This window comes from Ruegeria sp. AF5 (assembly GCF_056541905.1).
In genome coordinates this window covers 1-57,671 of the sequence record NZ_JBQFYZ010000011.1, presented here as the reverse complement: position 1 = coordinate 57,671, position 57,671 = coordinate 1, and the positions used below count along the sequence as shown (strand labels likewise).

Annotated in this window: 53 protein-coding genes (1 of these 53 running past the window's edge); 40 read left to right on the top strand and 13 right to left on the bottom strand. The window is 59.4% G+C overall.

Translation table 11 applies throughout. The features are described from left to right. Positions 1-206 carry the beginning of a Crp/Fnr family transcriptional regulator gene (locus ACR0DS_RS15045; protein WP_267365173.1) on the bottom strand. It extends 487 nt beyond the left edge of the window, so only the first 206 of its 693 coding nucleotides appear in the window; it begins with the start codon at positions 204-206; its stop codon lies off the left edge, out of view. 185 nt (positions 207-391) lie between these two features. Between ACR0DS_RS15045 and hemA the strand changes: the two genes are divergently transcribed. Further along, entirely contained in the window at positions 392-1,615 is a 1,224-nt protein-coding gene (gene hemA / locus ACR0DS_RS15040) for a 5-aminolevulinate synthase (protein WP_480488712.1), read from the top strand. A gap of 53 nt (positions 1,616-1,668) precedes the next feature. Here the strand turns inward: hemA and ACR0DS_RS15035 are convergent, their stop codons facing one another. The 6 genes from ACR0DS_RS15035 to ACR0DS_RS15010 are packed head-to-tail and all read right to left on the bottom strand — an operon-like array spanning position 1,669 to position 7,087. Continuing rightward, positions 1,669-1,956 carry a cytochrome C oxidase subunit IV family protein gene (locus tag ACR0DS_RS15035; RefSeq protein WP_267365170.1) on the bottom strand — a complete coding sequence of 96 codons (288 nt, stop codon included), beginning with the start codon at positions 1,954-1,956 and terminating at the stop codon, positions 1,669-1,671. A 5-nt stretch (positions 1,957-1,961) separates the two neighbouring features. Continuing rightward, positions 1,962-2,510 carry a cytochrome c oxidase subunit 3 gene (locus ACR0DS_RS15030; RefSeq protein ID WP_480488714.1) on the bottom strand — a complete coding sequence of 183 codons (549 nt, stop codon included), beginning with the start codon at positions 2,508-2,510 and terminating at the stop codon, positions 1,962-1,964. Further along, positions 2,507-4,429 (bottom strand): nitric oxide reductase activation protein NorD, encoded by a 1,923-nt coding sequence (locus tag ACR0DS_RS15025; protein ID WP_480616782.1) that lies wholly within the window; start codon positions 4,427-4,429, stop codon positions 2,507-2,509. Before ACR0DS_RS15025 ends, ACR0DS_RS15030 begins: the two co-directional genes overlap by 4 nt. A gap of 9 nt (positions 4,430-4,438) precedes the next feature. Then, a complete protein-coding gene (locus tag ACR0DS_RS15020) occupies positions 4,439-5,248 on the bottom strand; it encodes an AAA family ATPase (RefSeq protein ID WP_480616780.1) in 810 nt (269 codons plus the stop codon). A gap of 5 nt (positions 5,249-5,253) precedes the next feature. After that, positions 5,254-6,621 (bottom strand): cbb3-type cytochrome c oxidase subunit I, encoded by a 1,368-nt coding sequence (locus tag ACR0DS_RS15015; protein WP_267365161.1) that lies wholly within the window; start codon positions 6,619-6,621, stop codon positions 5,254-5,256. Between the two features lie 16 nt (positions 6,622-6,637). Beyond that, the gene (locus ACR0DS_RS15010; protein ID WP_209597154.1) at positions 6,638-7,087 is read right to left on the bottom strand and encodes a c-type cytochrome; all 450 of its coding nucleotides are present in this window, start codon (positions 7,085-7,087) and stop codon (positions 6,638-6,640) included. A gap of 266 nt (positions 7,088-7,353) precedes the next feature. Between ACR0DS_RS15010 and ACR0DS_RS15005 the strand changes: the two genes are divergently transcribed. After that, positions 7,354-8,460 carry a Hint domain-containing protein gene (locus ACR0DS_RS15005; protein ID WP_480559904.1) on the top strand — a complete coding sequence of 369 codons (1,107 nt, stop codon included), beginning with the start codon at positions 7,354-7,356 and terminating at the stop codon, positions 8,458-8,460. 27 nt (positions 8,461-8,487) lie between these two features. Here ACR0DS_RS15005 and ACR0DS_RS15000 read toward each other — a convergent pair whose 3' ends face one another. Continuing rightward, positions 8,488-9,684 (bottom strand): NnrS family protein, encoded by a 1,197-nt coding sequence (locus ACR0DS_RS15000; RefSeq protein ID WP_480559906.1) that lies wholly within the window; start codon positions 9,682-9,684, stop codon positions 8,488-8,490. Between the two features lie 243 nt (positions 9,685-9,927). Here ACR0DS_RS15000 and ACR0DS_RS14995 point away from each other — a divergent pair, with 243 nt between their 5' ends. The 32 genes from ACR0DS_RS14995 (at position 9,928) to ACR0DS_RS14840 (ending at position 45,700) form a co-directional block, all read left to right on the top strand. Next, entirely contained in the window at positions 9,928-11,604 is a 1,677-nt protein-coding gene (locus ACR0DS_RS14995; RefSeq protein ID WP_480484314.1) for a cytochrome D1 domain-containing protein, read from the top strand. 124 nt (positions 11,605-11,728) lie between these two features. Continuing rightward, entirely contained in the window at positions 11,729-13,516 is a 1,788-nt protein-coding gene (locus ACR0DS_RS14990) for a NapC/NirT family cytochrome c (RefSeq protein WP_480539702.1), read from the top strand. A 54-nt stretch (positions 13,517-13,570) separates the two neighbouring features. After that, positions 13,571-13,972, top strand: a complete 402-nt coding sequence (locus ACR0DS_RS14985; RefSeq protein ID WP_480488725.1) for a cupredoxin domain-containing protein — start codon at positions 13,571-13,573, stop codon at positions 13,970-13,972. A gap of 201 nt (positions 13,973-14,173) precedes the next feature. Next, a complete protein-coding gene (gene cobA, locus ACR0DS_RS14980) occupies positions 14,174-14,935 on the top strand; it encodes a uroporphyrinogen-III C-methyltransferase (protein ID WP_480484311.1) in 762 nt (253 codons plus the stop codon). Positions 14,936-14,981: 46 nt separating this feature from the next. After that, entirely contained in the window at positions 14,982-15,311 is a 330-nt protein-coding gene (locus ACR0DS_RS14975; protein WP_480488726.1) for a c-type cytochrome, read from the top strand. Continuing rightward, a complete protein-coding gene (locus ACR0DS_RS14970) occupies positions 15,308-16,453 on the top strand; it encodes a cytochrome D1 domain-containing protein (protein ID WP_480559908.1) in 1,146 nt (381 codons plus the stop codon). The genes ACR0DS_RS14975 and ACR0DS_RS14970 overlap by 4 nt, the downstream gene beginning before the upstream one ends. Before the next feature lie 3 nt (positions 16,454-16,456). Continuing rightward, a complete protein-coding gene (ahbB, locus tag ACR0DS_RS14965) occupies positions 16,457-17,446 on the top strand; it encodes a siroheme decarboxylase subunit beta (RefSeq protein ID WP_480559910.1) in 990 nt (329 codons plus the stop codon). Continuing rightward, on the top strand, positions 17,443-17,892 hold the full coding sequence (locus tag ACR0DS_RS14960) for an Lrp/AsnC family transcriptional regulator (RefSeq protein WP_480559912.1): 450 nt from the start codon (positions 17,443-17,445) through the stop codon (positions 17,890-17,892). The genes ahbB (ACR0DS_RS14965) and ACR0DS_RS14960 overlap by 4 nt, the downstream gene beginning before the upstream one ends. Next, positions 17,889-18,371: a siroheme decarboxylase subunit beta gene (gene ahbB / locus ACR0DS_RS14955; RefSeq protein ID WP_480477383.1), complete on the top strand. Its 483-nt coding sequence runs from the start codon at positions 17,889-17,891 to the stop codon at positions 18,369-18,371. The genes ACR0DS_RS14960 and ahbB (ACR0DS_RS14955) overlap by 4 nt, the downstream gene beginning before the upstream one ends. Positions 18,372-18,375: 4 nt before the next feature. After that, entirely contained in the window at positions 18,376-19,590 is a 1,215-nt protein-coding gene (nirJ, locus tag ACR0DS_RS14950; RefSeq protein WP_480477385.1) for a heme d1 biosynthesis radical SAM protein NirJ, read from the top strand. A gap of 76 nt (positions 19,591-19,666) precedes the next feature. After that, a complete protein-coding gene (locus ACR0DS_RS14945; protein WP_480488733.1) occupies positions 19,667-21,190 on the top strand; it encodes a cytochrome D1 domain-containing protein in 1,524 nt (507 codons plus the stop codon). Next, positions 21,147-21,410 carry a hypothetical protein gene (locus ACR0DS_RS14940; protein WP_209507042.1) on the top strand — a complete coding sequence of 88 codons (264 nt, stop codon included), beginning with the start codon at positions 21,147-21,149 and terminating at the stop codon, positions 21,408-21,410. Before ACR0DS_RS14945 ends, ACR0DS_RS14940 begins: the two co-directional genes overlap by 44 nt. A 546-nt stretch (positions 21,411-21,956) precedes the next feature. Next, complete coding sequence (locus ACR0DS_RS14935) at positions 21,957-24,134, top strand: 4Fe-4S binding protein (protein ID WP_480559914.1); 2,178 nt, start codon at positions 21,957-21,959, stop codon at positions 24,132-24,134. A 14-nt stretch (positions 24,135-24,148) separates the two neighbouring features. After that, positions 24,149-26,056 (top strand): TAT-dependent nitrous-oxide reductase, encoded by a 1,908-nt coding sequence (gene nosZ, locus ACR0DS_RS14930; protein WP_480484303.1) that lies wholly within the window; start codon positions 24,149-24,151, stop codon positions 26,054-26,056. A 2-nt stretch (positions 26,057-26,058) separates the two neighbouring features. Then, positions 26,059-27,315 (top strand): nitrous oxide reductase family maturation protein NosD, encoded by a 1,257-nt coding sequence (locus tag ACR0DS_RS14925; protein WP_480539705.1) that lies wholly within the window; start codon positions 26,059-26,061, stop codon positions 27,313-27,315. Further along, the gene (locus tag ACR0DS_RS14920) at positions 27,305-28,198 is read left to right on the top strand and encodes an ABC transporter ATP-binding protein (protein ID WP_480559916.1); all 894 of its coding nucleotides are present in this window, start codon (positions 27,305-27,307) and stop codon (positions 28,196-28,198) included. Before ACR0DS_RS14925 ends, ACR0DS_RS14920 begins: the two co-directional genes overlap by 11 nt. Beyond that, positions 28,195-29,016, top strand: a complete 822-nt coding sequence (locus tag ACR0DS_RS14915) for an ABC transporter permease (protein ID WP_209507037.1) — start codon at positions 28,195-28,197, stop codon at positions 29,014-29,016. Before ACR0DS_RS14920 ends, ACR0DS_RS14915 begins: the two co-directional genes overlap by 4 nt. Then, the gene (locus tag ACR0DS_RS14910) at positions 29,013-29,528 is read left to right on the top strand and encodes a nitrous oxide reductase accessory protein NosL (protein ID WP_480484299.1); all 516 of its coding nucleotides are present in this window, start codon (positions 29,013-29,015) and stop codon (positions 29,526-29,528) included. Before ACR0DS_RS14915 ends, ACR0DS_RS14910 begins: the two co-directional genes overlap by 4 nt. Then, positions 29,525-30,418, top strand: a complete 894-nt coding sequence (locus ACR0DS_RS14905; RefSeq protein ID WP_480559918.1) for an FAD:protein FMN transferase — start codon at positions 29,525-29,527, stop codon at positions 30,416-30,418. Before ACR0DS_RS14910 ends, ACR0DS_RS14905 begins: the two co-directional genes overlap by 4 nt. A 130-nt stretch (positions 30,419-30,548) precedes the next feature. Beyond that, positions 30,549-31,064 carry a ferredoxin-type protein NapF gene (gene napF, locus ACR0DS_RS14900; protein WP_480494067.1) on the top strand — a complete coding sequence of 172 codons (516 nt, stop codon included), beginning with the start codon at positions 30,549-30,551 and terminating at the stop codon, positions 31,062-31,064. Next, entirely contained in the window at positions 31,061-31,354 is a 294-nt protein-coding gene (locus ACR0DS_RS14895) for a chaperone NapD (protein ID WP_480477405.1), read from the top strand. The genes napF and ACR0DS_RS14895 overlap by 4 nt, the downstream gene beginning before the upstream one ends. After that, positions 31,351-33,843 carry a nitrate reductase catalytic subunit NapA gene (gene napA / locus ACR0DS_RS14890; protein WP_480559920.1) on the top strand — a complete coding sequence of 831 codons (2,493 nt, stop codon included), beginning with the start codon at positions 31,351-31,353 and terminating at the stop codon, positions 33,841-33,843. Before ACR0DS_RS14895 ends, napA begins: the two co-directional genes overlap by 4 nt. 28 nt (positions 33,844-33,871) lie before the next feature. After that, positions 33,872-34,690, top strand: coding sequence for a ferredoxin-type protein NapG (gene napG, locus ACR0DS_RS14885; protein ID WP_480484295.1), 819 nt, complete (start codon positions 33,872-33,874; stop codon positions 34,688-34,690). Next, positions 34,687-35,604 carry a quinol dehydrogenase ferredoxin subunit NapH gene (napH, locus tag ACR0DS_RS14880; RefSeq protein WP_480488749.1) on the top strand — a complete coding sequence of 306 codons (918 nt, stop codon included), beginning with the start codon at positions 34,687-34,689 and terminating at the stop codon, positions 35,602-35,604. The genes napG and napH overlap by 4 nt, the downstream gene beginning before the upstream one ends. 12 nt (positions 35,605-35,616) lie before the next feature. Beyond that, positions 35,617-36,054 (top strand): nitrate reductase cytochrome c-type subunit, encoded by a 438-nt coding sequence (locus tag ACR0DS_RS14875; protein ID WP_209507029.1) that lies wholly within the window; start codon positions 35,617-35,619, stop codon positions 36,052-36,054. A 29-nt stretch (positions 36,055-36,083) separates the two neighbouring features. Beyond that, the gene (locus ACR0DS_RS14870; RefSeq protein ID WP_480477415.1) at positions 36,084-36,776 is read left to right on the top strand and encodes a NapC/NirT family cytochrome c; all 693 of its coding nucleotides are present in this window, start codon (positions 36,084-36,086) and stop codon (positions 36,774-36,776) included. Positions 36,777-36,789: 13 nt separating this feature from the next. Further along, positions 36,790-37,047: a hypothetical protein gene (locus tag ACR0DS_RS14865; RefSeq protein ID WP_480477417.1), complete on the top strand. Its 258-nt coding sequence runs from the start codon at positions 36,790-36,792 to the stop codon at positions 37,045-37,047. A gap of 485 nt (positions 37,048-37,532) precedes the next feature. Further along, positions 37,533-40,733, top strand: coding sequence for an adenylate/guanylate cyclase domain-containing protein (locus ACR0DS_RS14860; RefSeq protein ID WP_480559922.1), 3,201 nt, complete (start codon positions 37,533-37,535; stop codon positions 40,731-40,733). Positions 40,734-40,785: 52 nt separating this feature from the next. Continuing rightward, on the top strand, positions 40,786-41,670 hold the full coding sequence (locus tag ACR0DS_RS14855; protein ID WP_209507025.1) for an encapsulin: 885 nt from the start codon (positions 40,786-40,788) through the stop codon (positions 41,668-41,670). Between the two features lie 14 nt (positions 41,671-41,684). After that, positions 41,685-42,509, top strand: a complete 825-nt coding sequence (locus tag ACR0DS_RS14850) for a DUF3237 domain-containing protein (RefSeq protein WP_480559924.1) — start codon at positions 41,685-41,687, stop codon at positions 42,507-42,509. Beyond that, a complete protein-coding gene (locus ACR0DS_RS14845) occupies positions 42,502-44,625 on the top strand; it encodes a hydroxysqualene dehydroxylase (protein ID WP_480559926.1) in 2,124 nt (707 codons plus the stop codon). The genes ACR0DS_RS14850 and ACR0DS_RS14845 overlap by 8 nt, the downstream gene beginning before the upstream one ends. Positions 44,626-44,629: 4 nt before the next feature. Next, complete coding sequence (locus ACR0DS_RS14840; RefSeq protein WP_480559928.1) at positions 44,630-45,700, top strand: polyprenyl synthetase family protein; 1,071 nt, start codon at positions 44,630-44,632, stop codon at positions 45,698-45,700. Here the strand turns inward: ACR0DS_RS14840 and ACR0DS_RS14835 are convergent. From ACR0DS_RS14835 to ACR0DS_RS14820, 4 genes are all read right to left on the bottom strand, one after another. After that, positions 45,691-46,161, bottom strand: coding sequence for a hypothetical protein (locus tag ACR0DS_RS14835; RefSeq protein ID WP_480559930.1), 471 nt, complete (start codon positions 46,159-46,161; stop codon positions 45,691-45,693). The genes ACR0DS_RS14840 and ACR0DS_RS14835 overlap by 10 nt on opposite strands. A gap of 75 nt (positions 46,162-46,236) precedes the next feature. Beyond that, positions 46,237-47,016, bottom strand: coding sequence for a carnitinyl-CoA dehydratase (locus tag ACR0DS_RS14830; protein WP_209597100.1), 780 nt, complete (start codon positions 47,014-47,016; stop codon positions 46,237-46,239). Between the two features lie 3 nt (positions 47,017-47,019). After that, a complete protein-coding gene (locus ACR0DS_RS14825; protein WP_480559932.1) occupies positions 47,020-49,035 on the bottom strand; it encodes an acetate--CoA ligase family protein in 2,016 nt (671 codons plus the stop codon). A 2-nt stretch (positions 49,036-49,037) separates the two neighbouring features. After that, a complete protein-coding gene (locus ACR0DS_RS14820; protein ID WP_480484285.1) occupies positions 49,038-50,198 on the bottom strand; it encodes an acyl-CoA dehydrogenase family protein in 1,161 nt (386 codons plus the stop codon). Positions 50,199-50,278: 80 nt separating this feature from the next. Here ACR0DS_RS14820 and ACR0DS_RS14815 point away from each other — a divergent pair, with 80 nt between their 5' ends. Further along, on the top strand, positions 50,279-51,226 hold the full coding sequence (locus ACR0DS_RS14815) for a GlxA family transcriptional regulator (protein ID WP_480559934.1): 948 nt from the start codon (positions 50,279-50,281) through the stop codon (positions 51,224-51,226). Positions 51,227-51,293: 67 nt separating this feature from the next. On the opposite strand, the gene ACR0DS_RS14810 is transcribed toward ACR0DS_RS14815, so the two are convergent. Next, positions 51,294-51,896: a helix-turn-helix domain-containing protein gene (locus tag ACR0DS_RS14810; RefSeq protein WP_480484283.1), complete on the bottom strand. Its 603-nt coding sequence runs from the start codon at positions 51,894-51,896 to the stop codon at positions 51,294-51,296. A gap of 146 nt (positions 51,897-52,042) precedes the next feature. On the opposite strand from ACR0DS_RS14810, the gene glyA reads away from it, so the two are divergent. The 5 genes from glyA to ACR0DS_RS14785 all read left to right on the top strand — a co-directional run bounded on the left by glyA (position 52,043) and on the right by ACR0DS_RS14785 (position 57,552). Then, positions 52,043-53,296 carry a serine hydroxymethyltransferase gene (gene glyA / locus ACR0DS_RS14805; RefSeq protein ID WP_480559936.1) on the top strand — a complete coding sequence of 418 codons (1,254 nt, stop codon included), beginning with the start codon at positions 52,043-52,045 and terminating at the stop codon, positions 53,294-53,296. Positions 53,297-53,307: 11 nt separating this feature from the next. Beyond that, positions 53,308-54,690, top strand: a complete 1,383-nt coding sequence (gene lpdA / locus ACR0DS_RS14800; RefSeq protein ID WP_480559938.1) for a dihydrolipoyl dehydrogenase — start codon at positions 53,308-53,310, stop codon at positions 54,688-54,690. Between the two features lie 14 nt (positions 54,691-54,704). Then, positions 54,705-55,649: a lipoyl synthase gene (gene lipA / locus ACR0DS_RS14795; RefSeq protein WP_480559940.1), complete on the top strand. Its 945-nt coding sequence runs from the start codon at positions 54,705-54,707 to the stop codon at positions 55,647-55,649. Positions 55,650-55,674: 25 nt separating this feature from the next. After that, complete coding sequence (locus tag ACR0DS_RS14790) at positions 55,675-57,048, top strand: alanine/glycine:cation symporter family protein (protein WP_480488771.1); 1,374 nt, start codon at positions 55,675-55,677, stop codon at positions 57,046-57,048. An 81-nt stretch (positions 57,049-57,129) separates the two neighbouring features. Next, positions 57,130-57,552 carry a universal stress protein gene (locus tag ACR0DS_RS14785; RefSeq protein ID WP_480559942.1) on the top strand — a complete coding sequence of 141 codons (423 nt, stop codon included), beginning with the start codon at positions 57,130-57,132 and terminating at the stop codon, positions 57,550-57,552. The last annotated feature ends 119 nt before the right edge of the window (positions 57,553-57,671 follow it).

Sequence of the window (57,671 nt, the reverse complement as noted above, 5' to 3'; positions counted from 1 at the left end):
CCGGTCGGGGAAATGCGAAACAGCTTGACCCAACCAGCCAGTACAACATGTACGGCCTTGGCCTCTTCCTCTTGCAGAAAGATCGTCTCGCCCCGGTCGTATTGCCGCCAGACGGCCTGACGCAGCAGAGTATCGACATGTTGCTCTGGCAGGCTTCGCAAGAGCAGTGACTGCCGCGCAATTATCTTTTGTGCCTCGTGTGACAAGAAGGCAGCCCCTTATTCGTCCGCTCCGGGAACACCCCCGGATGATCAACCCCGAGATATGCTATGCCAAAGCCAGCGCGGGGGTGCCACCCTTTTCTCAGTCTCCAACTTGACTATTGTCATGTAAGGGCGGGCGCCTCTGGCATAGGTTCAACGAAATTTCAGTTATCCGGGGAGCACGCCAGATGGACTTCGAGCAATTTTTCAGCCAGAGCCTCGACACTTTGAAAGACGAAGGCAACTACCGGATTTTCATCGACCTGCAACGCCGTCGTGGCGCGTTTCCGAACGCGCGTCAAACCGACGGGCCGGTTCAGCGGGATGTGCGGATCTGGTGCTCAAATGACTATCTGGGCATGGGTCAGCACCCTTCGGTGATCTCTGCCATGCACGACGCACTGGACCGCTGCGGAGCAGGCGCTGGCGGTACGCGCAATATCTCGGGCACCACGCATGATCACGTTCTGCTTGAGGCTGAGCTGGCTGATCTGCATGGGAAAGAAGCCGCGTTGCTGTTCACCTCGGGATATGTGTCGAACTGGGCTGCTTTGGGGACATTGGCCGCGCGAATTCCCGGGCTGATCGTGTTTTCTGACGCGCTCAACCACGCCTCGATGATCGAAGGTATCCGGCATTCGCGTGCCCAGAAGGTGATTTGGAAACATAACGACTTGGCGGATTTGGACGCCAAATTGGCCGCAGCGGATCCCGACGCACCCAAGATGATCGCATTTGAATCGGTTTACTCCATGGATGGCGATATCGCTCCCATCAAGGAAATCTGCGATCTGGCTGACAAATACGGCGCGATGACCTATCTGGACGAGGTTCATGCCGTCGGCCTTTACGGCCCGCGCGGTGGCGGGATTGCTGAACGCGATGGATTGATGGATCGCCTGACTGTCATCGAAGGTACATTGGGCAAAGCGTTCGGCGTGGTTGGTGGGTATATCGCGGCCTCAGCCGCGCTGTGTGATTTTGTCCGCAGCTTTGCCAGTGGCTTCATCTTCACGACTGCCCTACCCCCATCGATTGCAGCCGGCGCTGCCGCATCGATCCGGCATTTGAAGCATTCAAGTGCAGAGCGTGACTTGCAAAAGACCCGCGTGGCGCAGGTACGCGCCCGATTGGATGCCGAGGGCATTCCGCATTTGCCCAACCCCAGCCATATCATCCCGGTGATGGTTGGCGACCCTGTGAAGTGTAAATTCATTTCGGACACCCTGCTTGAGGAGTTTGGCATCTACATTCAGCCGATCAACTATCCCACGGTTCCAAAAGGAACCGAGCGCCTGCGGATCACGCCGTCACCCGTTCATACGGATGAGGATATCGATCATCTGGTGGGCGCCCTGTCGGCGCTGTGGCAGCGCTGTCAGATCGCGCGGATGCCAATGGCCGCACAATAACCTAAGCGTCCCTTTGCTTGGTAACCTGCCGTCCCTTTTAGGGGCGGCTTTTTTCAGATCAGGTAAAGTGCGAAGATCACAGCAGAGAAGCCCGTCAGAACCAAGGTGAAGCCACGCAGCCAGCCCGGGCTTTCAGCCAGGTCCAGATATCGGGCCAGAATCACACGGGTTTTGATCAGGGCAAGGAGCAGGATACCGCCTGCAATGAGTGCGTCAGGCGTTTTCATCAGGGTCAAAAGCGTTGAAGCCAGACTGAGCGCCAAAAGCGCCAGCCACGCGCCGGTGAGTGAGTTCGGACGCCTCCGGCGGGAGTATTTAGCAAAAGATGAAGTTGCCGGCATATTGTTTATCCCAGAAGATAAATCACGGGAAACAGCACGATCCAAACCAGATCGACCATGTGCCAGAACTGTGCGCCCGCCTCGATGTTACGAGGATCATCGCGCCACGCGACCAGCAACAGGATACACACCCCGGCCAGAACATGCGCCGCGTGAAATCCTGTCAGCAGGTAGTAGAACATGAAAAACGGGTGGGTTTCATAGGTAATGCCCTGCCCCGCCTTTCCAGCATATTCCACGCTTTTGACAACCAGGAATGCGATCCCAAGTACGGCCGCCCCTGTCAGGGCAAGTCTGGCCTTGAACCGGAATGCTGCGCGGCGCCAGTTCAGGGCCTGCGCGGCCAGGTAGCCAGATGTGACCAGTATTGCAGTGTTAAAGGCTGCACCTGTTCGATAAAGATGCGATTGCGCCTCGGCAAAGCCTGCAGGGTCGGTCAGGCGAACGCCCATGAACGCGATCAGCCCCGCACCAAAAACCAGCAGCTCACTAATAATCAGAACCCACATCAGCAATTCGCCCGGAAGCTCGTCGATGAAGGAGGTTTCGCTCATGCACCGACCAATTGGCGATATATTTGCGGCAACGCCATGGTCAGGCGATGCGGATCTGGGATAACAGCGAAACCGCCCTGTCCGAACATGCGGGGGAACCAGCTTTTGCCGGTTTTATCGATGGTGACGCCAAAAACCGATTGCCCGGCGCGGCGTGCCTCACGCACGGCCATGCAGGTGTCTTCAATACCGTGACGCCCTTCGTAATGGTCAAGGTCATTGGGTTTGCCATCGGTGATCACCAGCAACAGGCGGCGTTTGCGGGTCTGACTTGCCAGATCCTTTGAACAGTGGCGGATCGCGGCCCCAAGCCGCGTGTAGTGACCGGGTCGCAGTGACGCGATACGTTGTTCAACTTTGGCGTCCATCGGCTCATCAAACCGTTTGCATCGCTGGATATATACGCGCTGACGTTTCAGCGAACTGAAGGCATGAATGGCGAAATCGTCACCGCAGGCGTTCAGGCCCCAGGCCAAAGCAGCCAGGGCTTCACGTTCAATGTCGATCACGGCGCGACCGGTTACGGCACTTTCAGTGGACCGGCTGACATCCAGCAGGATCGAGACTGCCAGATCGCGCGCCTCGGGGCGGGATTGTTGCCAAATGCGGTCGTTGCTTTCGCCACTGGCCATGCGGTCAGTTTCGGCGCGCACGGCGGCTTCGATATCCAACTGGTCACCGTCCAGATGGCCGCGTGTCATCACGCGTCCAGGGCGCAGCGCCTCGAACTGGCGTTTGACCGCGCGGATACGGCGGGCGGTGGCAGGGTCCTTGCCAAACGCGGCAGCATCGTCGCGGATATCCGCATCCGACAGCAGGACGTTGACGTGATCTGCTAGATATCGGCCCGAACGCACGTCCCATTCGGGATAAAGGATGCGACCGGACAGACGCTCCCGGTTCACATCCTCGGGTGCCAGATCAAGGTGCAGTTTCAGCCGCGTTGGCGGGGCTTTTGATATCTGACCCAGGCCAATCTCTTCCTGGTCATCGGCCGCTTTCTTGGCATTGTCGGGATCATCATCGTCGATGCGGCGGTTGATGTTCAGGAACTCGGCCCAGCTGAGGATGGCTTCGAACTTATGCAGAATGAAACTGTCGCTGCGCTCGGCCTGATCCGATTTGCGACGACGGGCGCGGTGGGTTTTCTCACCGGATTCCTCGGGCGGACCTTCAGTTTCGGGGTTTTCCACCTCGTTATGTTCGGAAAAGCCAACTGCGCGCAGTTCGGGCCACAGGGGAACCGGGCGCATAGGCTGATAGCCGCGAGGGGCGATCAGGTCCTCGTCCAGTGTCAGAAGCTGCTCGGCTTTCGCCGACAGCGGTTGAGGGTCACCCAACTTATGGCGGATCAGCTCTTCAACTGCGTCTTCAATCGGTGGCAGGTTGGGGATATCGCGCTGATGCAGCACGCCCTTGCAAAGTTCGGTGTAAAGCGGGCGCAGGCCGGGGGCGTCGTCCAGCGTCGTATCAACCATTCTCTGCGCAGCGATCAACGCGCGCAGGTCGGCGCGCAGCGGATCGTCTTCATCAATTCGCGTTCCCGCATGGGCAGCCGCAGCGGCCAGCCAGACATACAGCGCGCCATTGGCTTCGCGCGCAGGAAAAACCGCCAACCGGTCCGGCAAGCGCAAGACTTCGCCATCAAACGAAGCGCGCGGCATCAGCTCCACTTCGGTCGCCAGACGCCGACGCCAACTTAGGCGGTGATGTGAAACCTCGGGCGAGACCGGGCGCAATTCTACGCCCGGACCACCGCCCAGCCCTCGAAAGAGGACGGCCAGCCGCCCCGCGACCTCAGAGAGGTCGACCGCGGCTCCATCGTGCACCTGGGGTGCATCGAGGCGGCTGGCAAGGGTGTGCCACAGTTTCCCGATCGTTTCTTCGGGTTCCCATGGCTCAAAATCGATCTTGACCATCGGCCGGCCTCACCCAAAGACAGCCGTAACAAGATCGAGGAGCCCGCGTTTGATATCCTCGTCATCTGTCAGAGGTTCAATCATGGCCGCGAGGATGGCGCGGTCGGTGGACATGCCTTGTGCGATAAGTGTTGCGGCATAAACAACCAGTCGGGTGGAAACGCCTTCCTCAAGATCCTGACCCTTAAGCCCGCGCAGCTTACCCGCCAGCCGAACCAGCGGCTTGCAACGTTCCAGCGGCAGACCGCTTTCCTGTGCGACCACTTCGGCTTCCATCTGCGCGGATGGGAAATCAAACTCCAAAGAGATGAACCGCTGCCGGGTCGAGGGTTTCAGGGTTTTCAGGATATTCTGGTATCCGGGGTTGTACGACGCCACCAGCATGAAGCCAGGTGCGGCTTCAAGCTCTTCGCCAGTGCGGTCGATTGGCAGGATGCGCCGGTCATCGGTCAGCGGGTGCAGAACGACAGTCACATCCTTACGGGCCTCGACCACCTCGTCGAGGTAGCAGATCGCGCCTTCGCGCACTGCGCGGGTCAGGGGGCCATCGACCCAGACGGTTTCCCCGCCTTTCAGCAGATAACGGCCAATCAGGTCAGCAGCCGCCAGATCATCATGGCAGGCTACGGTATAAAGCGGGCGGCCAAGTTTTGCGGCCATGTGGGCCACAAAGCGGGTCTTGCCGCAGCCCGTCGGACCTTTCAGCAGAACTGGCAAGTCGTTGTTATAAGCCGCGGTGAACACATCGCATTCATCGCCTTGGGGCAGGTAGAAGGGGGCGTTTGCCGCCCCCTCATTCAGTTTCATGGAGCCGTCCATATCCATCACTCCGCAGGGGTTTCAGCCGCGCCGGGTTCAATGACTTCTTTCCGGGGAACCCAGATCGAGTAGATGAACAGCAGCGCACCAAGGACCACGACGATACCGGAACCTAGACGCATCCAGTAGAAGATTGCGATCTGGTCTTGTACGTCCATGAAGTAATCTCCGACCACGCGCTGCATGTGTGTCTGCACGGTGCCGCCGAAGGTCAGCACGAAGGTCATAAAGACCATACCGCTGGTCATCAACCAGAACGAGCCCATGTTCAGCACCTGATTGTAAGGATCACGATTCTTCAGGATCGGCATCGCGTAGCTGAAGATCGCAAGGTTGAGGCAGACATAGGCGCCGTAGAAGGCCAGGTGACCATGGGCCGCAGTGATTTGCGTACCGTGGGTATAATAGTTCACCCCGTGCAGCGTATGCAGAAAGCCCCAGACACCGGCACCGAAGAAGGCAAGCGTTGCACAACCCAGCGACCACAACAGAGCGGCTTTGTTGGGGTGGTCACGACGGCCTTTCCAGACCATGACGAAGGCAAAGGCCATCATCGCGAAGAACGGGATCACCTCGAGGCTTGAGAAGATCGACCCAATCCACTGCCAGTAACCGGGGGTGCCGATCCAATAGTAGTGGTGACCTGTTCCAAGAATTCCCGAGAATAGCGCAGCGGCCACGATGACATAAAGCCATTTCTCGACGATCTCTCGGTCCACACCGGTCAGCTTCAGCATCAGGTAGGCCAGGATCGACGCCATGATCAGTTCCCACACACCTTCGACCCACAGGTGGACAACATACCACCAGTATTGCTTGTCCAGGGACAGGTTGCCTGGGTTGTAGAAGGCAAACAGGAACAGCAGCGCCAGACCCCACAGGCCCAACAACAGGATATTGGTGATTGCGGTCTTCTTGCCCTTCAGAACGGTCATCGACACGTTGTAAAGGAACATCAGCGCGGCGACGACGATACCGGCCTTGACCCATTTGGGTTGCTCAAGGAACTCGCGCCCCTCTTTGCCCAGCAACCAGTTGCCTTCGAACAGGTTGAAGACATAAGTCAAAACCACGCCCAACGTACCGACCACAAGAATGATCAGCTGCAAATAGGCCAGCTTGGGCGAGTGGATTTCGCGCTCGGCCTCTTCCGGGATCAGGAAATAGGCCGCACCGAAAAAGCCCAGTATCAGCCAGACGATCAGCGCGTTGGTGTGCAGCATCCGCACGATGTTGAACGGCAGAAGCTCGCTCAGGAAGTTAGGGAATACATAGATGAAGCCGGCCAGCAGGCCGCCGATCACCTGTATCGCGAACAGCGCCATGGCTACCGCAAAGTAGGCATAGGCGATTTTTTGAGATTCGTATTTCATTGCTCCATTCCCCTTCTCAGCCAGCCTCGTTGGGCGGCCAGTCCTGAGCGTCGATGTTGTCCGTCCAGATCAGGAAGTTGGTCAGATCCCGGATCTCTTCGTCGCTGAGGTTGAATTGCGGCATCTGCCGACGACCGGGAATGCCGGTGGGTTGTGCCTCCATCCAGCCCTTGAGGGATTCAAAGGCCGATTCCGGGTCGTCCAACACGCCCCAACGTGTCATCACATTGCCGACCTCAGGGGCAAAGTACGCCCCTTCACCAAGGATCGTGTGGCAGTTGATACAGGCGTGTTTTTCCCAAACATGTTTGCCCCGAACCACACTTTCGTCGAGCTTCGCGGCATTTTCGGAATTGACGATATACAGGTGTGAATGGGCTGATAGAGCCAGAAAGATGAGGATGAAGAACAGTGACCCGCCATAGAAAATATTGCGAGCCATGCTCTTTGTCATGACTTCTCGCATCGCGCTCTCCTTTGCGCAGATTAGCTAGTGCAGGCAACATGACGTGCGGGTCACAGGGCTGCCTTAACGAAAGTCAAGACTTCTAAAGTATCCTCAGGAACGAGATCAGACATCCGCAAACAGCGAAAATAACGAAATGACCTTGGGATTGCCTTTAAATCTGAGGCAATTGTGAACACTTTCGCGTCGACTTTTTGACATGAAGGACCTATTCAACCACCTGAGAAAAAGGTGAAAAATTCCGTTTCAATGATTGATGGGTGAAAATGGCGAACTATTCCTATATCGGTTATACCCCTGGTGTAATCACGGTGAATACGATTGGGCCGGACACGGTTACGTTGGATGTCAATTTTGATCCCGACACGGATCGACGTTTGTTTAGTGTGACTGACGCAGCTGGTGGTTTTATTCAAAACGGAGGCGGAGCACCTGTTGTCGATACAGGGGATGTTTTCAACGGTGACCGCTTTGACGACGAAGACGGCGATGACCTGACGCAGACCGGTACTATCACCACCCTCGATGGTTCGACCACCTATTTGAGTGGCTCAATATACCTGGAAGAATCCTACATTCTGTCCAAACCAGGCGGAGGCACAATCACTGTATATCGCGTCGAAGTTGACGGCGTATTGGGCGGCTATATTACCTCTGAACCTCTTGTGCCCGGTACGACCTACTCGATGAACATCGTGAATGTCACGCCGACCAATGCGCCCGACACAACTGACCCTGCTGCCATTATTGACGTGCCGTGCTTTGCTGCCGGAACACTTATCATGACGCCAGAAGGTCCGATACCCATCGAGGATCTGAAGGTGGGTGACATGGTCGTCACTGCCGACAATGGACCGCAACACATACGTTGGATCGGGACGCGAAACCTATCGCATGAAGAGCTGGTGAAAAAACCCAAGCTGCTACCAATCCTCATCAAGGCCGGGGCCTTGGGGTGTGACTTGCCAAAACGCGACCTGCTTGTTTCGCCACAGCACCGCATACTGGTTCGATCCCGAATCGCCGTCAGAATGTTCGACGCAGAGGAAATCCTGGTCCCCGCTCGTATTCTTGTCGCCAGCCCTGGTATCAGCGTTGCAGATGACACCGTGTCAGTCACATATCTCCATCTTTTGTTCGACCGCCATGAAATCATCTACGCAGAAGGTGCCCCGTCAGAAAGCCTTTTTGTCGGCGCACAGGCTCTGTCCAGCGTTCCCCCAGAAGCAAGGGCGGAAATCTTCGACCTGTTTCCGGAACTAGAGACCCCAATGTACGTTCCTCAAGCTGTGCGGCACATACCTGAAAACGGAAGACGCGCTCGTGCGCTCGTGTCCCGCCATGTAAAGAACGAACGCCCCTTGATATTCTGAATAGTAATACGCGGTTAAGGTTCCGTGTCAGCCGTGCTTCGCTGCGCGCGGGCCTGTCAGCGCGGGCCACATGGCAAACAGGTACAACCCGATTGCGGCAATCCATAACCCGTCAGCCGTCAGCATGGCCGTCATATATCCACCTGCCAGCCCGGACCCCAACCAGCGGACCAAAGCCGCCGCCGCCATCAGCCCGTATCCGACCGCCATTGGCGACGGTGCAACAAGGGGCCGGCCGCTGTGGCCAAGGGCGGCGCGGCTCATGACGGCAAGGGTCATGCCACCAACGCACCCGATCCCCAAAATGTGAAGCGCGCCGATCTCATTACCATATCCGATGACGGCAGACCCCCACAGCAACAACCCAAGGGCCAGCATCATCAGGCCCAGGTGCAAAGCAATCAGGATCGGCTGCCGCAGCGCCCAACCCGCTCTCCACCGTGCCATGCGCATCAGTTGGGCGCCGCCCAGCAGCAACGCGCAGATACCCGCCAAGGAAACACTGCCCAAGGTCAGCACCAACAACGGCAGCATAAGGGCAAGCGCCATCACGGCCTTTTCCAGCACCGCGTTTGAAACCGGCCACAAGGCTTCGGGCACACCGTCGCGTTTCATTGCATTGCGCGTAAAGGCCGGTGTGATACGCCCCCCCAGTATCGCTATCATTGAACACAAGGTCAGTAGCCCTGCACGAACTCCGGTATTCAGCGTGTCTGTGGTGAGTCCAATCCATTCCAGATGAACCATCAGGTTGGCCAACCATACCAAACTCAGAAGATACAGAAATATCATGTTCTGTGGCTTGGGCCTGCGTACCAGCTGGCTGGCAATTTTCAGGACAAGAATTGGAACAAAGCTCAGATCGATAATTGCGACGGTAGTCGGAGAGAGCGACCCTGATAACCACACAGCCAGCCGCCCCGCCATCCAGATCAGCGCTACGATCGTGACAAAGCGCGCCCGCACTTCCGGCGTACCGGTCCAGTTTGGAACTGCGGTCAGAAAAAACCCACCCAGTGCTGCCGTCGCATAGCCAAAAATCATCTCATGGGCATGCCACATGACCGGGGGCATTCCATAACTTTGCTCGGCATAGGGTAAGAGCCCATCCAGTGAGGCCAGCCAAACACCCCAGGCGACACCAGCAAACACACCATAAAGACCGGCGGAAAGGAAAAATATCCGAAACCCTTCGCTGAAAATGCGCGATATTGCAGATGACATGCCTGCTCTCCATGGCCCATCTTGTCGTTCAACAAGCAGTACCGTCCGACGGGATTGGGGCACTTAACCGAAATCAAGACGCCATAAACATGTGCGAAAAAAACAGGTTTTATTGCTGAAATCTGCGTCTGGTTTTTGCCCAAAGAACGAAGTTAGCGCCGCGCCCGTTGACTTTGGTCAAGGATGACAATCCCGTGATGGATCAGTCTCCGCATTGCCTCACCACGCAAATGGAGAGTGATCATGTCACTTGGAATCAGCTACAACAAGACCGGCCGCGCTTTTGGGGTCGGATTGGCAATGTTGTTGGGCAGCGTCGCTGCTCCAGCTTTTGCCGACGAGCCAACACTTAGCGACGAAGCCTTTGAAGCTTCGAAACAACTGTACTTTGAACAATGTGCAGGCTGCCACGGGGTTTTGCGCAAAGGCGCTACCGGTAAAAACCTGGAGCCGCATTGGAAGAAGACCGCAGCCGACGGCACCGTAACCGAAGGCGGCACCCTGAAACTGGGTCAGGAACGCCTTGAGAAAATCATCGCCTGGGGAACTGAAGGCGGGATGAACAACTTCTCGGACATCATGTCCGAGCAGGAAATCAAGGATATGGCGACCTACATCATGATGGAGGCCCCAAAGCCGCCTGAAATGTCGCTGGAACAGATGAAGGCAACCCGCAAGGTTTACGTCGAAGAAGCAGACTACCCGACCGAGCCGCTTCACGGCCGCAACTGGGAAAACTTCTTTGTCGTCATCGAACGCGATGTGGGCAAGGTTGCCGTCATCGACGGTGACACGAAAGAAGTGCTGACGCATATTCCGACCGGCTATGCCGTGCACGTCCTGAAGGCTTCGGAACATCACAACATCACCGAACCCGAAACACCTGGACGTTTCTGGTACACAATGGGCCGTGACGGCAAGATGACCAAGATCGACCTCTGGCAAACGCCGGACAAGATGCTGGTTTCGGAAGTCAAGATCGCCTATGACGCGCGCGATGTCGCCGTGTCCGGTGACGGCAAATACGTCATCGGTGGTGGGTACTGGCCGCCTCACTTTGCGATCGTTGATGCGCAGACCATGGAGCCGGTCAAAGTCGTTTCGACCCGTGGCACAAACGTAGATGGTGAGTATGTGGAAGAAGCCCGTGTGGCCGCTATCTACACCACGCCGAACGAACCCACCTGGATCGTTGCCGTGAAAGAGCTGGGTCAGCTTTGGCAGGTTGACTACACCGACCTCGACAACTTGCGGATTGACAAGATCAACTCGGCCAAGTTCCTGCATGACGGGTTCTTCGACCCGACAGGCCGGTACTTCCAGATCGCGGCAAACGCATCGAACAAGATGGTCGTTGTCGATACCGAAACGCACAAGCTTGAGGCTATGATCGACACCGCTGCCCTGCCGCACCCCGGCCCGGGCGCGAACTGGATTGACCCGAACTGCGGACCTGTGGCGGGCACAACCCACCTGGGTGTCGGTACCGTGACAGTCTGGGGCAACGACCCAGAAGGCCACCCGGATCAGGCGTGGAAAACCTGTTACGAGGTGGAAACCGACGGCCCCGGCCTGTTTGTCCGCACCCACCCGAACTCGGATTACATCTGGGCTGATCAGACCAAACACCCCGAGCCGGAAATTCAACAATCGGTTCAGGTCATCTCGAAAGAGACCGGCGAGATCGTGAAAACCATCCAGATCACCGAAGACGAAGGCAGCGCCGCTGTTCACTTCGAATTCAACGCCGATGGTACCGAGGTCTGGGTTTCCAAGTGGAACCTGTCGGACTCGAAGGAACCCAACGGTCAGATTGTGATCTTCGACGCCAAGACATTGGAAGAGATCGGTCGGATTGACGGACTTTACGCGCCAACCGGCAAGTTCAATGTCCACAACCGGTCGAACCACGTCACCTGAGGGGTTCGCAACCTAAACCGGAAAGGGCGGGCCCCTCGCCCGCCCTTTCCTCGTTTGACAGATCCGCCAAACTCACCGGCCTGCCACCCAAGGCCAGACAAGACAGCCAAAACGGAGCCCGGATATGACTTCCGAACCGGATAAGAAAAAACCGATCTGGCGCCGGTATTTCCTGTGGGGAATGCCCGTGGCCGGTATTGCTGCGGCTTTCGCCGCCGGCATCATCTTCTGGGGTGGGTTCAACACCGCCATGGAAGCCACGAATACCAAGGAATTCTGTGTCTCGTGCCACGAGATGCGAGATTTTGTTTATGCGGAATACCAGGGCACGATCCACGACGTGAACCGGTCGGGCGTTGGTGCGGTCTGCTCGGACTGTCACGTGCCCAAGGACTGGACCCACAAAATCATCCGCAAAATAAAAGCCTCGAAAGAGCTTTATGGAAAGATGGTCGGCACCATCAACACCCGAGAGAAATTCGAAGCCAAGCGCATTCATCTTGCCATGAATGAGTGGGAGAGGATGAAATCAACGGACTCGCGTGAATGTCGAAACTGCCATGACTTTGAATCGATGATGCCTGAATTCCAGCGTCCGCGTGCACGTCAGCAGCACCTGAACGCAATGGAAACCGGTCAGACATGTATCGACTGCCACAAGGGCATTGCACACTCGAACATCCGAGACCGCGCATCCGACGAATATCTGGAAGAGCTTGAAGCGCCAAATCCGGCCTTCATTCGACCAATTCCGCCAGAATACCTTGCCAGCCTTGAACGGATCGAAGCCAAGGAAGCTGCCGAGGCCGAGGCTGAGAAAGCTGCAAAGAAAGCCCAGCAGGAGGCCGTTCAGGCCCAGATTGCGGCAGCAGTTGACGCCGCTGTCGCGGAAGAGCGGGCAGCGGCTGCAACCGATGGTTCGGCAACACCTGCCAGCAGTGAAAGCGGCGATGTCGGTGCCAACATCGACTGGAATGCGGTGGCCAGTGCGGACTTGAAACTGTTCTATCCAGGCCAGGCGTCGTTTGAATGGGTGCAGAACGGAAAAACCCATGGCGGGGCCCGTCCGCTGACCAAAGGTGGCGATCAATGTTCGACCTGTCATGCCAAGGAACTGGATGCGATTGGTAACAAGATCGTTGCCGGTGGCGAGTTGGAACCCACTCCGATCCCCGGCAAACGCGGTGTGATCGACGCAACCGTTCAGGCGGCACATGATGACGAAAACCTGTACATCCGTCTGCAATGGCCGGATGCGGGGCACAACCCTGCTCCGTTTGTCGATGGCGGCAAAATGGATCCTGAAAACCAGATCAAGGTCGCTATGATGATCACCGGAACCGGTATCGAGCTGGGCGATCAGGTCGGGTGCTGGGCGTCGTGCCACGCCGACAACACCCATATGCCCTTTGCGCCTGAGGCCGATGCAATTGCCGCAAACGGGGATGTTTCCGGTCGCCTGACCGCTCAGGACACCGTGACCAAGTACCTCAGCGAAAGCCGCACCGAGATCGAGATCAAAGGTCGAGGCGGCAAGGCTTTGGGCGGTTGGGACAAGTTGCAGGCCGCCGAACAAATCGAGCAGTATCTGGCTGACGGTACCTATCTTGACCTGATGCGTGTCTACGCGGACGGCAGTGCCACAAATGGTTATCTGCTGGAACAGCGGGTGGTCAATGATGGTGAGATTGCAGCCTCGGCAAACCTGTCTGGTGGCATGTGGACGGTTGTTTTCACACGTCCGCTGAACTCAGGCGCACCCGGCGATGTTCCGCTGGAGGCCGGTCAAACCTATACGGTCGGTTTTGCCATCCATGATGACTTTGCCGCCGCACGGTTCCACCACGTAACGCTGGATACCAGCCTAGCGCTCGACGACGACAGCGCGTTTATCAACGTGGTCAAGCAATAACAGTTTGGGGCCGGTTCTCCCGGCCCCAATTACTTTGGAAAGGAGACATGGACCATGAAACCCCACCGCCTTCTTCCCGCGCTGCTGCTTCTTGCCGCGCCAGCCTGGTCAGATGAAACCGCCGAGATCTGCGCCGAAGCCGAAGAACGTTATGTCGAGCTGTTCGGCCACCCCTCGGCCTCGGTCGAGGACGCCAAAGTGGTTTTGATGTACAACTACAATTTCTGCCCGTTCGAACTGACCGTAAAGGCAGGTACAACTGTCCGATGGGTGAATGTCGACAAGCGCACCAGCCACAGTGTGTTGCTGAAAGATGGCAGCGAACCCGAAAGCGACCGGTTGTTCCCGGAAGAAACGGTTGAAATGACCTTCCTGACACCCGGCCCTCAGGATTATCTCTGCGGGCCCCATTGGGAGACACAGAACATGATCGGGGTGATCACTGTCGAGCCCTGATCCCGGGTGTTTTCATAGGCTGAACAGAGGGGCGCGGGCGCAAATCCCGCGCTCCTTAACTTATGTCAAGGAGGTTGGTTTTCGATTGCGCCAATCTGCCCTCATGACACGCCCGGCCTACCCAGCAACGTCCCGCAAAAGCATTGGATTCGCGCAGGAAACCCCGGGTTTCGAAGACATTCAGACCCAGCGAGTTTGAACATGAGCGGTAAGGTTTTTCTGATTGGTGCAGGCCCCGGCGACCCCGAACTGATGACGCTGCGTGCCCTGCGAATGCTGCAGGAAGCAGATGTGGTGGTCTATGACAGGCTGGTGTCTGCTGATATCCTGAATCTGCACGCCGAAGGCGCGCGGCTGATCCCTGTTGGGAAAGCGCCCAAATGCCACACCGTCCCACAGGACCGGATCAACGAAATCCTTCTGGAAGAGGCCAGCGCAGGTCACACGGTCGCCCGTCTGAAAGGTGGCGACCCGATGATCTTTGGCCGCGGCTCGGAAGAAGCCGCTTATCTGATGGCCCATGGCGTGGCAGTCGAATACGCACCGGGGATCACGGCGGCGCAGGGCGCGTCCTGCTCGACCGGCGTGCCGCTGACCCATCGCGGTCTGGCCACCTCGGTTCAATATGTTACCGGACACCGGCAGGCAGACAAAGTGCTGGATCTGGACTGGAAACGCCTGGCCGACCCGGACACGACACTGGTGGTCTATATGGGTGTGGCCAATATCGGCCAGATCGCCATGGGGCTGATGACCGAAAACCTGCCAGGATCAACACCGGTTCTGGCCATCGGAAATGCGACGACACCCGATGAACGCCGGCTGGTGTCACGGCTGGACCAATTGGCCAACGACGTGCGCACCTCCGGGTTGAAGGCACCAACGCTTTTCATCATCGGCAAAGTTGTCTCACTCTACGCCGAACAGCCCGTGGCGAACATTCTGGAACGGGCTCATGGCTAAGCTAGGGTGCAGAAATCGTGTGCCGTGTCCCGCGCCGAACAGAAATGTGCCCGGCCACAAGGGGTGGGTTGCCCGAACCTTTCTGACAACTGCGGTTCTGGCCGCAACGTCCGCCTTTGCTGCTGATGTCATTGATCCCAACGCACTGAAAAGACTTGTGCATCAGGATTGCGGCTCGTGCCACGGGTTATCGCTGAAAGGCGGCCTGGGGCCTGATCTGCGCTCGAAAACACTGGAGCATTATGACGCCGAGGTTTTGACCGGCGTCATCCTTGACGGCATCCCCGATACGGCGATGCCCCCGTGGCGGCCCCTGATCAGCGAAGAAGAGGCCGAATGGATTGCCCGATACCTGCTGGAACAGGAGGCACAATGAAACACCTTATCCTCAGCCTTGCGGCGACATTGATGATGACCACGGCCCAGGCCGAGCCGATGGCAACAGGAGACCTTGGGCTGGTGATCGAACGTGCCAGCGGATCGGTCCTGTTGGTGGACCAGTCCGACCGTGCAGCTCTGGCCCGGATAGAAGGATTGGGCGATCTGTCCCACGCCTCGTTGGTCTATTCACCGGATGAACGTTTTGCCTATGTCTTTGGCCGCGACGGAGGCCTGACCAAGGTTGACATTGTCACCCGCCAGATCGTGAACCGTGTTGTGCAGTCCGGAAACGCCATTGGCGGCGCAATCTCGGACGATGGCGCCCTTGTAGCGGTATCGAATTACGAACCCGGCGGTGTGCGCGTGTTTGATGCGCAAACGCTGGAGAAGGTGGCTGACATTCCCACCGGCAGCAAAACGATTGGTCTGGTCGACGCGCCGGGTCGCCGTTTCGTTTTCACAATGTGGGACACGGGTGAGACATGGATCGCGGATTTCGCACAAGGCGCGCCCGAGATCACCAAGATCCCCGATATCGGCAAGAACCCTTATGACGCGCTGATCACTGCCAATGGCCGCACCTATATCACCGGCCTGTTTGGCGAGGATGGTCTGACCGCGCTTGATCTGTGGTCCGACAACCCGGAACCGATCCGCGTTCTACCCGGCTATGGCCGTGGTCAGGAGGAAATGCCGGTCTACAAGATGCCCCATCTGGAAGGTTGGGCGCTGACAGGGTCCGAATTTGCCTTGCCCGCCGTTGGCCACCACGAGGTTTTGTGGATCGACTCCACCACCCTGACCGAGACCGGACGCACGCAAACCTACGGACAGCCGGTCTTTGCCATGGCCCGCCCGGACGGGCGGCAGGTCTGGGTTAACTTTGCCCACCCGCTGAACGATACCATTCAGGTCATCGATACCGTCAGCAAACAGATCATCCACGAATTCAAGCCCGGCCCTGCCGTTTTGCACATGGAATTCACACCGCGCGGGCACGAGGTCTGGATCAGTGTGCGCGATGCGAACAAGGTCATGGTTTATGACACGCGTAGCTTCGAAAAACTACGTGAGATCGAGGCCGAAAGCCCGTCGGGTATCTTCTTTACTGCGCGTGCGCACAAAACGGGTCTGTAAGTTATGCAACACATTACAGACCCGATCGACCGCCGCTTGCTGGATGAATTTCAGCGTGATTTCCCGGTGACCGAACGCCCGTTTCAGGTTCTTGGAACCGCTCTTGAACTGGACGAAAGCGAAGTCATCCACCGCCTGACCAGAATGCGCACCACAGGCCGCATCACGCGGGTTGGCGCAACCATCACACCCGGCGTGGTGACGGCCAGTACGCTGGCAGCAGTGTCCGTCCCGGAGGAGCGGCTGGAAGAGGTTGCCGCCCTGATCGACGCCGAGCCGGGTGTAAACCACAATTATCAGCGCGAGGACGCTTGGAACCTCTGGTTCGTCGCTACCGGCCCGGATCGGGCGCATGTGGATGCTACCCTCGCACGGATCAGCCGGGTCACCGGGCTGCTGGTACTGGATTTGCGGCTGGTGCGCCCTTTCAACGTTGATCTTGGGTTCCGCATGATCGGAGGGATCAAAAATGTGCCCACAGCGCGTCAGGTGGATGCATCCGCCATGCGCGACGGCGATCGATGTCTACTGCAAACGCTCAGCTCGGGACTGTCTCTGGTCGCTGAACCCTATGCAGAATTGGCACATTCACTGAACCGGGACGTTGATGATGTGATGGCGCGAGTCATCGCGTTGCATTCGGCCGGTATCATCTCGCGGCTGGGCGTCATCGTACGTCACCGGGCGCTTGGCTGGTCGGCCAATGCGATGGTTGTCTGGGACCTGCCAGCGGAGCAGGTCGATACAGCCGGCCCCGCTTTGGCGGCTTTCCCCGGTGTGACCTTGTGTTACGAGCGCAACCCGGTGCCCGGTGTGTGGCCATATCGCCTGTATTCCATGATCCACGCGCGATCCCGCAGCGAGGCTTTGGACGTGCTGACCCGTGCGACGGCCCTGCCAGAACTGACGGGTGCACGGAACAAGGTTCTGTTCTCAACCCGCTGCTTCAAGCAGACCGGCGCGCTGATTCAAACCAAGGAGGTCGCCGCATGATGCTGGACCAAACTGACCGTGCGATCCTGAACCGGATGCAAGACGATCTGCCACTGGTTTCACATCCTTACGCAACAGTCGCCAAAGAACTTGGCCTGTCCGAGGCCGAATTGCTGGTGCGCCTGACGTGCATGAAAGAGGCCCGTGTCATCACACGTTTTGGGCCGTTCTTCGACGCCGCGGCGATGGGCGGTGCCTTTTGCCTCTGTGCGATGGCCGTTCCAGCCGGAGAATTTGAAGCCGTCGTGACCAAAGTCAATGCACACCCCGAGGTTGCCCATAATTATGAACGCACGCACTGGCTGAACATGTGGTTCGTACTGGCCACTGAAACGCCCGAAGGCATCAGGGCCACAGCCGATGCAATCGAACGGGAAACGGGGATCGAGGTTCTTTGTTTCCCCAAACTTCAGGAATTCTACATCGGCTTTCGGGTGGCGGCATGATCGACGCAACAGACAGACTGATTATCCAAGCGCTACAGGGCGGATTGCCTCTGGTTTCTGCCCCATATGCTCAGGTTGCTGATGATCTGGGGATGCAGGAAGCCGATCTGCTTGAGAGGCTGTCAGCCCTCAAAGCGCGCGGCGTAATCCGCCGCATCGCGGCCGCCCCCAACCACTACAAGCTGGGCATGACCTCAAACGGTATGACTGTCTGGGATGTCGAAGATGACCGCATCGCCGAATTGGGCGCTCAGATCGGTGCTCTACCCTTTGTCACCCATTGCTATGAACGCCCGCGCGCCCTGCCCGACTGGCCCTACAATCTGTTTGCCATGGTTCACGGATCGGATCGGGATGAAGTCGAGGAAAAACGCGCCCAGATCACTATGATCCTGGGTGATGCCTGCCGGGCCAAGGATATCCTCTATTCCACGCGCATCCTGAAAAAGACCGGGCTGCGCCTGAAAAAGAAAGGCTGAGACGATGTTCCGCCTGACCGAATACATGCACCAGCTGGTCAAACCGACCCCGGTGCGAAAACGCCGCCCCGGTCCTGTGAAACCGGTTGTAATCTGGAACCTGACGCGGCGCTGCAATCTGAAGTGTCGTCATTGCTACACCGTCTCGGCGGATGTTGCGTTCCCGGGCGAGCTCAGCCACGAGCAAGCCATGGTAACCCTTGAGGATCTGGGCCAGTTTCGCGTCCCGGCCCTGATCCTCTCGGGTGGGGAACCACTGGACAGGTTCGATTTCTTCGACATTGCCAAACGTGCGCGCGACATTGTGCCGATGCTGGCGCTGTCGACCAACGGGACACGCATTCATGATGAAACAGCCGACATGATTGCCGACGTTGGTTTCAACTACGTTGGCATCTCGTTGGATGGGATCGGGGCCACGAATGACTGGTTCCGCGGTGTTGAAGGGGCTTTTGCCGACGCCCTGCGCGGTGTGCGCGAATGCAAGAGGCGCGGCATCAAGGTTGGCTTGCGGTTCTGCCTGACCGAAGGCACGCAGCATCACCTGCCGGACCTGCTTCAGCTATGCGATGACGAGGGCGTCGACAAGTTTTACCTGTCGCACCTGGTTTATGCCGGGCGTGGTGACAAGAACCGCGGTGAAGATGCCGAGCATCAGCGCACCCGCAAGGGAATGGATCTGCTGTTGGAGCGCGCGTGGGAGGCTGCCTCGGGCGGTCGCCCGCTGGATATCGTGACTGGCAACAATGACGCAGATGCGGGGTATTTCCTGAACTGGATTCGCACGCATTTCGACGCTGACAAGGCTGCGCATGTCCGCGAGCATCTGGCCGCTTGGGGAGGAAATTCCAGCGGTTTGGGTGTGGCCAATATCGATAATCTGGGCCGGGTCCATCCTGACACCTACTGGTCTGATTACACAGTCGGCAACGTCAAGACGACATCGTTTTCCGAGCTTTGGACCAGCGACGATCCGATGCTGGCCATGCTGCGCACGCGTCCGCGCCCCCTCAAGGGGCGCTGTGGGGCCTGTGAGCTAAAGGATGTCTGCGGTGGCAACACCCGCATCCGGGCCCTGCAACTGACCGGTGATCCCTGGGCCGAAGATCCGGCCTGTTACCTGACAAACGAAGAAATCGGTGTTGACGACGCAGGCGAGCGTCTGCGGGTCACGCCGTTCCGGGGGAAAAGCCATGATCCGGCGCATCAGTTCTTTTGATCCTGTCTGCTTTGAGCCTTCGACATGGGCGCCAGAGACACGTAACGGAGCCTCCGGCGGGAGTATTTTTGAAAAGATGAAGGTCGTGTTGATGTGTTCTGTACTGGGCGCCGGTGGTGCCTGGGCGGATGCACCAACGGATTATGCCGAGCATTGTGCGTCCTGCCACGGTGAAAACCGCCTGGGCGGTGTGGGCCCGGCACTGATCCCAGAGACGCTGCAGCGCATGCGTGGGCCGCGTATCGCGGCGGTGATTGCGGAAGGGCGCGCGGCGACGCAAATGCCTGCTTTCTCGCACGAACTCGATGCTTTGCAGATTGAAGAGCTGGCCGGCTGGTTGAAATCACCGCTGGAAACCGACCCCGAATGGGGCGAGGCCCATATTATGGACAGCCGCACGCTGGATGACGGTTATGTCCCGGTTGATGCGCCAGTGTGGTCAAGTGACCCGATGAACATCACCCTGGTGGTCGAAACCGGGGATCATCATGTCAGCGTGCTGGATGGTGACACGTTTGAGGTTTTGGACCGGTTCGAGACACCCTTCGCGGTTCACGGCGGGCCGAAGTTCAGCCCGGATGGGCGTTACGTTTTCATCATGTCCCGGGATGGCTGGGTTCAGAAATACGACATCTGGGCCCTGCAACAGGTGGGGCGCGTACGGGCGGGGCTTAACAGCCGAAACATCGCAATGTCCGGTGACGGCAAGTGGCTGGCCGTTGCGAATTATCTGCCAAACAGTCTGACCCTGCTGTCGACCGAAGACCTGTCGGTGGCAAAAGTCATTGCGATCAAAGGAAAAGCGGGGAAATCCAGCCGCGTATCCGCGGTGTATCAGGCCCCCCCGCGCGAGAGCTTTGTTCTGGCGCTCAAGGATGTTCCCGAGATCTGGGAGGTCTTTTACGGAGCCAACCCGCCGCAATCCGGGTTGGGTCACGACTTCCGCATCGAAGGGCAGTTCAAGAACACCGACCCCTTCCCGGTGCGCAAGATCACCACGCCCGACTATCTGGACGATTTCTTTTTCGATCAAAGCTATGAATACGTCATGGGTGCCGCGCGCGATGGCAAGGGCGGACAGGTGATCGACCTTGTTATTGGGCACAAGGTGGCCGATCTGGACTTGCCGGGGATGCCGCATCTGGGCTCGGGAATTACGTGGAAACATGGCGATACGACCGTTATGGCCACACCGCATCTGACCGACGGCACGGTATCGGTGATCGACATGGAGACTTGGGAAACCGTCAAGCGGATCAAGACCGAAGGGCCGGGCTTCTTCATGCGGAGCCATGAAAATTCGCCTTACGTCTGGGCCGATGTCTTCTTTGGCCCCAACAAGGATGCCATGCATGTGATCGACAAGCAAAGCCTTGAAATCGTAAGGACTTTGCGCCCTGCACAGGGCAAGACCGTGGCACATGTCGAGTTCACAAAGGATGGCCGCCACGCGCTTGTATCAATCTGGGAAGATGACGGCGCGGTGATTGTTTATGATGCGCAGACGCTGGAAGAAGTGCGCCGCCTGCCGATGCGAAAACCGTCTGGGAAGTACAATGTCTGGAACAAAATCACCTTCTCGGAAGGCACCAGCCACTGAAGGCAAATGGCCGGTCTGGAAACTGGCCATTCTGCTTTATCCAGCCACCATGTTGACCGTGGCCATCAACCTGTTTCTGGCCGGTCTGATCCTGCACAGCGCCGGTTTCGGGGTGATTGGACCGGTTCCGGCAATCCTTTGGTCAATACCTTTAGGCATACCCGCGTCCTGGTTGGCAGGGCGATGGGTGCGTGGGTTGATGGACGAAGCGGACGGCTGAAGGGAAATTCCAAAGGCCTGACGAAAGTCAAGTATCGGACAGGGAAAACCGCCTACGACTCGGGAAAGAATACCGAGTTGGATTCTCCATGCCTGCCTTTAACTCTTTCCACACCCTCCCTGTTCGCGCATTACGCGCGGCGTGTGGACTGGCAGGTATTTTCCTTCTGTTGTTGCAAATGCTTGGCCCGGTTCTGGCGAGTCCCGGTGAGAGCATGTGGGTGGAGATCTGCTCGGAGGCGGGCGCGGTCTGGGTTCAAGTTGACCTTGAAGAAGAAGGCGACAACGATCCAACCGCGCCCTGCCCGAAATGCGCGGACTGTGCGCTTTGTGCGGTGACGGTGTCAGCACCGATGCCGGGCGCTTTGCAGCCCGCAAGCGTCGGAAATGTTCAAAATGTACGTTTTGAACATGGGGGGCAGTGCATTTTGTACAGCCCCAAACACCTGTGGCCCGAAACCCGGGGGCCCCCGTTCACGACCCTAGAAGAATCTGAACGCGCCCCGCGCGCGTCCATGGCGTCCACCCAATTGATCGGAGGTGCGCCGTGGTCATAAGTCGCGCAATCCATTTCCTTCTGGCCCTCATTCTGTCCTGCGGTGTCGCAATCAGTGCACGCGCCGACAGTCTTGCCAGCTTTCTTCCTGACATCGATCCGGCTGACCTGGCCCCGGGTGCCGACGCGTTTGGCCCGGTACGCAGCGACGTGAAGGTTGCCCCGGTCCTTCGGGGTGGCGAGACCATCGCGTGGGCTTTTCTGACTTCGGACTTTGTCGGAACGACCGGCTATTCCGGCAAACCCATTCACGTGGTTGCTGCCATCGACGCAGACGCTGTTCTGACCGGTGTTCAGCTGGTCAAGCATTCCGAACCCATCGTACTGATCGGCATTCCCAATTCCCGGATGGTTGAACTGACCGAAGGCTATGCGGGCCTTGACCTGAAACGAGAGGCCGAGACCGGGGGTGAGGGGCATGACCTAGACATTATCTCGGGTGCGACCGTGACGATCATGGTGATCGATGACAGCCTTGTGCGCGCAGGGATCAAAGTGGCCCGCGCGCTGGGGCTGGGCGGATTGTCTCCGGTACAGGCTGGCGGGCCGAAGCGCGAAGTCGATATGGCGCAGGATGCCATTTACGACTGGACCACATTGTCTGGAGACGGCTCGGTCCGGCGAATGACGCTGGATGTCGGGCAGGTCAATGCTGCCTTTGAAGCCACCGGGGATCAGCGCGCGATCAAGCGCCCCGAACCGGGCGAGCCGGATGACACCTTCATCGACATGCACATGGCGCTTGTTTCGGTCCCGTCCATCGGCAAGTCGCTGCTGGGTGAGGCCGAATATCAGAACCTGACCAACTGGCTGGACGAGGGCGAACAGGCCATTCTGGTACTGGGGCGCGGGGCCTATAGTTTCAAGGGCTCGGGCTATGTCCGGGGTGGGATCTTTGACCGGATTCAGCTGATCCAGGGCGACAGCTCAGTGCGGTTCTTTGACAAGCAGCAGCGCCGTCTGGGTGAGGTTGCCGCGCCAGATGCCCCCAGCTTTACCGAACTGGATATCTTCAAGATCCCCGCTGATGCCGAGTTTGACCCGGCCGAGCCGTTCCGCCTGCAATTGCTGGTGCAGCGTGCCGTCGGGGCGGTTGAAAAGACCTTTCTGACCTTCGATCTGGGATACAAGCTGCCGGAACAGTACCTGTTGCCCGTCACCACCCCATCGGTTGTGGATGATGCAACCGGCGAAGCGGCCGCCAAGGCGGCCCTGTGGCAGCGCATCTGGAAGGATCGCACCGTCGAGATCGCCGGGCTTGGTGTCATGCTGCTGGTGCTGACGGCCACGTTCTTCTTCCAATTCCACGCCACGATGAATGCGCGCGTCTTTTACTGGTTCCGCATCGGGTACCTGACGATGACCCTGTTCTTCATCGGCTGGTATGCCAATGCACAGCTGAGCGTGGTGAACCTGATGGCGCTGGCGGGCAGTTTGCGCACCGGGTTCTCGTGGGACGCGTTCCTGCTGGATCCGCTGGTCTTTATCCAGTGGTTTGCCGTGGCCGCCGCCCTGTTGTTCTGGGGTCGCGGAGCCTATTGCGGCTGGCTGTGCCCGTTTGGCGCGCTTCAGGAGCTGACCAATAAGATCGCACGGGCGTTTAAAGTGCCGCAATGGACTTTGCCCTGGGGTCTGAACGAGCGGCTCTGGCCTGCGAAATACATGATCTTTTTGGGTCTTTTTGGTCTGAGTTTCGTGTCGATCCCGCTGGCCGAGCAATATGCCGAGATCGAGCCGTTCAAGACCGCGATCATTCTGAAATTCATGCGCGACTGGCCGTTTGTGGTCTTTGCGCTGGTCCTGCTGGGGATCGGGCTGTTCATCGAACGGTTCTATTGCCGCTATCTTTGCCCGCTGGGCGGAGCGCTGGCGATCCCTGCCCGTATCCGCATGTTCGACTGGCTGCGCCGCTACAACGATTGTGGCACGCCCTGTCAGACCTGCGCCAATGAATGCCCCGTTCAGGCGATCCACCCCACCGGTGAGATCAATCCGAACGAGTGCGTCACCTGCCTGCATTGTCAGGTGCTCTATCAGTCCGAGGACAAATGTCCCGTCGTTATCCGCCAACTGAAACGGCGGGCCAAGACCGGGTCGGTCACACCTAAGACCCCCCTCGGGCAACCACCGGCGAACCATCCAAACGCCAAACCGAAAACCGTTTCCTAAAAGGAGGAACGACCATGTCGGACCAAGAAAACAAACTGAACATCACGCGCCGCGGTATGCTGGGGGCCACTGCCACCGGTGCCGTCATCGCCGGGACCGGTCTGGGATCGACCCTGATGACCGCGAAAGAGGCCAGCGCTGCCGCCAAGCAGCATCTGGAGCCGGGCGAGCTGGACGAATATTACGGCTTCTGGTCGTCGGGCCAGACCGGCGAACTGCGCATTCTAGGCGTGCCGTCCATGCGCGAGCTGATGCGGGTGCCGGTGTTCAACCGCTGCTCGGCCACGGGCTGGGGCCAGACCAACGAGTCGCTGAAGGTTCTGACCGAGGGCCTGCTGCCTGAAACCAAGGAGTTCCTGGCTGCAAACGGCAAGGTCACCTATGACAACGGCGACCTGCACCACCCGCATATGTCGTTCACCGACGGCACCTATGATGGCCGTTATCTCTTCATGAACGACAAGGCCAACACCCGCGTGGCCCGTGTGCGCTGTGACGTGATGAAATGCGACAAGATCATCGAGATCCCGAACGCGCATGACATCCACGGCCTGCGTCCGCAGAAATTCCCGCGCACCGGCTATGTCTTTGCCAACGGTGAGCACGAGGCCCCGCTGGTCAATGACGGCCAGATCCTTGATGATCCGTCACAATATGTGAACATCTTTACTGCCATCGACGGCGACACCATGGAAGTTGCATGGCAGGTGATGGTGTCGGGTAACCTCGATAACACCGACTGCGACTATCAGGGCAAATACGCCTTCTCGACCTCGTATAACTCGGAAATGGGTATGAACCTGGCCGAGATGACCGAGAACGAGCTGGACCATGTGGTCGTGTTCAACCTCAAAGGTATCGAAGAGGCCGTAGCGGCCGGGAACTATCAGGAACTGAACGGCGTCAAGGTCGTGGACGGGCGTAAAGAGGCGGGTGGAAACCTGACCCGGTACATCCCGATCCCGAACTCGCCACACGGTGTGAACGCAGCGCCTGACAAGAAACACATCATGATCAACGGCAAGCTGTCGCCGACCGTGTCCGTGATCGATGTGGAAAAGGTCGATGCGCTGTTCAGCGAAAACGCCGATCCGCGTTCCGCTGTTGTCGCCGAGCCGCAGCTGGGTCTTGGCCCGCTTCACACGGCATTCGACGGCAAGGGCAACGCCTATACCACCCTGTTCCTGGACAGCCAGGTGGTGAAGTGGGACATCGCCAAGGCGATCGAGGCCTATGCGGGTGCCGATGTTGACCCGATCGTCGACAAGGTCGACGTGCATTACCAGCCGGGCCACAACTCGACCTCGATGGGTGAAACTGCCGAAGCCGATGGCAAGTGGCTGATTTCGATGAACAAGTTCTCGAAAGACCGCTTCCTGAACGTGGGTCCGCTGAAGCCCGAGAATGAGCAGCTGATCGACATTTCCGGCGACAAGATGAAGGTGGTCCATGACGGCCCGACCTTTGCCGAGCCGCATGACTCGATCATTGTTCACCGGTCCAAGGTGAACCCGGTCAATGTCTGGGACCGCAACGACCCAATGTGGGAAGAGGCGCGTGCGCAGGCTGCCGCTGACGGTGTCGATCTGGACGAAGGTGCCGAGGAACCGATCCGGGATGGCAACAAGGTACGGGTCTACATGACCTCGACCGCGCCTGTGTTCAGCATGGAGAAGTTCACCGTCAAACAGGGTGACGAAGTGACCGTCTATGTCACCAACCTCGATGACGTGGATGATGTGACCCACGGCTTCTGCCTGTCGAACTTCGGTATCGCGATGGAAGTTGCACCGCAGGCCACCGCCTCGGTCACGTTCATTGCCGACCGTCCGGGCGTGCACTGGTTCTATTGCCAGTGGTTCTGCCACGCGCTGCACATGGAGATGCGCGGCCGGATGTTTGTTGAGCCGCGGAGCGCATAAACATGCGTTGGCCCCTGCTCATACCGCTCCTGCTCGGCTCGCCCCTTTGGGCGGCGGACTGGGATGTGCCCAACCGGGCGGGGGCCATCAACGAGATACTGGCGCAGGCGGCGGATGGGGACACCCTTCGCCTGAGCCCCGGCGTTTACGTCGAGCAGTTGGTTCTGGACCGGCCCGTGACCCTCGACGGGCTGGGACAGGCCACCATCGACGGACAAGGCCAAGGCAGCGTGATCACAGTGACCGGGCCGGGCGTGACCCTGCGCGGGCTGACGGTGATCGGATCAGGCTCGGACCATGACGGCATCGACAGCGGCATCCAGCTGACCAAGACGGCGCGCGCGCCGGTGGTCGAGGACAACGTGCTGCTGGGTAATCTTTACGGCATCGACATCCACGGTGCGAAGGACAGCATCGTGCGCGGCAACCGGATTGAAGGGCGGCAGGATCGCCACATGAACGCGCGTGGCAATGGTGTCTATGTCTGGAACGCGCCGGGTGCGGTGGTTGAAGGCAATGACATCCGCTATGGGCGCGACGGGATCTTTGTGAACTCGTCCAAGAAGAACACCTTTACCGGCAACCTGTTTCGCGATCTGCGGTTTGCCGTTCACTACATGTATGCCGACGACTCGGTCGTCAGCGACAATGTCTCGATCGGCAACGATCTGGGCTATGCGGTGATGTTCACGACCAATGTGCGGGTCGCCAACAATGTCTCGATCGGGGACCGCGAACATGGCGTGATGCTGAATTACGCCAACAAGAGCGTCATCACCGGCAATGTGGTGAAAGGTGCCAAGGAAAAATGCACCTTCCTCTATAACTCGAACAAGAACGAATTCACCGACAACTGGTTTGAGGGATGCGGCATCGGCATCCATTTTACCGCTGGCAGTGAACGCAACCGCATCGTCGGCAATTCATTCATCGGCAACCGGACGCAGGTGAAATATGTCTCGACCAAGTGGGTCGAGTGGTCCGAAGACGGGCGCGGCAACTACTGGTCCGATTTTGCCGCCTATGATGTGGATGGCAACGGCATCGCCGATGTCCCCTATCGACCCAATGACAGTATGGACCATGTGCTGTGGACCCAACCCGCAGCCAAATTGCTGCTCGGCTCGCCTGCCGTGCAGCTGGTACGCTGGTCGCAATCAGCCTTCCCGGCACTGTTGCCGGGGGGTGTGATGGACAGCAACCCATTGATGCAAGCCCCTGAACCCCCAGCTATGAAAAAGGTGCCTCATGACGGATAAGGCCCTGTCAATTGACCATGTCAGCAAGAACCGGGGGAAAACCTGCGTTCTTGACGATATCACCCTATCCCTTGCCCCCGGTCAGCGCGTGGCGCTGCTGGGCCATAACGGCGCGGGAAAGTCGACCCTGATCAAGTCCATCCTTGGCCTGACGCCCATTCGGGACGGGGCCATTCGGATCGGGGACGCCACCCCTGGCAGCGCGCAGGCGCGACAGGATACGGCGTATCTGCCCGAGGCGGTCTCGTTTCACCCGGCGTTGACCGGGCGCGAGCAGCTGACACTGTTTGCGAAACTGTCCGGGTCAAAAGCCGATGTGCCCGGCCTGTTGGAGCGCGTTGGTCTGAGCGATGCATTGGATCGCAGGATCGGGGCTTATTCCAAGGGGATGCGGCAACGTCTGGGGCTGGCGCAGGTGCTGCTGGGACAGCCGAAAGTGGCGCTGCTAGACGAGCCGACATCCGGCCTGGACCCGATCTCGCGGCAGGACCTTTATGCCATCATTGATGAATTGGCCGCGCAGGGTACCGCCGTGCTGATTGCCAGCCATGCCTTGACCGAGGTTGAGGCGCGCACCGACCGGATCGCCATCATGCGCAAGGGTCGGATGGTCGCCGATGACACGCTGAACAACCTCTCGGCGCTGGCCGGGCTGCCGATCCGCCTGAAGGTGCGTGCCAGCGCCAATGCGGATGCCTTGGCCGCCGAACTGGGCGGCAACCGGATCAACGGCGCGTCCGTTGAGCTGCTCTGCACACCCGAAGACAAGATGGAGGCCCTGCGCCGGATCGCCGGGTTGGGCGATGCGGTGGCGGATGTGGAAATGACACCGCCCAAGCTGGAGGACCTTTATCGCCACTATGCACAGGAGGAGAGGACATGACCCGCTTCCTTGCCATCACCCGAACTGAAATGCTGATCCTGCGCCGCAACCGCTGGCTGTTGGTTGCCACGCTGATCATGGTGCTGTTCGCCTTGGCGCTGACCTTTGCGGGCAGCGCGCCCACCGGCACATTGGGTGTTGATATGCTGACCGTTTCGGTCGCGTCGATGACCACGCTGTCGGTTTACCTTGCGCCTTTGCTGGCGCTGATGATTTCCTTCGATGCCATCGCGGGCGATGTGGACCGGGGCAGCCTGTCGCTGCTGCTGTCTTATCCGGCTGGACGCGGGGAAATCCTGTTGGGCAAGTTCTGCGCCCATCTGGCCGCGCTGGCCTTTGCCATGACCGTGGGTTTTGGCACCGCAGGCGCGGTAGCCGCGTTCTTTGGTGGTGCGGGGCCGGAAAGCCTGATGGCGCTGGTGCGACTTATCCTGACCTCGATCCTGCTGGGCGCCGTGTTTCTGGCGCTTGGATACCTGCTGTCCGCTTTGGCGAGGGGCGCCACGGCGGCAGCGGGTCTGTCGGCCGGGCTTTGGCTGGTTTTTGTCGTCCTTTATGATCTGGGCCTGTTGGGGGCCGTCGTCATGGACAAGGGCGGCGCATTCACCCAATCCGTCTTTCCATGGGTGATGGTGGCCAACCCGGCCGACGCGTTCCGTTTGTGGAACATCGCCGCGACGGAAGGCGTGGCCATGGCTTCGGGCATGACCGGGGCCGCACAGGCGCTGCCGGTCTGGGCCGCACCCGCGTCGCTGCTGATCTGGCCGGTGCTGGGCTTTGCCCTCGCCCGGCTGGCTTTCCGGAGGGTGGAGCCATGAGACGCCTTGCCCTGATCGCATTGTTTGCACTGGTGGCCTGCAAGGAAGAGTTCGCCGAGGCACCTGACCCGGTCGATCTGACACCGGATGCGCTGAGCTATTTCTGTCAGATGAATGTAGCCGAGCATGGCGGCCCCAAGGGGCAGGTTCATCTGGAAGGCTATCCGGCCCCGTTGTTTTTCGCGCAGGTGCGGGACATGGTGGCCTATCTGAAAAGCCCCGAGCGCGATGCGGATATCACTGCCATATATGTCAGCGATATGGGCGTCGCGCCAAGCTGGCGGCAGCCGGGGATTTCGAACTGGATCGCCGCGGATGGTGCGACTTTTGTCGTTGGTGCCGATGTGGCCGGCGGCATGGGGGCGCGCGAAGTGGTGCCCTTTGCTGATCCTGCCGATGCGCAGGTTTTCGCGGAGACCTATGGTGGGACCGCGATGCGCCTGCCCGACATTCCCGATGCCGAAGTGCTTGGCCCTGTCGATCTTGATCTGACATTGGAGACCCCCGTATGACCGCCCTGTCCCGCCGCCGTTTTCTGATCATTTCCGCCGCTTGTGCGGCCACTCCGGCCATGGCTTCGGACGCGTACTGGCGCGGAACCGCCCTTGGGGCTGCGGCCAGCCTGCGGCTGGTCGGGCTGGCGGATGCCGAGGCCGCACCGATCATTGCCGCCGTCGAGGGTGAGGTGACCCGGCTGGAGGATATCTTCAGCCTGTACCGTCCGCAGTCACAGCTGAGCCGCCTGAACCGCGAAGGTGTTTTGACCGCACCCGCCCCTGAGCTGTTGGAGGTGCTGAGCCTGAGCAGTGCGCTGCATCAGGCCTCCGGCGGCGCTTTCGATCCCAGCATTCAGCCCCTGTGGTATGCTTTGGCAACAGGCGCAGGCCCCGGAGATCTGGCTGCCGCCCGCGCTGCTGTGGGTTGGGAACGGGTGTCTTTCGATGCTGCGTCGGTGCGGCTGCCGGTGCCGGGCCAGTCGGCCCTGACGCTGAACGGAATCGCCCAAGGAGCGATCACGGATCGGATCGCCGCGCTGCTGCGTGGCTTTGGTTTGCGTGATGTTCTGGTCGATATGGGAGAGGTTGCCGCCTTGGGTTCGCGAGGCGACGGCACGCCCTGGAAAGTCGGGTTGGCCGCGCCGGACCAGCGGGTTCTGAAGCGGGTCGCGCTGCGTGACCGCGCTGTCGCGACGTCATCATCGCTGGGGACGCAGCTGGGACAGGGTTTCGGTCACATCATCATCCCGGACGGGCCTGCAAACCGGGACAGAACGGTTTCGGTTTCTGCCCCTGACGCGGTGACGGCAGATGGTCTGTCCACCGCAATTTGCGCGGCATCTGACAGTCAAGTCACTGAAATCTTGCGGCGTTTTCCCGAGGCCCATATCGAGCTGAATGTATGACGCATGGTCGCAAATCTCAGGTGCGTCAGGAAAATTCGCGAAAAACATGATATAGGTCAATTCGTGCGCTGCTTCGCGCAGTTAGGAAGTAAGGACGCGAACCAATCTATCCACACTCGAGTCGCCAGCCATGAGCCAGTTGACCAGCAGACGCGCTTTTCTGAGCGCACGTATCCTACGGGAAGATCCTGATGCGATCCGACCGCCGGGCGCGGGCGTGACAGGCTTTGCCGATCTGTGCACAGGCTGTGAAGACTGCGCCGGGGCCTGCCCGGAAGACATCATCACATTCGACGACAGCGGCTTTCCGGTTCTGGATCTTTCCGCAGGCGGCTGCACCTTATGCGGTGCATGTGCCGAGGTTTGCCCGACCCCGGCGCTGTTGCCCGAGCGTGTGGCCGAGTGGCCGTGGCGCGCACGGATCGAGGCCGCAAGCTGTCTGTCGATGAACGGGGTGAGCTGCCGCCTGTGCCAGGACACTTGCGAACAGGAAGCCATCCGCTTTCGCCTGCAACTGGGCGGGCGGGCTGAACCGGCGCTTGAAACCGAAACCTGTATCGGATGCGGCACATGTTCTGCCGCGTGCCCTGCCGGGGCCATCACGATGCACCGCCCCGCCCCTTTGCACCCGGAGGTGACCCAATGAATATCTGTGGCTGTCTTGTCCACATCGCCCCCGATCACACCGACGCCGCGCGCGCGGCGATAACCGGCACCGATGGCGTCGAGCTTCATGCCGAGGCCGAGGATGGCCGGTTCGTCGTGGTTGTCGAGGATACAGCCGACCGGCTGGCCTCGGAAACCATCATGGATCTGCACCAGATCCCCGGCGTGATCTCGCTATCGCTGACCTATCACCATTTCGAAGATCCCGCGGAGGCTGCTCCGCGTCCTGATGCTCCAAGCCAACCGTCCAGCAGGAGGCCCATGCAATGACCATCTCTGAATCCCGTCGTACATTTCTGAAAGCGTCCGCAGCGGCTGCCACGGCCTCGGCTGCCGGCATTCCAATGGCCGCTGGTTCGGCCAGCGCCCAGGCCGCCGCGCCCGATATCCGCTGGGACAAGGCCGCCTGCCGGTTCTGCGGCACGGGCTGTTCGGTTCTGGTGGGCACCAAGGATGGCCGCGTAGTCGCCACGCAGGGCGACCCGGATGCGCCGGTCAACCGGGGTCTGAACTGTATCAAGGGCTATTTCCTGTCCAAGATCATGTATGGCAAGGACCGCCTGACCACGCCGCTTTTGCGCAAAACCAACGGCGAATATGACAAGAATGGCGAGTTTGAGCCGGTCAGCTGGGACGAAGCCTTTGACGTCATGGCTGCCAAGTGGAAAGAGGCGCTGACCAAGAAAGGCCCGACCAGCGTGGGTATGTTCGGTTCCGGTCAGTGGACCGTCTGGGAAGGTTATGCGGCGGCCAAGATGATGAAGGCCGGGTTCCGGTCGAACAACATCGACCCCAACGCGCGTCACTGCATGGCGTCGGCCGTGGTCGGCTTTATCCGTACCTTCGGCATCGACGAGCCGATGGGCTGCTATGACGACCTTGAGCACGCAGATACGTTTGTTCTGTGGGGGTCGAACATGGCCGAGATGCACCCGATCCTGTGGTCGCGTCTGACCGATACGCGCCTGACCAAGCCGGGATGCGAAGTGCATGTTCTGTCGACCTTCGAGCACCGTTCGTTCGAGCTGGCCGACAATGGCATGGTGTTCAACCCGCAGACCGATCTGGCGATCCTGAACTACATTGCCAATTACATCATCCAGAATGGCGCGGTGAACGAAGAGTTCGTCAAGAACCACGTCAACATCACCAAGACCGCCACCGATATCGGTTATGGCCTGCGCGACAATCATCCGCTGCAACAAGAGGCCGCGAACCCCAATGTCGGCAAGATGGAGCCGATCAGCTTTGAGGAATATGCCGAGGCGGTATCGGCATACACGCTGGAATACACCTCGGAGCTGTCCGGCGTTCCGGCGGACAAGCTGGAGCGTCTGGCCCAGCAATATGCCGACCCGAACCGCAAGGTCATGAGCCTGTGGACCATGGGGTTCAACCAGCATACCCGCGGGTCGTGGGTGAATTCGCTGATGTATAACGTGCACTTGCTGGTGGGCAAGATTTCCGAGCCCGGAAACTCGCCCTTCTCGCTGACCGGTCAGCCGTCGGCCTGCGGAACCGCGCGTGAGGTCGGCACTTTTGCCCACCGTCTGCCTGCCGACATGGTTGTCATGAATGACGAGCACCGCAAGATTTGCGAAACCGCCTGGAATGTGCCTGCGGGTACCATTCCGGCCAAGCCCGGCTTTCACGCCGTGCTGCAACACCGCAAGCTGAAGGATGGTGATCTGAACGCCTATTGGGTGCAGTGCAACAACAACATGCAGGCCGCACCGAATATCAACGAAGAAGGCTATCCCGGGTATCGCAACCCCGAGAACTTCATCACCGTATCAGACCCCTACCCGACCGTCACGGCCGTATCCGCCGACCTGATCCTGCCCACCGCCATGTGGGTCGAGAAGGAAGGCGCCTATGGCAACGCCGAGCGCCGCACCCAGTTCTGGCGGCAGCAGGTCAAGGCTCCGGGCGAGGCCAAGTCGGACGTGTGGCAGGTGATGGAATTCTCGAAACGCTTCACCGTTGAGGAGGTCTGGGGCGAAGAGTTGCTGGCCACCATGCCGGAACATCGCGGCAAGACCATGTACGAGGTTCTGTTTGCCAATGGCAGCGTCGACAAGTTCCCGCTGTCGGAAACCGCCGAGGGCTTTGACAACGACGAATCCGAGCATTTCGGGTTCTACGTTCAGAAGGGTCTGTTCGAGGAATATGCCAATTTCGGACGCGGCCACGCGCACGATCTGGCACCGTTTGAAACCTATCACCAAGCCCGTGGCCTGCGCTGGCCGGTCGTGGATGGCAAGGAAACGCTGTATCGTTTCCGCGAAGGCTATGACCCTTATGTGCCCGAAGGCGCGGGCGTGAAGTTCTATGGCAAGAAGGATGGCAAGGCGAGCATCATCTTTGCGCCTTACGAGCCTGCGGCCGAGGAACCGGATGCGGAATATGATCTGTGGCTGTGCACCGGTCGTGTGCTGGAACACTGGCATTCGGGGTCGATGACGCGCCGTGTCCCAGAGCTGCACCGCGCCTACCCAGCGGCTGTGGTTTACATGCATCCGCAGGACGCCAAGGATCGGGACCTGCGCCGGGGTCAGGAGATTGTTCTGTCTACCCGTCGGGGCGAGGTCACCAGCCGGGTCGAGACCCGTGGGCGCAACAAGGTGCCGCGCGGTCTGGTGTTCATGCCGTGGTTCGACGAAGGCCAGTTGACCAACAAGCTGACGCTGGACGCGACCTGCCCGCTGTCGAAAGAGACCGACTTCAAGAAATGCGCCTGCAAGGTCGAGCGCGCATAGGCAACAAGGATCGTACGGGTATATCCTCATGTCTTTTGCCGACAAACCCCTTTCGCCGCAGCGGCGCCGGTTCCTGCAGGATTCGGCGCGGGCGGCGGGCGGCTGCGTGGTCGCCGGGACGGTGCTGGCCTATCTGGCCCGCGACGCCCGCGCCCTGCCGGCCGAGGCTTTGCGCCCGCCCGGCGCGCTGCCGGAAAAGGAGTTTCTGTCGGCCTGTATCCGCTGCGGATTATGCGTGCGGGATTGCCCATACGATACGTTGAAACTGGCCGAGTTGGGCTCGGACGCGGTGGCGACGGGAACCCCATATTTCACCGCCCGGGATATTCCCTGTGAGATGTGCGACGACATCCCTTGCGTCGCTGCATGTCCGACCGGGGCACTGGACCCCGCGCTGGACAATATCGATGATGCGAAGATGGGGGTCGCGGTTCTGGTCGATCAGGAGAACTGCCTGAACTTCCTCGGGTTGCGCTGCGACGTCTGTTACCGCGTCTGCCCCGTCATTGACGAGGCGATCACGCTGGACACCACGCACAACACGCGGTCGGGCCATCACGCGATGTTCATCCCGACCGTCCACGCCGACCGCTGTACCGGCTGCGGCATGTGCGAGAAAAGCTGTGTTCTGCCTGAGGCCGCTATCAAAGTGCTGCCTGCCCGGCTGGCGCGGGGCAGTTCGGCAGAGCATTACCGCAAGGGTTGGGAAGAAAAGGCCGCGAAAGGCGCGCCGGTGGTCGAGGGGATCATCGATCTGCCGGACCGTTTGCCCGGACCGGGCACAGACAATCTGGCCACGCCCGGCGGCTTTGCACCGGGATATGATCTGCCGGGGGTGGGACAATGAGCGCCCGCACAGATATGCCCACAGGTCACGAGGCCATCGCCAGCAAGGGCTGGATCGGCGCGCATCGCTATCTGCTGCTGCGCCGGGCAAGCCAGCTGTTCTTTCTGGTTCTGTTTCTGCTGGGCCCATGGTTCGGCATCTGGGTCGTTCAGGGCACGCTGGCCGGGTCGCTGACGCTGGGCGTGTTGCCTTTGACCGATCCGTTCATCCTGTTGCAGAGCATGGTTGCGGGCCACTGGCCCGAGGTGACGGCACTGATCGGTGGGCTGATCGTTCTGGTGGTCTATGCCCTGATTGGTGGCCGTGTCTATTGTTCCTGGGTCTGCCCGATCAATCCGGTGACGGATGCGGCCAACTGGTTGCACCGCAAGCTGGACCTGCCGAAAGGTTGGCAACCCAAGCGCGGGACGCGCCTGTGGATTCTGGCAACCGTTCTGCTTGTTTCGGGTCTGAGCGGCATGATCGCGTGGGAGTTGATCAACCCGATCACCATGCTGCATCGCGGGCTGGTCTTTGGAATGGGCTTTGTCTGGGCCCTGATCACAGCCATCTTTGTCTTTGACGTTTTTGTCTCGCGCCACGGATGGTGCGGACACCTGTGCCCGGTGGGCGCGTTCTATGGCCTGATCGGAGCAAAAAGCCTGCTGCGGATCAGCGCCACAAACCGCGCCGCCTGCGATGACTGCATGGATTGTTACGCGGTCTGCCCGGAAAATCAGGTGATCTCGCCCGCGCTGAAGGGTAAGCCGGGAAGTACCCCGCTGATCCTGTCACCCGACTGCACGAATTGTGGCCGCTGCATCGATGTCTGCGCGGTCGACGTCTTTACCTTTACTCACCGGTTTGACGACCACGTCGTCCAACCTTCCGATCCAGTTGCCGCGCCCGAGCCGCGCGCCGCCAGACCTATCTAGGGGAGTGCCAAGATGAAAAAATCAATCGTTACAGGCGGAATTGCCCTTCTACCCGTATTATTGCTGAGCGGATGGGCCCTCGCGCAATCTGCTCAGGTTGAATCCCTGCGCGGTGCGGATGTGGACGAGCCGGTGCCGCTGGACCAGATCCACCGCAATGTCGAAGGGCGCCAGCAGCGCAATTACCGGCAGCAGCCGCCGGTGATCCCGCATTCGGTCGAACAGTACCAGATCGACATCCGTACCAACCAGTGCCTGTCCTGCCATGACTGGACCAAAGCCGGTGACCGCAACGCGCCGACGCTGTCGATGACCCATTATCTGGACCGCGAAGGCCGCGAACTGGATCGGATCGCCGGAACCCGGTATTTCTGCAACCAGTGCCACGTACCGCAGGCCGACGCCCCGCCGCTGGTCGACAACGTGTTCCAGCCCTCCGCCGGCAATTGATCCAACGCAAGACTGAAAGGAGCACCGATATGGCCGACTCCCCTGAAAACCGCGGCTTGCTTGGTCGCCTCTGGAACGCGATCTGGACGCCGACGGTGCTGTTCAGTTCAGGCTTTCTGGTCCTGGCCGGATTTCTGGCCGGTATCCTGTTCTGGGGTGGATTTCACTGGACCCTTGAGCTGACGAATACCGAAGAATTCTGTACTTCGTGCCACACGATGGAAACGAACCTGGGCGAATATCGCGAAACGGTCCATTACAACAACCATTCCGGCGTTCGTGCGATCTGTTCCGACTGCCACGTGCCGGATGAATGGAGCCACAAGATCAAAGCCAAGATCATGGCCGTCAAAGACGTCTATCATGAGCTGGCCGGAACCATCAGCACACCCGAGCAATACGAGGCGCATCGCCTGAGCATGGCTTCGGCCGTGTGGAAGAAGATGAAGGAATCGGACAGCCGCGAATGCCGCAACTGTCATAACTTCGACTACATGGACTTTACCATTCAGGAAACACGGGCCGCGTCGGAACACCAGCGCGCCATTGACACCGGCATGACATGTATCGACTGCCATCAGGGCATCGCGCATAATCTGCCCGCAAACTATCTGGAACAGTACCAGAAAATAAGCGAGGCCGTGGAGGGCGAGGTTCTGCAGGAACATGCATCCGCCTCTGGCGACGACATTCGCGCGTTTCTGAACAACAGCTCGAATTGATGTGGGGACGGACATGCTAGACTTACTTGGAACAATCGGCGCCAATGTCCTGGGCCTGCCCGGCATACTGGGACTGGCGCTTGGAATGATGACCCGCAAGCTGTGGTTGGGCGCGGCACTGGGGGCCGTTGTCGGCATGCTGGAAACGCTGGTTTTTGCGGGCTTTCAGTTTGCTCATGTGGAAGCGGTGGAACTGGGCATCTCGATTCTGGTCGGGCTTTGCGCGGGCAGCCTTGGCACTGCCATCCGCCTGAAAGGCGCAACCGTCTGAAGAAGACACCGGTTCTGCCCATTTGGTGGAACCGGTATCCTGCCGGGTCACGTTTCCAGCGCCAAAGCGGGTGCTTGTGTCGCACGCGACGCGACTATTGACGTAGGGGAAGCGCTTAAGGCGCGCGTCAGTGTCGAAAATCGGCAGGGTCTGATTTTCGCATTTCCACAACTTCGATAAAAGCGCACGAGGCCCTAGCGCCTATGGGAAAACACCCTTCCCCATTACGCGCGGCAAGGCAGTATGCCGGGCCCAGTTTTGCGCGTGAAAAATCAATATGAAACTGAAAGCCAATGATTTGACACGAAAAACTCAAAGTGGAGTGGAATTTCAACGCTACATCTGCCACAGCAGATAACAAGTTAACAATGGTGTCCCTGCGTCATGTGGATTGAACGTAAATTCCTCTCTATTTTTGCTTATACAAATACAATATGTTTTGAGGGGAATAAGGGGGGAAGGAAAATGGGCGGGGGCGCAGAACGATGACGGGGGTCCTTGAGGCATCGCCGCGTATCTCAAAAGTTCTTCAACTGGCTGATCTGGAAAACCATGCCACGCTGTTTCGGCAGGAAGGCGTGGATGATGATATTCTGGACGAGCTGACAGATCCCGAACTGCGCGATCTGGGGCTGACGGTTGGTGAAAGAAAGCGGTTTCGCAAGGCGCAGGCCCGTCTGAAATCTGAGGAAGCATCGACCCGGCAGGAGCTTAGGTCCGAAGCCGAACGGCGGCAGCTTACGCTGGTTTTCTGCGATCTCGTGGGGTCGACGCAGCTGGCCCAGCGGTATGACCCGGAAGACCTGATGCAGATCATGAACCTGTATCTGGATACGGCGATCGGCACCCTGAAACAGCATGGCTGTCATCTGGCCTACAGGCAGGGCGACGGGATCATGGTCTATTTCGGATATCCCAAAGCCATGGAGGACGATGCCGAACGCGCGGTTCGCGCTGTGCTGGAAACCATCGAAGCCGTACAAAACCTTGAAAACAGGTTTGGCGAAAAACTGGATCTGCGCGCGGGAATTGCCACCGGTATGGTTGTTGTGGGAGTGGTCTCGTCAACAAGTCTTGGTTCGCAGGACTTTCTGGTCGGTGAAACCGCGAACCTTGCATCCCGCCTGCAAGGTCTGGCCGAGCCGGGCGAGGTGATCGTTTCCGCAGAGACGTGGCGATTGACACAGGGCGCATTCGAGTTCGAGCCCCGTGGCAGCCAGAACCTGAAAGGGTTTGACAATCAGCGCACCGTCTATCGCGCAATTTCCGAAAGCGTCGCGACCAGCCGGTTCGATGCGCGTGTCGGACAGTCAGCCGTTGATCTTGTCGCCCGTGGCGACGATCTTTCGGTCCTGACCCAGCTTTGGAAAGACGCACAGGCGGGGTCCGGCAAGTTTGCGTTTGTCGGTGGCGCCGCAGGCATTGGCAAATCGCGGCTGATCAAGTCCCTGTCTGAAACAATTGGCGTCAAACCCTTTACCTTGCAGTGCATTCCGCATCTGGCCAGCCTTCCGCTTCACCCGATCGTGGGTGAGTTGAGGCGGGTTTCAGGCGACAAATCCGATGACAGCATCAGGGCCGCGATTTCCGATTTTGTTCAGGCCGCCTCTCGTCTGAGCGACGCGGATTTGCCTGTTCTTCTCGATATGGCCGGGGTCGAAACGGGCGCAGCGCCGGATCCCGACCCCCTGAAGAAGGCCCGCAAGTCGCTGGACGTGTTGTTGCGCAGCCTTGGCAGCCTGTGTGACAGGCGCGGCACCTTGTTGCTGGTGGTGGAAGACGTGCACTGGGCTGACGCAACCACGCTGGACGTGCTGGAGGCGCTGGCATCAGGACTGGACGGGTTCCCGATACTGGTGGTCCTGTCGCATCGCCCTGAATATGAACCGCCTGAGCATTACGAGGGCCGCGCGGCGCGCATCGATCTGACGCCTTTGGCCAGCAGTGAAGCCTCGGAACTGGTCCGGCGCGTGGCCGAGCCATACAGTTTGCCGGTCATCCTGATCAGGCAGATTGTCGAAAAAGCCGATGGCGTGCCGCTTTACATCGAAGAGATGACAAAGGCGGTTCTGGACCAGCTGCCGCAAGATGCGCCGATCAACGCCGAGGTTCTGGATGCCCTAAGTATCCCCGCGACCCTTCAGGATTCGTTGATGTCGCGTCTTGACCGGATGGAAAACGCAAAGCCCATCGCGCAGCTTGGGTCTGTTATCGGGCGCAGTTTCACCTCGGCGATGATCCAGGCGGTGGCGCAGGAAGACATGGATGTGGAAAGCGCGCTGATGCAGCTGATGGCGGCTGGGGTTGTGCTGATCACGGGCGAAGCCGGAACGGCCACCTATACGTTCAACCACGCGCTGGTTCAGGATACGGCCTATAACTCGCTGCTGCGCGAAGACCGGCAGAAGGTTCATCTGAAAATCGCCCGGGCCTTGCTGGCCGGACATAACGCATTCGGGAACCCCGCCCCCGATACCGTGGCGCATCACTGCGACCATGGCGGGTTGAAGGATGAGGCGGTGTCCAACTGGTTTACGGCAGGCGAACAAGCCCTGACGCGGTTGGCGAACCTGCCTGCGATCTCGGCGTTTCGCGCGGCACTGCGTAATATCGGAACGATGCCCGCCAATGCCGAGCGTGACGGATTCGAGCTTCGGGTGCAGATGAATATCCTTCCGGCTTACATGGCGATCTATGGATGGTCCTCCGACCAGGTCGGAGAGACAGCCGCCCGCGCGATGGAGCTTGCCCATGCATTGGGCGATGGCGAAACCCTTTTCGCGGCCACCTTCTGCCGCTGGACCAATTTCTTTGTCGCGGGCCAGATGAACCGCGCAATGGAGATGGGACAGGCCCTGGACGCGATGGCCGGTATGAGTGGCGATCCTGTCGCCAACGTGCTGGCGGCCCGCGCGCTGAGCTTTACGCATTACTTCCGCGGGGAATTCGCGGATTGCGAGCAGCAGCTTGACCGTGCCTTTGCGCTGATCACGCCTGAGCTGGACATGGCCATGATGCCGATGACCCAGTCCTCGACCACGGCGTCGTTGCTGGCCATTCAGGGGTGCCTTCTGTGGCAGCAGGGCAAGTTTGATGAGGCGGAGGCCGCACGTCTGAAAGCCATCGACGTCAGCCGGGCACTGAACCACGCACCCAATCTTGTCTATGTCATGGGCGCGTGCAGCATGTTCCTGCCCTACGCGGGCGAATGGGACCGGCTGGACGTCACTATGAAAGAAGCGCGCAAGATCGCCGATGAGGAAGGGTTCCTGTATCTTCACGCCATGCAGGATATCTACATGGGTCTTGCGCAGGCGGGAAAAGGTGACATCGAGGGCGTCCCGGCCCATATCGAGGCCTGCATGAACCTGATCTCAAAGTCTGGTGGAAACTTTACTTTTTCGCAGAATCAGATTGTTCTGTCTGAGTTGATGATCGATCACGGGGATATTGATCAGGCCCTGGACCGGCTTGAAACCGTGTGTACCCCCGGTTGGGAACGAGGAGAAACGCTGAACAAACCGGAATATCACCGCGTGCGGGCCAAAGCCTTTGCTGCCAAGGGTGATCGGGATAGCGCGATTGCCGAGGGTGAACTGGCATTGGCGCTTGCCCGCGAATGTGGTGCCGTTGTTCAGGAACAACGCGCCGAGGCACTTCTGGACAGTTTGACGAAAGCCGAATGAACGAGACGGACTGCCCGGCCAAACAGGGCAGCATCACCAAGAGGGATTTACAATGACCGACGCATTGGATTGGAACACCGAACAGTGGAATGCCGTTAACAAGGCCGTCCATGATGAAGCGCTGCGTGCGCGGGTGGCTGCGAGTTTTCTGCCGCTTTATGGGCCGCTGCCGGCGGACACGCAATCTGTTCCCCTGAACAAGCTGGGTCTGGTCGACAACGCATCAGGCGCGGCCAAGCGTCTGGAAGTGAATGATTATGACACCCTGCGGCTGACGACGGTTTCCGTCAACGTCTACCTGAAAGGCGCGCAGGTGGCTGATCCGGAACTGGCCGCGGCCATGATCATGTTCCGCCGGGCCGCCGCCGTCGTGGCCAAGGTCGAGGATGACATCGTTTTCAACGGCCAGCCAGGCAGCAGCGAAGCGCCCAAACATGCCGGTGGCGCACCTGCCGATCTGCCGCCGATCTATACCGTCAGCGGTGGCGGCAAATACCCGGGGCTGCTGGAGGCTGGCGAAGGTCAGTCCATATCGATCAACGGGAAGAAAAAACCCTGTTCCGGCCCCGAGGTTTTCGAGGCCGTGGTCGCGGGCATCAACAAGCTGGAAGCGCATGGATACCTTGGGCCTTTTGCCTGCGTGATGGGCAATGGGCTGTTTCAGGCCGTGACCACGCCGATCGAAAACTCGATGGTGCTGCCGCGTGACAGTATTCTTCCGTTCCTTGACGGCCCGCTGCTGCGATCGGGCACCCTGCCCGCAAACAAGGCAGCACTTGTATCGCTGCAAGGTGCGCCGGTCGAGATTGTCGTGCCTTCGGATATCGCGGTGAAGTATCTGCAAACCTCGTCTGACGGTGAGCACATCTTCCGCGTGCAGCAGAAGTTCCACCTGAGGATCAAGGAAGCACAGGCGATCTGCACCATCACGTGCTGACCGGAGAACTGGTCATGCGAGAATTCACAGACCGGGGTGTGACATTGCGTTGGTCCGAATTGATCAACGTAAATGGGTTAAATCGGGTGCTGATCGAAGCCGGACCCGCCGTGTCTTCGCATGACGTGGTGCGTGTGATCTTTTCCGAAGATGGCGGCCCCGAACGCGCCATTCGCGGCTGGCCCTTGCAATGCGACCCGATGACGGGGTTTCAGCAGTTTGCAGCCATGCTGCCATCTGTGACCCAGGAAAAGACATTGACCTGGCGACCGGTGCTGACGACCGGTGGTCGCGAATATGATCCCGGCCCCGGAAAGGCCCCCGAGCCTGCGCCGCCAAGCCCGGCAAAGCCTGTCACGCAAATGCCCGCGCTTGAACACGTTGGCAGGTTTGTGGTGCCGTTCACCGACGAGTTCTATCCGTCAGGTGAAACACCGGACGGCATCTGGCTGCATTTCGGGATCAAAGAGGGCGGAACGGTTGAAGGGCCTCATCTGAAGGGGACGATCGATCCGCTGGGGGGCGACTGGATGCGCGTGCGATCCGACGGAGTTGGGCTTTTGCACGCCCGAGCGCTTATTCAACCCGTTGAAGGGGGTGCGCCGATCCTGTTTGAAGATACCGGCGTGTGTGACTTTGGCCCGGATGGGTTTGCCGGGCTGGCGAAGGGCACTCTGCCCGCCTCGGCCCCGGTCCGGCTGGCACCGCGATATCTGACGTCAAACCCGAATTATGCCTGGATGAACAGGTTGCAGGGGTTCGGCATCGGCGAAGCCAGCCTGTCCGATATCACCCTGCGCTTTGACGTCTATTCCGCGAAAGGAACATCCGATGGCTGAAAAGGTTGTCATATTGGGCGGTGGCGTGGCCGGAATGAGCGCCGCGCATGAGCTGATCGAGCGCGGGTACGAGGTCGAGATTCACGAGCGCCAGCTGATCCCCGGCGGTAAGGCACGCAGCATCCCCGTGATGAAGGGCGAAGGCGATCACGGGTCCAAGGCGAAACACATCAAGGCGCTTGAACAATGGGCCGAGATGGACGGCGCCAGTTATCCCCCAGGCGTGAAACGCCCCTGGTTGCCCGGCGAGCACGGGTTCCGGTTCTTTCCGAATTTCTACCGCCATATCACCGATACGATGGCGCGCACGCCCTATTACGGCAAAGGCACCTGTTACGATAATCTGGTGTCCACCACTCAGGTTCTGGTCAGCCAGTTTGACGACCCAGGCATCATCGTACCCGAACGGTTTCCCCGCACGCTGAAAGACGTGGCCGACGCGCTCAAGACGGTTGCATTCACGCTCTCGCCCCGGGACCAGATCGCCTATGAGGATGTCGAACATTTCATCGCCTGCATGTGGCGCATCGCGACATCCTGCAAGGAACGCCGGTTCGATGAATATGAACGCATCGGGTGGTGGGACTTCATCGGTGCCGAACAACGCTCGGAAGCGTATCAGAAGTTTCTGGCCATTGGCCTGACTCGTTCGCTGGTGGCTGCGAAGGCGACAACTGCCAGTACAAAGACCGTGGGCGACATTGCCGTTCAGCTTCAACTGGGTATCGCGACGCCCGAGCCGCATGGCAACCGGCTGTTGAACGGTCCCACCAACCTTGTCTGGATACAGCCGTGGCTGGATTACCTCAAAAGCAAGGGGGTCGTGTACAAGTTCAACTCAAAGGTCACGGGCATCGACTGCGAGGATGGCCGCATCGTCAGCGCGACGGTTGAACAGGATGGCGAAGAAAAGCAGGTCACCGGGGACTGGTTCATCAGTGCGATGCCGATCGAACGGATCGCTCCGCTGATCACCCCTGCGATGACGGCAATCGACCCGTCTCTGGCCAAGCTGCCCCTGCTGGCCGATGACGTGCAATGGATGAACGGAATTCAGTTCTATCTGACCAAGGATGTTGAACTGACGCACGGCCATGTCATTTTCATTGACAGCCCCTGGGCCCTGACCGCGGTTTCGCAAAAACAGTTCTGGTCGGCCATCAACTTTGAAAACTGGGCAGAAGGCAAGACCAAAGGTCTGCTTTCAATAGATATTTCGGAATGGGACAAGCCGGGCCTGAACGGAAAAACCGCGCGTGATTGCAGCCGCGAGGAGATTGCGCAAGAGGTTTGGGAACAGCTCAAGCGGAGCGTCAACGTGGATGGCCAGACCGTACTGCGCGACGAGGACATGCATTACTGGTTCCTTGATCCGGATATCGTACAGGATCCCAACGACCCCAAGCGCCAAACCAATGTGGAGCCGCTTTTGGTCAATCGCATCAACAGCTGGCGGTTGCGCCCTGAGGCGGCCACGTTGATCCCGAATTTCATGCTGGCATCGGATTATGTGCGCACCTACACCGACCTTGCCACCATGGAAGGGGCAAACGAAGCGGCGCGCCGGGCGGTCAACGCCATCCTGCAACGCGGTGGATCAAAAGCAGAGCCCTGCCAGATCTGGGACCTGCACGAGCCGGATATCCTGAAACCGCTGCGCGCCTATGATTTTGCCCGTTATCAGGCCGGCCTGCCCTGGGACAACCGGTTTGCAGTTGCGGTCGAAGCCGCGCTGAGGATGGGACAGGATGCAGTGGGTGTTGAGCGTGGCGGCGAAGGGCCGCTTGCCGTCATTGCGAAACCGGCTACGGAATATTCAAAACCCGGCGGGATTACCGAAGACCCTGCGATTGCGGACGCGTTGCGCATGATTTGCCCTCCGAAAGAGCTGTTTGACCTGATGGTGGCCTACGAGCCGACCGCTGATCTTCCGATCCCGGGAGAGGAGATTGCAGAGGATGTTGCCTTTGATCTGGGCCGGGACAGCGGCCAGACGGGGGTGTTGTCCAAAGCCTTGCCGCTGACGGATTCACCTTTTTCCGCAACCGGACCAAACCTTGCCGAGACGGGCAGGAACGAGACCAAAACCCGTGTGATCATCACCCAGAAGGGATGACCCTGTGGCCACTGGCACAGCACATCTGGATCCTGCGGTACAGCAGGATTTTCTGAAAACGCTGACCTCATACGGGGATCGGGCCCGTGAGACGCTTTTGCAACTGCTGCCGACGGGCGAGCCGCAGGCCTATCTGTACGGGCCGATGCGGGATTACATCGAAACCTCGGGCAAGGGGTTGCGGCCCGCGCTGTTGCTGGCCACCTGCGAGGCTTTTGGTGGTGACAGCGAGACCGCGCGAGTGTCAGCCGCCGTTCTTGAACTGCTGCACAACGCGTTTTTGATCCATGACGATATCGAGGATCAAAGTGATTTCAGGCGCGGGCGCGAATGTATGCACAAGCGGCTAGGGGTCCCTTTGGCGATCAATACCGGTGACGGGATGCAATCGCTGGCCCTGCGCCTGTTGCGCCAGAACCTTGGGCCGCTGGGCCCTGAAACGGGTATACGCGTGGTGGACGAGTTCGATCATCTGTTGCAGCAGTCCATTGAAGGTCAGGCGCTGGAGCTTGGCTGGATACGGGACAACCGGCTGAACGTGGATGCGTCGGATTACCTGACGATGTGTCTGAAAAAGACCTGCTGGTACAGCTTCATTCACCCCATGCGCATCGGGGCGCTGATTGCCCGGCCTCATGATGTGGCGTCTGGCGCGTTGAACCTGGACGATTTCAACGCGTTTGGGTTTTTTCTGGGGGCTGCGTTTCAGATACAGGATGATGTTCTGAATCTCGTGGGCTCGCAGGACAAATATGGCAAAGAGATCGGCGGGGACATTTACGAAGGCAAACGCACGCTGATGCTGGGGCGGCTTAGCTTGCAGGCGGACGAGCCCGAAAAAGCGCGCCTGTCGGAGATGCTGTCAAACCCGCGTGACAACCGTTCGACGCAGGATGTCAGCTGGGTTCTGGATCGTATGGATCACTATGGCTGCATCAGATATGCACAGGACGCGGCCAATGACTTGCTGGCCTCGGCCCGTCAGGAGTTTGCGCAGGTTTTTGCAGCCACCGAAGAGGTGCCGCGCGCGTTTCTGGGCCATTTCATGGACTATCTCGTAACCCGTCAGGTTTGAGCGCCCACCACCTCATACATCACGACGATCGAGGTTTGCACTGTGCCCGTGCAGGCAATCCGACCGTGATATTCGCCGGGATCGGCAAGATCCGGCACGGTTACAATGACGGCAACATCTGTTGACTCACCGGGGTTTAGCTGGATTTGCGGGGGGACAACACTGACCCGGTTTGCCGGAAGAGTGTCGCCGTTCCGGTTGATCAGGTCGCCCGGTTCGAACTGTAGTGCGACGGGCCCGCCATCGTTTGGTGCGTCAAAGGACAGCAATATGGTTGCGGTACCGCCGGGGTGGCAGGTTTTGCGGCACGCAAATGGCCCTTCAAGCGGCTGTTGCGCGCCCCGTTCAGCCCCAAGCACGCGGCGGGCAATGTCCGAGATCGGTTGCGCATCCGGCTGCGGCGCGATCGGGCTGACCGGAAGTGGCGTGCTAACGTATGGTTTTCGTTCGAAATAAGGCATGCCCAACTGTGCACCTGTGGCGCGGATCAGTAAATGGGAAATTTACCGAATCCGCGCGACAAACACACCGCGTTATTATTTGCCTTTCCAGACCGGATCACGTTTTTCGGCAAATGCACGCGCGCCTTCAAGCTGGTCCTCGCTGGAATAGAGGACATCCACGCTGCGCAGTTGCCGTTTGGTGATGCGGTTCATGGCGTCCTGAAACTTGGCGTCTTCGGCATCGCGCACGATTTCCTTGATGGCCGCATAGACCAGCGGCGGCCCTGACGCCAGCAGTCGGGCGAGGTCCCACGCGCGGTCCATCAGCTGATCAGCGGCGACAATCTCGTTCACCAGACCCCAGCGGTTGGCTTCTTCGGCATCAAACCAGCGGCCTGTCAGAAGCAGCTCCATCGCGATGTGATAGGGAATGCGCTTGGGCAGTTTGACGCTGGCGGCATCCGCAACGGTGCCCGAGCGGATTTCCGGCAAGGCAAAAGTGGCGTGGTCAGCTGCAAGGATCATGTCTGCTGACAAGGCCAGCTCTAGCCCGCCGCCGCAGGCGATACCGTTGACGGCGGCAATCACGGGTTTGTTCAGGTCGCGCAGCTCTTGCAGGCCTCCGAACCCGCCGACGCCGTAATCTCCGTCCACCGCGTCGCCGTCGGCGGCAGCTTTCAGATCCCAGCCGGGGCAAAAGAATTTTTCGCCCGCGCCGGTCAGGATGGCCACGCGCAGGTCCGGGTCGTCGCGGAATTCAGCAAAGACCTCGCCCATTCTGCGGCTGGTGATCAGATCGATCGCGTTTGCCTTAGGGCGGTCCAGCGTGACCTCGAGGATCGAACCATCGCGGCGGGTTTTGATCGGGTCCATATCTCAGGCCTTTCTTATCAGGGCGTCCACGGCAACGGCCTTGTCCGGCGTGCACAGGAGCGGGTTAATCTCGACCTCGCCAAGCGTGTCGGCATTTTGCATGACATAGGTCTGAACGGCCTCGACCGCGGCAACAACCGCATCCATATCAGCCGCCGGTTGACCGCGATAGCCCGCCAGCAGCGGGGCGATCTTCAATTGGCTAAGGGCGGAGCGGATGTCTTCGGGCGGGCAGGGCACCAGCACGGATACCGTATCGCGCAGCAGTTCGGTCAGCACGCCCCCTGCCCCAAGGGTCAGAACAAACCCATGGGCGGGATCACGCACCACGCCAATCAGAAGTTCGGCAACGGGTCCGGCGACCATCTCTTCGATCAGGATGTCTTCGGTGCCGATATCTGCCGCGACAGCCGCGACGTCCTGGGCCTGGATGCCCAGCCGAACAGCGCTGTGTTCGGATTTATGCGCAAGCCCGACACCTTTGACGGCAAAGGGGCCTTCCATCTGGCCCGCTGCGGCACGGGCAGCTTCCGCGCCCCGCACCGTCCGGTTCTGCGGGATACGCAGGCCGCATTCCGCCAGCGCCGCCTTCGAAGCGCCTTCGGTCAGGGTTTGGGTTGGTTCCATTGTACCCGGTTGCAAAACGGGCGCAACGGATGGGGCCTTGACCTGCCCTGCGGCGCGGGTCGCAGACAGCGCCTCGCGCAGGCCCATGAAGGGGACAACACCCCCGGCCATCAACTGTTGTGCGATGTCTTCCGGCAATAGTTCCGGCAAGGTGGCGACAATCGCAAACCGGGCGCCGGTTTCTGCCCGTACGTTCAGCGCTGCCTGCGTTGCGCAGGCCCAATCGGTGGAGTCGGTGGTCGGGTAGTCGACGATCGAGAATGTCATGTCGATATCGTCGCCCGTCATGCCCGACCAGGCCCGCGTCATCGCCAGCTCGTCACGCCAGATATAGGTGTGATAATCCAGCGGGTTGTTCAGTGCGACCATGGGCCCGAGCGCGCCGCGCAGGCGGGTCAGCTTTTCACCGCTCAGCCTTGGAAATTGCAGCCCCGTGCCGACAGCCATATCGGCAATCAGGCTCGCCTCGCCCCCCGAACAGCTGATCGAGGTGATGTTGCCCCCCGGCAGCGGCCCATAGCAGTGCAGCAATTTGAGCGTTTCAAGGAAGTCGGGCAGTGCGGGAAGGCGTGGAATGCCAAGCCGGTCAAGCAGCGCCTGCGCCCCGGCATCGCTGCCCGCCAGCGACGCAGTATGGGAAACGGTCGCCGCCTGCGCCTGTTCCGATGCGCCGACCTTGAGGGCAACCAGCGGGACGCCTTTTGCGTGGGCCTTGGCGGCCAGAGCCTCCCACTCGCGGATGTTCTTGAAGCCTTCGATATGCAGGCCCACGGCAGTCACGCGCGGGTCATCGATCAGGGCCGAGGCGATCTGCGCCTGACTGGTCTGAGCCATGTTCCCGCAGGTCACCATATAGGCAATCGGCAACCCGCGTTTCTGCATGGTCAGGTTGATCGAGATGTTCGAGCTTTGCGTCAGGATCGCTACGCCCTTGTCAACTGGCACAACCCCGTGCTGATCCGGCCACAGCAATGCCCCGTCCAGCGCGTTGATGAAGCCATAGCAATTCGGGCCCAGAATGGGCATGTCTCCGGCCGCGGCGATCAGTTGATCCTGCAAATCCCCGCCGGTGTCGTCCTCGGCCACGGCCTCGGAAAAGCCCGAGGCGAAGCAGACAGCGCCACCCGCACCCATGCTGGACAGGACTTGAACCGCTTCAATCGTGGCGTGGCGGTTGATGCCGATGAAAACCGCGTCAGGTGCGTTGGGCAGGTCTTCGATCCGGCCATAAACCTTGTGGCCCGCAATGTCCGAAGCTTTAGGGTGGACCGGCCAGATCTGACCGGCATATCCCATGCGTTCGGATTGCAGGATAACCTGTTGGCACCATGCACCGCCGCCAATGACAGCGATGGATTTCGGGCGCAGCAGCCGGGTCAGGTCTTTGGTCATGGTCAGGCGCCCAGCGGACGCAGAAGATCGCGGCTGATGATGTGGCGCTGAATTTCGCTGGTGCCGTCCCAGATCCGTTCGACCCGGGCGTCGCGCCAAAACCGTTCGATCGGGAAATCATCCATCAGGCCCATGCCGCCGAAGATTTGCAGCGTCGTGTCGGTGACCCGCGCCAATGCCTCGGAGGCATAGAGCTTGGCCGAGGCGATCTCGCGGTTTGCGGGCAGGTTCTGATCCAGACGCCAAGCGGCGGCAAGGGTCAGCCAATCGGCGGCGTCAATCTCGGTGATCATGTCGGCAATCTGGAAGCCAACGCCCTGAAACTTGCCGATGGGCTGGCCGAATTGCTTGCGCTCGGCGGCGTAATTCAGCGCATAGTCAAAGCAGCGCCGCGCGCGCCCGACCGAGAAGGCCGCAACCGTCAGACGGGTCGCGTAAAGCCATTCGTTCATCACCGCAAAACCGCCATCGACCTCGCCCAGAACCTGCGCATCGGACAGGCGGCAATTGTCGAAATACAGGATACAGTTTTTATAGCCCCTGTGGCTGACGGATCTGTAGCCGTCGCGCACTTCAAAGCCCGGTGTGCCGCGATCCACCAGGAAGGTGGTGATGCGTTTTTTGGGGCCTTTAGGGGTCTCATCCACGCCGGTGGCAACGAAGACAATGAAGAAATCCGCGTGTTCCGCGCCCGAGATGAAGTGTTTTGATCCGTTGACGACCCAGTCGCCACCGTCGCGCACTGCCTGACATTTCATGCCGCGCACGTCCGATCCGGCATCCGGTTCAGTCATCGCCAGCGCGTCCATCTTTTCCCCGCGCACAGCAGGCAGCAGATAGCGTTCGCGCTGTTCATCGTTGCAGGCCATCAGGATGTTCTGCGGGCGGCCAAAGAAATGCGTCAGCGCCATCGACCCACGACCCAGCTCACGCTCGACCAGTGTAAAATCCAGATGCGACAGGCCCGCGCCGCCTACTTCTTCGGGGAAGTTGCAAGCATAGAACCCCAGATCGATACATTTCTGCTTGATCTCATTGCCAAGCTCCAGCGGGACCGTTCCGCTGCGTTCCACCGCGTCTTCATGCGGGTAGATTTCTTTTTCTACAAAGCTGCGGACCGTCGAAACGATCATGTCCTGTTCTTCTGTCAGACCAAACTGCATGGCGCGTGTTCCCTGGATCGGTGGTTGACCAACCAAACGCCATCGCTCATGGTCGCGGCATGCAGAGATAGATCAGTTTCATGCCAAATTCGAAAATATTATTGCAGCAGTACAATGTCCTGCTGTTCAACGGGTTCTCGAACCATTGCCTTGCGAACATGGTCGAACCGTTGCGGGCGGCAAACACCCTGTCGCGGCAGGTGTTATATGCGTGGCGCTTCTGTTCGCTTGACGGCAACCCTGTTCAAAGCTCCAGCGGCCTTGTCGTCACCCCGAACGGGGCCATCGGCGATCAACAGGGGGATTTTCTTGTTGTTATGCCGTCATATGGATACCTGAAGCTGGATACGCGGTCGACCATGCGTGCCGTGCTGGCTGCGGCCAAGAAACACAAGCACCTGGCCGGGCTGGATACGGGAAGCTGGCTGCTTGCCAGCGCCGGATTGCTGGATGACCACAGGGCAACCATTCATTGGGACGAATTTTCGCGGTTCGAAGAAAGGTTTCCGGCGGTAGAGGCCGTGCAGGAACGGTTCGTCATCGATGGCAACCGTCTGACCTGTTCCGGGGCCATGGCAGCCTTCGATCTGGCCTTGACCCTTATCCGCCGGGATCACGGCCCGCTGCTGGCGATGGAGGTCGAGCACCTGTTCATGAGCCGGAACGGGCGTGGCCATTATGACCTGCCCCTGAAATCCGAGGACACGCTGGTCAATCGCGCGCTGACCGTCATGCAGGCGCATCTTGAAGCACCGCTGTCAGTCCGGAGCGTGGCCCGGAAAATCGGGTGTTCACAGAAAAGGCTCGAAACGCGTGTTCAGGCGGAACTGAAAACAACTCCGCAAGCGCTGTACCGGCGTCTGCGCCTGAACCGCGCGCGCAATCTGGCCGAGGATACGGAACAATCCATCGCCGAGATCGCGGGGCGCTGTGGATATGAAAGCGCCAGCGCCATGACCCGCGCGTTCAAGGCCGAATTCGGTCAAACGCCGACCGCATTTCGGAATGGAAACCTGTCGGGGCGATGAGCCCGGACTGGCGGGAAGCCGTTTGTTGCTTTTCACAACCTGCAATAAAGCATGCGGTTTTCTGATGTCACTCCAGCGAAACCCACAGAATCCTGGCGTCTTCGTCGCTGGTCGAGATACAGCCGTGGCCCATTCCACTGTCGTAATACAGTGAATCCCCCGCCTTCATGGGCAGGGGTCGGTAATGTTCGGAAAGGAAAATCAGCTCGCCGCTGAGTACATACATGAATTCTTCGCCAGAGTGCCGAATCCAGGTGTCGAACTCGGATACATCCCGCGCCTTGATCGTTGCGATATAGGGTAGCATCCGTTTGCTGGTCAGTTCGGAACACAGCAGTTCGTGATGATAGGTGGGCGTGGTCTTGAATTCCCCTTCGCCTTTTGGGGTGAAATCGCGGCGACCCGAGATGCCCGACTGACCCGATTGCAGGAACAGCTGTGGCGTGCTCATGTCGAGCGCCTGCGTCAGGCGCCGCACGATTTCAAAACTGGGCCGTGTCTGGTTGTTTTCGATCTTGGACAGAGTGGACCGACCAATACCCGCAGCACGGCCAGCCTCTTCCAAAGTCCAGCCTTTTGATCGTCGCGCATCGCGAATGGAGCGGCCCAAAGCCTCACCTTCATCCGGTTCTTCCAGCCCGGAAACATCGTTTTGGCTTTCATCGACCATGGATTTCCCCCTGTTTTTCAAAGGCTACAGGTTTTCCCATACATACGCAACTTCTTGAATAAGAGATTTATGTTGCCTTGTTGGATCATTTTCCACTATTGGAAACAAAGTTTCGTACTGAGGATTCGGAACCGGAGGAGGGGATAATGTTCAAAACATCGCTGAATGAGGCTGACCCGGTAATCGCCGCGTCGATCGCGCGCGAAGGAATACGTCAGGCGGAACAGATTGAATTGATCGCGTCCGAGAACATCGTCTCGAAAGCTGTGATCGAGGCTCAGGGCTCGGTCCTGACCAATAAATACGCCGAAGGTTATCCTGCGCGCCGCTATTATGGCGGGTGCGAATATGTCGACGAGGTCGAAGTCGAGGCCATCGAAAGGCTGAAACAGCTGTTCGGTTGTGAATACGCCAACGTTCAACCCCATTCCGGCGCTCAGGCGAATGGGGCGGTCAAACTGGCGTTGCTGAGCCCCGGTGACACCATCCTGGGCATGTCGCTGGATGCGGGCGGGCACCTGACACACGGTGCAAAACCTGCCCAATCCGGCAAGTGGTTCCGGCCGGTACAATACGGTCTGACCCAAGCCGGCCTGATCGATTACGACCAGGTGGCCGAGCTGGCCCGGGTGGAAAAGCCCAAGATGATCATCGCAGGCGCATCGGCCTATTCCCAGAAGATCGACTTTGTCCGTTTCCGCGAGATCGCAGATGAAGTTGGCGCGTGGTTGCTGGCGGACATGGCGCATATCGCGGGTCTGGTCGCAACTGGCCTGCACCCTTCGCCCATTGGGCACGCGCATATCGTCACCTCAACCACCCACAAGACACTGCGCGGCCCGCGGGGCGGGATCATTCTGACCAATGACGAAGCGCTGGCGAAAAAGATCAACTCTGCCGTATTCCCGGGCTTGCAAGGTGGCCCGCTGATGCATGTGATCGCCGGCAAGGCGGTTGCATTCGGAGAGGCGCTGAAGCCGGAGTTCAAAGAATACATGCAGCGCGTTGTCGACAGTGCATCGGCTTTGGCCAATGTCATGATGGCGCGCGGATGTGACATCGTTTCGGGTGGCACCGAAAACCACCTGATGCTGGTCGATCTGCGCCCGATCGGTGTGACCGGCAAGGATGCCGAAGCCGCGCTGGAACGTGCCGGGTTCACCTGTAACAAGAACAGCGTTCCGGGCGATCCCCAGAAACCCACCATCACCAGCGGTATCCGTCTGGGCACTGCCGCCGGGTGCAGCCGGGGTTTTGGCCCTGAAGAGTTCAAACAGATCGGCCATCTGATCGGCGATGTTCTGGACGCGTTGGCGCAGTCGCCCGAAGGCGACGCGGCCATCGAAAAAGAAACCCGCGAAAAGGTTCGCGCGCTTTGCGCAAGCCACCCGATCTACTGAAAGTGCGCGAAATGAACACCTACGATCTGATTGTCATCGGAGGCGGACCGGGCGGCTATGTTGCCGCGATCCGCGCGGCTCAGCTGGGACTGAAAGTTGCCTGCGTCGAAGGGCGCGGCGCTCTTGGCGGCACCTGTCTGAACGTGGGGTGCATCCCCTCCAAAGCGTTGCTGACCTCCTCGGCCAAATATGCCGAGCTTGCACATCTCTCCTCCCACGGTGTTGCGGTCGAGGGGGCCAGCATCAATGTCGGCGCGATGATGGAGCGCAAGGACAAGATCGTGGGCGACCTGACCAAAGGCATCGCATTCCTGTTCAAGAAGAACGGCGTTGACCTGATCGAAGGTTGGGCCAGCATCCCTTCAGTCGGGCAGATCAAGGTTGGCGCTGACATCTATGAGGCAAAGAACATTCTGATCGCGACCGGGTCGGAACCTACCACGCTACCGGGGATCGAGATTGATGAGCAGGACGTCCTGAGTTCGACCGGCGCGATTGCGATGGAAAGCGTGCCGGATCATCTGGTGGTGGTCGGCGCAGGTGTGATCGGTCTGGAACTTGGTCAGGTCTGGGCGCGTCTGGGCGCGAAAGTCACCGTCGTCGAGTATCTGGACCGTGTGCTGCCCGGCATAGATGGCGAGATTGCAAAACTGGCGCAGCGGGCGCTGGCCAAGCGCGGCCTGAAGTTCCAGCTTGGTCGGGCATTGAAATCCGTCAACAAGACCGCGGCCGGACTGACGCTTGCTCTAGATCGGGTTGGCAAAGACAAGGAAGAGGTGATCGAGGCCGACAAGGTTCTGATCGCCGTCGGACGCCGACCGGTAACGCGCGGGTTGGGGCTGGAAGAACTGGGGATAGCCTGCGACCCGCGCGGCTTTATTCAGGTGGATGACGCATTCTGTACCTCTGTTCCCGGCATCTATGCCATTGGCGACTGCGTTCCAGGGCCGATGCTGGCGCACAAGGCCGAAGAGAATGGCGTTGCCTGTGTTGAGATGCTGGCAGGCGAAGCGGGGCATGTTGACTACAATACCGTGCCCGGCGTGGTTTACACCGACCCCGAGATCGCCTCGGTCGGGCTGACCGAAGAAGCCTTGCAAGAAACGGGCATTGAATACGTGGTTGGGAAGTTTGCCTTCATGGCCAATTCGCGGGCGCGTTCGACCGGCGAGACCGACGGGGCCGTCAAGGTGCTGGCCAGTTCCGAAGGCAAGATCCTGGGCGCGCATATTTGCGGTGCGCATGGGGGAGATCTGATTGCCGAGCTGGTTCTGGCCATGGCCAAGGGCATCACCGTCGCCGAGGTCGCAGCCACCTGCCATGCCCACCCGGCGATGGGCGAGGCTGTGAAAGAAGCCTGCCTTGACGCCATGGGCCGGGCAATTCACGCGTAGCGGGGACCAGCCAGATGACCATCCAGCTAAGACCACGTCACCCGGAAAAAGCCAAAAAGGCCGACAGCGTCATTCCGCGCAAACCCAAGTGGATACGCAAGAAAAAAGGCGACAGCTCCGCCTATTACGAAACCCGGCGCCTGATGCGGGATCACAATCTGGCGACGGTCTGCGAAGAGGCGACCTGCCCCAATATCGGCGAGTGTTGGTCCAAGCGCCACGCAACCATGATGATTATGGGCGAGGTCTGCACACGCGGATGTTCGTTCTGCAACGTATCGACTGGCCGCCCCGACGCGCTGGACGCTTTCGAACCCGGTCGCGTTGCAGCGGCGGTCAGGAAGCTGGGCCTGCGCCATGTCGTCATCACCTCGGTCGATCGCGACGATCTGGCCGATGGCGGGGCCGAGCATATTGCCCAGACCATCCGGGCGGTACGCCACCAAAACCCCGGCACCACGGTCGAAGTTCTGACCCCCGATTTTCTGGGCAAGGGCGACGCCGCCAAGGCAGTCTTTGACGCCGCACCGGACGTGTTCAACCACAATCTGGAAACCGTGCCGCACCTATATCCGACCGTCCGTCCTGGCGCGCGGTATTACACGTCGCTGCGGCTGCTGGATGATGCCAAGCGCGCCAATCCGGAACTATTCACCAAATCCGGCCTGATGGTGGGCCTGGGAGAAACACTCGCGGATGTGCGTCAGGTCATGGATGACCTGCGTGCAGCGCAGGTCGATTTCCTGACCGTTGGCCAATATCTGCAACCAACCCCGAAACACCATCCAATCGACCGGTTCTGGACACCGGAAGAGTTCGCCCAGCTGGAACAGATTGCCCGGTCCAAGGGCTTTTTGCACGTGTCAGCAACCCCGCTGACCCGGTCGTCGTTCCATGCGGACGAAGATTTCGCTGCTCTCAGGCAGGCTCGCCAGCGGGCTATCGCCAAAGGGGCATAAACCAAACGCAAATGGGAGGGAATCCATGGAAGCGTTAAATTCAATCGTAGGGGCCATCAATGGCGTCGTGTGGGGGCCGCTGATGCTGGTTCTCATCCTTGGCGTCGGCTTCTTCCTGCAGGTCGGACTGAAGTTCATGCCGATCCTGCGCATTGGCACGGGCTTCAGCCTGCTGTTCAAAGGCCGTGAAGGTCAGGGCGAAGGGCAGATCAGCCCGTTCAACGCGTTGATGACTTCGCTGTCGGCCACCATCGGTACGGGGAACATCGCCGGTGTTGCCACTGCTGTCTTCCTGGGCGGTCCGGGCGCATTGTTCTGGATGTGGATGACCGCCCTGGTGGGCATGGCCACCAAATATGCCGAGGCTGTCTGCGCGGTGAAATACCGCGAAAAGGACGAGCTGGGCAACTTCGTCGGCGGCCCGATGTACTACATCAAGAACGGTCTGGGCGCGAAATGGGCGTGGCTGGGTGTTGCCTTTGCCCTGTTTGGCGCAGTTGCGGCCTTTGGCATTGGTAACGGCGTGCAGGCCAATGGTGTTGCACAGGTTCTGGAATCGAATTTCGGAGTAAACACCTCGGTCACCGGTGTCGCTCTGATGGTTCTGACCGCCGCTGTTATTCTGGGTGGTATCACCCGTATCGGTGCGGTCGCCGGTAAACTGGTTCCGTTCATGGCGATTGCCTATATCGTTGCCGGACTGCTGGTCCTGATCATCAACATCGGCAACATCGGTCATGCGCTGTCGCTGGTCTTCACCTACGCCTTCACCCCATCAGCCGCCGAAGGTGGTTTCGCAGGTGCAGCCGTCTGGGCCGCCATCCGCTTTGGTGTGGCGCGCGGTGTTTTCTCGAACGAAGCGGGTCTGGGTTCCGCTCCGATCGCGCACGCTGCAGCCGAGACCAAAGGCCCGGTCAATCAGGGCCTGATCGCGATGCTGGGAACGTTCATCGACACTATTATCGTCTGTTCGATCACCGGTTTGGCGATCATCTCGTCAGGTGCGTGGACATCGGGGGAATCCGGTGCGGCGCTGACCTCGCTGGCGTTCGAGACCACTCTGCCGGGTATCGGCGGGTCGATCATCGCCATCGCTCTGTCGATCTTTGCCTTTACCACCATCCTCGGCTGGTCCTTCTATGGCGAGAAATGCGTCGAGTTCCTGCTGGGCGTGAAATCCCTGCTTCCCTACCGCATCCTGTGGATCATCGCGATCTACTTCGGTGCAACCGCGGATCTGGGCTTTGTCTGGCTGCTGGCCGACACGCTGAACGCCATGATGGCCATTCCGAACCTGATCGCCCTGGCCCTGCTGAGCCCGATCGTCTTCAAGCTGACGAAAGAGTTCTTCGCCTCGGGCGGCAAGTCCGAAGAGCCGGGCGGCGCGCCTGCCGAATAAGCTTGGTCTGACTTGAAACCGGGGGGCCATTCCGGCCCCCCGCCTTTAAAAACAGAATTCCATATCTCGAGGAGAGACGTGATGGCCACGAAAATCCTGCTGCCGATTGATCACACCGACGACCGTTCGTGGAAAAATGCCCTGCCAGTCGCATTGGAACAGGCCAGGTTCTACGGGGCTGAGCTGCATGCGGTTGCCGTTATCCCCGAGATCATCCAGCTGCCGAACCTTCCCGCAAACTATGGTGCCGGTGCCAAAGACCACGTGCGAAATGCGGTTCAGGCCATTCTGGATCATGGCAACGCATCGGACGTGCCTATCCATGTTGAAGAAGGCAGCGTTTACCGTGAAATCCTCAAGCGCGCCTACAAGGACGGCTTTGACCTGATCGTCATGGCCTCGACCAAGGGTGATTTTCCGAATTATGAAATCGGTCCGAACCTGGCCCGTGTCGTGCGCAACGCGCATTGCACCGTCATGGTTGTTCGCGACCAGTCCCGTTGAGTGAAAGGTTGGATCAATGACCGAGATTAGACGCACGCCGCTTTTTGGGCTTCACGTTGAGTTGGGCGGCAAGATGGTTGATTTTGCCGGGTGGGAGATGCCGGTTCAGTATCCGCTGG

Bases quoted from the DNA above. Each gene is read 5' to 3' on its own strand.
- lpdA (WP_480559938.1), top strand. From the start codon at position 53,308: ATGAACACCTACGATCTGATTGTCATCGGAGGCGGACCGGGCGGCTAT.
- ACR0DS_RS14920 (WP_480559916.1), top strand. From the start codon at position 27,305: ATGACGGATAAGGCCCTGTCAATTGACCATGTCAGCAAGAACCGGGGG.
- ACR0DS_RS14850 (WP_480559924.1), top strand. From the start codon at position 41,685: ATGCGAGAATTCACAGACCGGGGTGTGACATTGCGTTGGTCCGAATTG.
- glyA (WP_480559936.1), top strand. From the start codon at position 52,043: ATGTTCAAAACATCGCTGAATGAGGCTGACCCGGTAATCGCCGCGTCG.
- ACR0DS_RS14985 (WP_480488725.1), top strand. From the start codon at position 13,571: ATGAAACCCCACCGCCTTCTTCCCGCGCTGCTGCTTCTTGCCGCGCCA.
- ACR0DS_RS15015 (WP_267365161.1), bottom strand. From the start codon at position 6,621: ATGAAATACGAATCTCAAAAAATCGCCTATGCCTACTTTGCGGTAGCC.
- napG (WP_480484295.1), top strand. From the start codon at position 33,872: ATGTCTTTTGCCGACAAACCCCTTTCGCCGCAGCGGCGCCGGTTCCTG.
- ACR0DS_RS15025 (WP_480616782.1), bottom strand. From the start codon at position 4,429: ATGGTCAAGATCGATTTTGAGCCATGGGAACCCGAAGAAACGATCGGG.
- ACR0DS_RS14845 (WP_480559926.1), top strand. From the start codon at position 42,502: ATGGCTGAAAAGGTTGTCATATTGGGCGGTGGCGTGGCCGGAATGAGC.
- ACR0DS_RS14835 (WP_480559930.1), bottom strand. From the start codon at position 46,161: ATGCCTTATTTCGAACGAAAACCATACGTTAGCACGCCACTTCCGGTC.
- ACR0DS_RS15005 (WP_480559904.1), top strand. From the start codon at position 7,354: ATGGCGAACTATTCCTATATCGGTTATACCCCTGGTGTAATCACGGTG.
- ACR0DS_RS15000 (WP_480559906.1), bottom strand. From the start codon at position 9,684: ATGTCATCTGCAATATCGCGCATTTTCAGCGAAGGGTTTCGGATATTT.
- ACR0DS_RS14990 (WP_480539702.1), top strand. From the start codon at position 11,729: ATGACTTCCGAACCGGATAAGAAAAAACCGATCTGGCGCCGGTATTTC.
- ACR0DS_RS14960 (WP_480559912.1), top strand. From the start codon at position 17,443: ATGATGCTGGACCAAACTGACCGTGCGATCCTGAACCGGATGCAAGAC.
- ACR0DS_RS14830 (WP_209597100.1), bottom strand. From the start codon at position 47,016: ATGGACCCGATCAAAACCCGCCGCGATGGTTCGATCCTCGAGGTCACG.
- hemA (WP_480488712.1), top strand. From the start codon at position 392: ATGGACTTCGAGCAATTTTTCAGCCAGAGCCTCGACACTTTGAAAGAC.
- ACR0DS_RS14925 (WP_480539705.1), top strand. From the start codon at position 26,059: ATGCGTTGGCCCCTGCTCATACCGCTCCTGCTCGGCTCGCCCCTTTGG.
- lipA (WP_480559940.1), top strand. From the start codon at position 54,705: ATGACCATCCAGCTAAGACCACGTCACCCGGAAAAAGCCAAAAAGGCC.
- ahbB (WP_480477383.1), top strand. From the start codon at position 17,889: ATGATCGACGCAACAGACAGACTGATTATCCAAGCGCTACAGGGCGGA.
- ACR0DS_RS14865 (WP_480477417.1), top strand. From the start codon at position 36,790: ATGCTAGACTTACTTGGAACAATCGGCGCCAATGTCCTGGGCCTGCCC.
- ACR0DS_RS14860 (WP_480559922.1), top strand. From the start codon at position 37,533: ATGACGGGGGTCCTTGAGGCATCGCCGCGTATCTCAAAAGTTCTTCAA.
- ACR0DS_RS14790 (WP_480488771.1), top strand. From the start codon at position 55,675: ATGGAAGCGTTAAATTCAATCGTAGGGGCCATCAATGGCGTCGTGTGG.
- ACR0DS_RS14815 (WP_480559934.1), top strand. From the start codon at position 50,279: ATGCCAAATTCGAAAATATTATTGCAGCAGTACAATGTCCTGCTGTTC.
- ACR0DS_RS14995 (WP_480484314.1), top strand. From the start codon at position 9,928: ATGTCACTTGGAATCAGCTACAACAAGACCGGCCGCGCTTTTGGGGTC.
- ACR0DS_RS14785 (WP_480559942.1), top strand. From the start codon at position 57,130: ATGGCCACGAAAATCCTGCTGCCGATTGATCACACCGACGACCGTTCG.
- ACR0DS_RS14915 (WP_209507037.1), top strand. From the start codon at position 28,195: ATGACCCGCTTCCTTGCCATCACCCGAACTGAAATGCTGATCCTGCGC.
- ACR0DS_RS15030 (WP_480488714.1), bottom strand. From the start codon at position 2,510: ATGAGCGAAACCTCCTTCATCGACGAGCTTCCGGGCGAATTGCTGATG.
- ACR0DS_RS14905 (WP_480559918.1), top strand. From the start codon at position 29,525: ATGACCGCCCTGTCCCGCCGCCGTTTTCTGATCATTTCCGCCGCTTGT.
- ACR0DS_RS14945 (WP_480488733.1), top strand. From the start codon at position 19,667: ATGAAGGTCGTGTTGATGTGTTCTGTACTGGGCGCCGGTGGTGCCTGG.
- ACR0DS_RS15020 (WP_480616780.1), bottom strand. From the start codon at position 5,248: ATGGACGGCTCCATGAAACTGAATGAGGGGGCGGCAAACGCCCCCTTC.
- ACR0DS_RS14825 (WP_480559932.1), bottom strand. From the start codon at position 49,035: ATGACCAAAGACCTGACCCGGCTGCTGCGCCCGAAATCCATCGCTGTC.
- ahbB (WP_480559910.1), top strand. From the start codon at position 16,457: ATGCAACACATTACAGACCCGATCGACCGCCGCTTGCTGGATGAATTT.
- ACR0DS_RS14940 (WP_209507042.1), top strand. From the start codon at position 21,147: ATGTCTGGAACAAAATCACCTTCTCGGAAGGCACCAGCCACTGAAGGC.
- ACR0DS_RS14970 (WP_480559908.1), top strand. From the start codon at position 15,308: ATGAAACACCTTATCCTCAGCCTTGCGGCGACATTGATGATGACCACG.
- nirJ (WP_480477385.1), top strand. From the start codon at position 18,376: ATGTTCCGCCTGACCGAATACATGCACCAGCTGGTCAAACCGACCCCG.
- ACR0DS_RS14895 (WP_480477405.1), top strand. From the start codon at position 31,061: ATGAATATCTGTGGCTGTCTTGTCCACATCGCCCCCGATCACACCGAC.
- ACR0DS_RS14810 (WP_480484283.1), bottom strand. From the start codon at position 51,896: ATGGTCGATGAAAGCCAAAACGATGTTTCCGGGCTGGAAGAACCGGAT.
- nosZ (WP_480484303.1), top strand. From the start codon at position 24,149: ATGTCGGACCAAGAAAACAAACTGAACATCACGCGCCGCGGTATGCTG.
- ACR0DS_RS15010 (WP_209597154.1), bottom strand. From the start codon at position 7,087: ATGCGAGAAGTCATGACAAAGAGCATGGCTCGCAATATTTTCTATGGC.
- ACR0DS_RS14820 (WP_480484285.1), bottom strand. From the start codon at position 50,198: ATGCAGTTTGGTCTGACAGAAGAACAGGACATGATCGTTTCGACGGTC.
- cobA (WP_480484311.1), top strand. From the start codon at position 14,174: ATGAGCGGTAAGGTTTTTCTGATTGGTGCAGGCCCCGGCGACCCCGAA.
- ACR0DS_RS14855 (WP_209507025.1), top strand. From the start codon at position 40,786: ATGACCGACGCATTGGATTGGAACACCGAACAGTGGAATGCCGTTAAC.
- ACR0DS_RS15035 (WP_267365170.1), bottom strand. From the start codon at position 1,956: ATGCCGGCAACTTCATCTTTTGCTAAATACTCCCGCCGGAGGCGTCCG.
- ACR0DS_RS14870 (WP_480477415.1), top strand. From the start codon at position 36,084: ATGGCCGACTCCCCTGAAAACCGCGGCTTGCTTGGTCGCCTCTGGAAC.
- napH (WP_480488749.1), top strand. From the start codon at position 34,687: ATGAGCGCCCGCACAGATATGCCCACAGGTCACGAGGCCATCGCCAGC.
- ACR0DS_RS14910 (WP_480484299.1), top strand. From the start codon at position 29,013: ATGAGACGCCTTGCCCTGATCGCATTGTTTGCACTGGTGGCCTGCAAG.
- ACR0DS_RS14875 (WP_209507029.1), top strand. From the start codon at position 35,617: ATGAAAAAATCAATCGTTACAGGCGGAATTGCCCTTCTACCCGTATTA.
- napF (WP_480494067.1), top strand. From the start codon at position 30,549: ATGAGCCAGTTGACCAGCAGACGCGCTTTTCTGAGCGCACGTATCCTA.
- napA (WP_480559920.1), top strand. From the start codon at position 31,351: ATGACCATCTCTGAATCCCGTCGTACATTTCTGAAAGCGTCCGCAGCG.